At 72.4% G+C, this 57,671-nt stretch carries 48 protein-coding genes (1 of these 48 running past the window's edge); 21 read left to right on the plus strand and 27 right to left on the minus strand.

Annotated features, from left to right (window positions below; genetic code table 11):
• The 3 genes from OJ997_RS15250 to OJ997_RS15260 form a co-directional block, all read left to right on the plus strand.
• Window positions 1-491, plus strand: a 491-nt coding sequence (locus tag OJ997_RS15250) for a helix-turn-helix transcriptional regulator (RefSeq protein WP_270026016.1), incomplete at its 5' end; no start/stop codon positions are given.
• A gap of 60 nt (window positions 492-551) precedes the next feature.
• Complete coding sequence (locus OJ997_RS15255; RefSeq protein WP_270026017.1) at window positions 552-1,853, plus strand: TolB-like translocation protein; 1,302 nt, start codon at window positions 552-554, stop codon at window positions 1,851-1,853.
• Window positions 1,850-2,260, plus strand: coding sequence for a hypothetical protein (locus tag OJ997_RS15260; protein WP_270026018.1), 411 nt, complete (start codon window positions 1,850-1,852; stop codon window positions 2,258-2,260). Before OJ997_RS15255 ends, OJ997_RS15260 begins: the two co-directional genes overlap by 4 nt.
• A 30-nt stretch (window positions 2,261-2,290) precedes the next feature.
• Here OJ997_RS15260 and OJ997_RS38105 read toward each other — a convergent pair whose 3' ends face one another.
• The 3 genes from OJ997_RS38105 to OJ997_RS37595 are packed head-to-tail and all read right to left on the minus strand — an operon-like array spanning window position 2,291 to window position 12,024.
• On the minus strand, window positions 2,291-8,956 hold the full coding sequence (locus OJ997_RS38105; protein WP_270026019.1) for a right-handed parallel beta-helix repeat-containing protein: 6,666 nt from the start codon (window positions 8,954-8,956) through the stop codon (window positions 2,291-2,293).
• Window positions 8,953-10,149 (minus strand): TolB family protein, encoded by a 1,197-nt coding sequence (locus OJ997_RS15270; protein ID WP_270026020.1) that lies wholly within the window; start codon window positions 10,147-10,149, stop codon window positions 8,953-8,955. Before OJ997_RS15270 ends, OJ997_RS38105 begins: the two co-directional genes overlap by 4 nt.
• A gap of 57 nt (window positions 10,150-10,206) precedes the next feature.
• The gene (locus tag OJ997_RS37595) at window positions 10,207-12,024 is read right to left on the minus strand and encodes a sensor histidine kinase (protein WP_270026021.1); all 1,818 of its coding nucleotides are present in this window, start codon (window positions 12,022-12,024) and stop codon (window positions 10,207-10,209) included.
• An 87-nt stretch (window positions 12,025-12,111) separates the two neighbouring features.
• On the opposite strand from OJ997_RS37595, the gene OJ997_RS15280 reads away from it, so the two are divergent.
• Both OJ997_RS15280 and OJ997_RS15285 read left to right on the plus strand, forming a co-directional pair.
• A complete protein-coding gene (locus OJ997_RS15280; protein ID WP_270026022.1) occupies window positions 12,112-12,606 on the plus strand; it encodes a histidine kinase in 495 nt (164 codons plus the stop codon).
• Window positions 12,603-13,277, plus strand: coding sequence for a response regulator (locus tag OJ997_RS15285; RefSeq protein ID WP_270026023.1), 675 nt, complete (start codon window positions 12,603-12,605; stop codon window positions 13,275-13,277). Before OJ997_RS15280 ends, OJ997_RS15285 begins: the two co-directional genes overlap by 4 nt.
• Here the strand turns inward: OJ997_RS15285 and OJ997_RS15290 are convergent.
• The 4 genes from OJ997_RS15290 to OJ997_RS15305 form a co-directional block, all read right to left on the minus strand.
• Complete coding sequence (locus OJ997_RS15290) at window positions 13,226-15,118, minus strand: hypothetical protein (protein ID WP_270026024.1); 1,893 nt, start codon at window positions 15,116-15,118, stop codon at window positions 13,226-13,228. The genes OJ997_RS15285 and OJ997_RS15290 overlap by 52 nt on opposite strands.
• The gene (locus tag OJ997_RS15295; RefSeq protein ID WP_270026025.1) at window positions 15,118-15,723 is read right to left on the minus strand and encodes a collagen-like triple helix repeat-containing protein; all 606 of its coding nucleotides are present in this window, start codon (window positions 15,721-15,723) and stop codon (window positions 15,118-15,120) included. The genes OJ997_RS15290 and OJ997_RS15295 overlap by 1 nt, the downstream gene beginning before the upstream one ends.
• Window positions 15,724-15,844: 121 nt before the next feature.
• The gene (locus OJ997_RS15300) at window positions 15,845-16,720 is read right to left on the minus strand and encodes a polysaccharide deacetylase family protein (protein ID WP_270026026.1); all 876 of its coding nucleotides are present in this window, start codon (window positions 16,718-16,720) and stop codon (window positions 15,845-15,847) included.
• A 10-nt stretch (window positions 16,721-16,730) separates the two neighbouring features.
• On the minus strand, window positions 16,731-17,456 hold the full coding sequence (locus tag OJ997_RS15305) for an IclR family transcriptional regulator (RefSeq protein WP_270026027.1): 726 nt from the start codon (window positions 17,454-17,456) through the stop codon (window positions 16,731-16,733).
• Between the two features lie 39 nt (window positions 17,457-17,495).
• On the opposite strand from OJ997_RS15305, the gene OJ997_RS15310 reads away from it, so the two are divergent.
• Together OJ997_RS15310 and OJ997_RS15315 are read left to right on the plus strand one after the other, a co-directional pair.
• On the plus strand, window positions 17,496-17,876 hold the full coding sequence (locus OJ997_RS15310; protein WP_270026028.1) for a RidA family protein: 381 nt from the start codon (window positions 17,496-17,498) through the stop codon (window positions 17,874-17,876).
• 105 nt (window positions 17,877-17,981) lie between these two features.
• The gene (locus OJ997_RS15315) at window positions 17,982-21,494 is read left to right on the plus strand and encodes an ATP-binding protein (protein ID WP_270026029.1); all 3,513 of its coding nucleotides are present in this window, start codon (window positions 17,982-17,984) and stop codon (window positions 21,492-21,494) included.
• On the opposite strand, the gene OJ997_RS15320 is transcribed toward OJ997_RS15315, so the two are convergent.
• Both OJ997_RS15320 and OJ997_RS15325 read right to left on the minus strand, forming a co-directional pair.
• On the minus strand, window positions 21,491-23,899 hold the full coding sequence (locus OJ997_RS15320; RefSeq protein ID WP_270026030.1) for an FAD-dependent oxidoreductase: 2,409 nt from the start codon (window positions 23,897-23,899) through the stop codon (window positions 21,491-21,493). The two genes, OJ997_RS15315 and OJ997_RS15320, sit on opposite strands and share 4 nt — an antisense overlap.
• Entirely contained in the window at window positions 23,896-24,852 is a 957-nt protein-coding gene (locus OJ997_RS15325) for an alpha/beta hydrolase (protein ID WP_270026031.1), read from the minus strand. Before OJ997_RS15325 ends, OJ997_RS15320 begins: the two co-directional genes overlap by 4 nt.
• A gap of 172 nt (window positions 24,853-25,024) precedes the next feature.
• Between OJ997_RS15325 and OJ997_RS15330 the strand changes: the two genes are divergently transcribed.
• Window positions 25,025-25,654 carry an RNA polymerase sigma factor gene (locus OJ997_RS15330; RefSeq protein WP_270026032.1) on the plus strand — a complete coding sequence of 210 codons (630 nt, stop codon included), beginning with the start codon at window positions 25,025-25,027 and terminating at the stop codon, window positions 25,652-25,654.
• Here OJ997_RS15330 and OJ997_RS15335 read toward each other — a convergent pair.
• From OJ997_RS15335 to OJ997_RS15370, 8 genes are read right to left on the minus strand one after another with little or no spacing between them, the layout of a single operon-like run.
• Window positions 25,647-25,937: an acyl carrier protein gene (locus OJ997_RS15335; RefSeq protein ID WP_270026033.1), complete on the minus strand. Its 291-nt coding sequence runs from the start codon at window positions 25,935-25,937 to the stop codon at window positions 25,647-25,649. The two genes, OJ997_RS15330 and OJ997_RS15335, sit on opposite strands and share 8 nt — an antisense overlap.
• On the minus strand, window positions 25,934-27,319 hold the full coding sequence (locus OJ997_RS15340; RefSeq protein ID WP_270026034.1) for an aldehyde dehydrogenase family protein: 1,386 nt from the start codon (window positions 27,317-27,319) through the stop codon (window positions 25,934-25,936). Before OJ997_RS15340 ends, OJ997_RS15335 begins: the two co-directional genes overlap by 4 nt.
• Window positions 27,319-28,380: a phenylacetate--CoA ligase family protein gene (locus OJ997_RS15345; protein ID WP_270026035.1), complete on the minus strand. Its 1,062-nt coding sequence runs from the start codon at window positions 28,378-28,380 to the stop codon at window positions 27,319-27,321. Before OJ997_RS15345 ends, OJ997_RS15340 begins: the two co-directional genes overlap by 1 nt.
• Window positions 28,377-29,768, minus strand: coding sequence for an FAD-dependent oxidoreductase (locus tag OJ997_RS15350; RefSeq protein WP_270026036.1), 1,392 nt, complete (start codon window positions 29,766-29,768; stop codon window positions 28,377-28,379). Before OJ997_RS15350 ends, OJ997_RS15345 begins: the two co-directional genes overlap by 4 nt.
• 26 nt (window positions 29,769-29,794) lie before the next feature.
• Window positions 29,795-30,169 (minus strand): nuclear transport factor 2 family protein, encoded by a 375-nt coding sequence (locus tag OJ997_RS15355; RefSeq protein ID WP_270026037.1) that lies wholly within the window; start codon window positions 30,167-30,169, stop codon window positions 29,795-29,797.
• 33 nt (window positions 30,170-30,202) lie between these two features.
• Window positions 30,203-31,009, minus strand: a complete 807-nt coding sequence (locus OJ997_RS15360) for a hypothetical protein (protein ID WP_270026038.1) — start codon at window positions 31,007-31,009, stop codon at window positions 30,203-30,205.
• A gap of 48 nt (window positions 31,010-31,057) precedes the next feature.
• Window positions 31,058-32,551, minus strand: a complete 1,494-nt coding sequence (locus tag OJ997_RS15365) for an acyl-CoA carboxylase subunit beta (RefSeq protein WP_270026039.1) — start codon at window positions 32,549-32,551, stop codon at window positions 31,058-31,060.
• Between the two features lie 4 nt (window positions 32,552-32,555).
• Window positions 32,556-33,134 (minus strand): NAD(P)H-dependent oxidoreductase, encoded by a 579-nt coding sequence (locus OJ997_RS15370; RefSeq protein WP_270026040.1) that lies wholly within the window; start codon window positions 33,132-33,134, stop codon window positions 32,556-32,558.
• Between the two features lie 110 nt (window positions 33,135-33,244).
• Between OJ997_RS15370 and OJ997_RS15375 the strand changes: the two genes are divergently transcribed.
• From OJ997_RS15375 to phzG, 7 genes are read left to right on the plus strand one after another with little or no spacing between them, the layout of a single operon-like run.
• Window positions 33,245-33,721 (plus strand): PhzA/PhzB family protein, encoded by a 477-nt coding sequence (locus OJ997_RS15375; RefSeq protein WP_270026041.1) that lies wholly within the window; start codon window positions 33,245-33,247, stop codon window positions 33,719-33,721.
• A 15-nt stretch (window positions 33,722-33,736) separates the two neighbouring features.
• Window positions 33,737-34,927, plus strand: a complete 1,191-nt coding sequence (locus OJ997_RS37600; protein ID WP_270026042.1) for a 3-deoxy-7-phosphoheptulonate synthase — start codon at window positions 33,737-33,739, stop codon at window positions 34,925-34,927.
• Window positions 34,924-35,547, plus strand: a complete 624-nt coding sequence (locus tag OJ997_RS15385) for an isochorismatase family protein (protein ID WP_270026043.1) — start codon at window positions 34,924-34,926, stop codon at window positions 35,545-35,547. Before OJ997_RS37600 ends, OJ997_RS15385 begins: the two co-directional genes overlap by 4 nt.
• Complete coding sequence (locus OJ997_RS15390) at window positions 35,544-37,382, plus strand: anthranilate synthase family protein (protein WP_270026044.1); 1,839 nt, start codon at window positions 35,544-35,546, stop codon at window positions 37,380-37,382. The genes OJ997_RS15385 and OJ997_RS15390 overlap by 4 nt, the downstream gene beginning before the upstream one ends.
• Window positions 37,379-37,636, plus strand: coding sequence for a hypothetical protein (locus OJ997_RS15395; RefSeq protein ID WP_270026045.1), 258 nt, complete (start codon window positions 37,379-37,381; stop codon window positions 37,634-37,636). Before OJ997_RS15390 ends, OJ997_RS15395 begins: the two co-directional genes overlap by 4 nt.
• On the plus strand, window positions 37,633-38,472 hold the full coding sequence (locus OJ997_RS15400) for a PhzF family phenazine biosynthesis protein (protein WP_270026046.1): 840 nt from the start codon (window positions 37,633-37,635) through the stop codon (window positions 38,470-38,472). The genes OJ997_RS15395 and OJ997_RS15400 overlap by 4 nt, the downstream gene beginning before the upstream one ends.
• Window positions 38,469-39,107, plus strand: coding sequence for a phenazine biosynthesis FMN-dependent oxidase PhzG (gene phzG / locus OJ997_RS15405; RefSeq protein ID WP_270026047.1), 639 nt, complete (start codon window positions 38,469-38,471; stop codon window positions 39,105-39,107). The genes OJ997_RS15400 and phzG overlap by 4 nt, the downstream gene beginning before the upstream one ends.
• Here the strand turns inward: phzG and OJ997_RS15410 are convergent.
• Window positions 39,104-39,841, minus strand: coding sequence for a hypothetical protein (locus tag OJ997_RS15410; RefSeq protein WP_270026048.1), 738 nt, complete (start codon window positions 39,839-39,841; stop codon window positions 39,104-39,106). The genes phzG and OJ997_RS15410 overlap by 4 nt on opposite strands.
• A 141-nt stretch (window positions 39,842-39,982) precedes the next feature.
• Here OJ997_RS15410 and OJ997_RS15415 point away from each other — a divergent pair, with 141 nt between their 5' ends.
• The 5 genes from OJ997_RS15415 (at window position 39,983) to OJ997_RS15435 (ending at window position 45,331) form a co-directional block, all read left to right on the plus strand.
• Window positions 39,983-40,948 (plus strand): dihydrodipicolinate synthase family protein, encoded by a 966-nt coding sequence (locus tag OJ997_RS15415; RefSeq protein ID WP_270026049.1) that lies wholly within the window; start codon window positions 39,983-39,985, stop codon window positions 40,946-40,948.
• A gap of 126 nt (window positions 40,949-41,074) precedes the next feature.
• Window positions 41,075-42,067, plus strand: a complete 993-nt coding sequence (locus OJ997_RS15420) for a TIR domain-containing protein (protein WP_270026050.1) — start codon at window positions 41,075-41,077, stop codon at window positions 42,065-42,067.
• A gap of 127 nt (window positions 42,068-42,194) precedes the next feature.
• A complete protein-coding gene (locus OJ997_RS15425; RefSeq protein WP_372517900.1) occupies window positions 42,195-44,006 on the plus strand; it encodes a WD40 repeat domain-containing protein in 1,812 nt (603 codons plus the stop codon).
• Window positions 43,990-44,982, plus strand: coding sequence for a hypothetical protein (locus tag OJ997_RS15430; RefSeq protein WP_270026051.1), 993 nt, complete (start codon window positions 43,990-43,992; stop codon window positions 44,980-44,982). The genes OJ997_RS15425 and OJ997_RS15430 overlap by 17 nt, the downstream gene beginning before the upstream one ends.
• Before the next feature lie 25 nt (window positions 44,983-45,007).
• A complete protein-coding gene (locus tag OJ997_RS15435; protein ID WP_270026052.1) occupies window positions 45,008-45,331 on the plus strand; it encodes a glutaredoxin domain-containing protein in 324 nt (107 codons plus the stop codon).
• Between the two features lie 52 nt (window positions 45,332-45,383).
• Here the strand turns inward: OJ997_RS15435 and OJ997_RS15440 are convergent, their stop codons facing one another.
• From OJ997_RS15440 to OJ997_RS15475, 8 genes are read right to left on the minus strand one after another with little or no spacing between them, the layout of a single operon-like run.
• Window positions 45,384-47,108 (minus strand): ABC transporter ATP-binding protein, encoded by a 1,725-nt coding sequence (locus OJ997_RS15440; RefSeq protein ID WP_270026053.1) that lies wholly within the window; start codon window positions 47,106-47,108, stop codon window positions 45,384-45,386.
• Window positions 47,105-48,799, minus strand: a complete 1,695-nt coding sequence (locus OJ997_RS15445; protein WP_270026054.1) for an ABC transporter transmembrane domain-containing protein — start codon at window positions 48,797-48,799, stop codon at window positions 47,105-47,107. Before OJ997_RS15445 ends, OJ997_RS15440 begins: the two co-directional genes overlap by 4 nt.
• Window positions 48,796-49,839, minus strand: coding sequence for an alpha/beta hydrolase (locus OJ997_RS15450; protein ID WP_270026055.1), 1,044 nt, complete (start codon window positions 49,837-49,839; stop codon window positions 48,796-48,798). Before OJ997_RS15450 ends, OJ997_RS15445 begins: the two co-directional genes overlap by 4 nt.
• Window positions 49,836-50,645: an ABC transporter ATP-binding protein gene (locus OJ997_RS15455; protein WP_270026056.1), complete on the minus strand. Its 810-nt coding sequence runs from the start codon at window positions 50,643-50,645 to the stop codon at window positions 49,836-49,838. The genes OJ997_RS15450 and OJ997_RS15455 overlap by 4 nt, the downstream gene beginning before the upstream one ends.
• A complete protein-coding gene (locus tag OJ997_RS15460; RefSeq protein ID WP_272599821.1) occupies window positions 50,642-51,697 on the minus strand; it encodes a FecCD family ABC transporter permease in 1,056 nt (351 codons plus the stop codon). Before OJ997_RS15460 ends, OJ997_RS15455 begins: the two co-directional genes overlap by 4 nt.
• On the minus strand, window positions 51,694-52,698 hold the full coding sequence (locus OJ997_RS15465) for a FecCD family ABC transporter permease (protein ID WP_270026058.1): 1,005 nt from the start codon (window positions 52,696-52,698) through the stop codon (window positions 51,694-51,696). Before OJ997_RS15465 ends, OJ997_RS15460 begins: the two co-directional genes overlap by 4 nt.
• 35 nt (window positions 52,699-52,733) lie before the next feature.
• Window positions 52,734-53,744: an ABC transporter substrate-binding protein gene (locus OJ997_RS15470; RefSeq protein ID WP_270026059.1), complete on the minus strand. Its 1,011-nt coding sequence runs from the start codon at window positions 53,742-53,744 to the stop codon at window positions 52,734-52,736.
• 2 nt (window positions 53,745-53,746) lie between these two features.
• Complete coding sequence (locus OJ997_RS15475; protein ID WP_270026060.1) at window positions 53,747-55,624, minus strand: siderophore-interacting protein; 1,878 nt, start codon at window positions 55,622-55,624, stop codon at window positions 53,747-53,749.
• Window positions 55,625-55,679: 55 nt separating this feature from the next.
• Here OJ997_RS15475 and OJ997_RS15480 point away from each other — a divergent pair, with 55 nt between their 5' ends.
• On the plus strand, window positions 55,680-57,230 hold the full coding sequence (locus tag OJ997_RS15480) for a helix-turn-helix transcriptional regulator (RefSeq protein WP_270026061.1): 1,551 nt from the start codon (window positions 55,680-55,682) through the stop codon (window positions 57,228-57,230).
• Between the two features lie 3 nt (window positions 57,231-57,233).
• On the opposite strand, the gene OJ997_RS15485 is transcribed toward OJ997_RS15480, so the two are convergent.
• Window positions 57,234-57,671 carry the end of a nucleotidyl transferase AbiEii/AbiGii toxin family protein gene (locus tag OJ997_RS15485; protein WP_270026062.1) on the minus strand. 438 nt of this gene lie beyond the right edge of the window, so the window shows 438 of its 876 coding nt (coding positions 439-876); the start codon falls outside the window, past its right edge — the gene reads right to left on this strand; it ends in the stop codon at window positions 57,234-57,236.

The following is a 57,671-nucleotide window of genomic DNA, read 5'->3' on the forward strand; positions in this document are numbered from 1 at the left end:
TTGGCCTCCGACTTGGCGAGGCCGGGCGGGGCGACGGCGGGCGCGCTGTGGGTGGGCCCGGCCTGGGCGACGAGCGACGCGCCGGCTCGCCTTCGCCGCGCGTGCGCGCCGAGGCCCAGGTCGCGCTCGGTGCCGCGCTGCGCCGCGCTGGCGACAAGACGGCTGCGCGTGAGCAGCTCGCCCGCGCCCGCGACCTCGCCGCGCGCGCCGACCTCACCGCGCTCGCCACGCACGCGGCCGAGGAGCTGCTCAAGGCCGGCGGCCGCCCGCGCCGGGTCGCGGTCGAGGGCGTCGCCGCGCTCACCCCGGCCGAACGCCGCACCGCCGAGCACGCCGCCCGCGGCCTCTCCAACCGCGAGATCGCCGAGACCCTGTTCGTGACCCGCAAGACCGTCGAGTTCACGCTCGGCAACGTCTACGCGAAGCTCGGCATCCGCTCCCGCACCGAGCTCGCGAGCGCGCTCGACTCGGGTGCGGACAACCGCACCTAGGGGCGATTCCGGGGCGGGTCCCCATTCCGAGGGGGTGCGGCGATCGGGAGTCTGGATCGCATGCTCCGACTCCTCACCGCCGCAGCCCTCGCCGGGGCGCTCGTCGTACCGGCAAGCGCGGCCGCCGACTCGATCGTGTACATCGACCAGGGCAACGTCTGGTCCGCCAAGGGCGACGGCTCGCACAAGGTGCAGCTGACCGAGGGCGGTGGCTGGCACTCGCCGACGCAGGCCGACGACGGGACGGTCGCGGCCGTCCAGGGCGGTGGGCCGATCAGCGTCATGGCTCGCGACGGCCGGCCGCTCCGGACGATCACGACGACCTACCAGAAGTCGAGCAACGCGGGGCAGTTCACGCCGCGGCCGATCGAGCTGTCCTTCTCGCCCGACGGCTCCAAGCTCGCGTACGTCTACACGGGCTACTTCTGCAACGTGGTCGCGACCTGCGGCGTGGTCACCTCGACGTTCTACACGCGCGCCGACGTCACGACCGCCACGCCCGTGGACGTGTACGGCAACCAGTTCGACGTCGCGCATCCCGAGTGGATCACGAACGAGCGCACGCTCGTGTTCGGCGGTCACGGCTCGCAGGTGTCGATCGACGACCTCGGTCCCGGCGACTACTCGCACCAGGCGTGGATGACGCCGAACGCCGACCAGGGCGACGGTGAGCTCTCGCGCGACAACAAGAAGCTCGCGACCACGTTCTTCTACGGCAAGGACACGCTGATCGCCTTCTTCGCGGTGAGCGGCGATCCGAAGACCCAGACGCCGCCCGCGCAGCCGCAGCTCGCGTGCCAGACGAGCGCGGGTGACGAGCAGCACGCCGACCCGTCGTGGTCGCCCGACAGCCGCAGCGTCGCGTTCCAGAGCGCGAAGGGCATCGAGATCGTCAGCTTCAGCTCCGTCGTCGCCGGCACGTGCGACGTCGCCGGCGAGCGCATCCTGACCGCGACCGGCAGCGAGCCCGACTGGGGCCAGGCCGATCCGCCCGCCGCGCGCTACGCGCCGCTCACCGGCACCACGCCGACGCCGACGCCCACGCCCACGCCCCCGGGCAGCACCCCGAATCCCGCCCCGCCCGCGAACCCCGGCAAGCCCACGCTTACGATCTCCACTGCCAAGGCCACCCGCGCTGTGCTGCGCAAGGGCCTGACGATCAAGGTCAGCGTCCCCGCCACCGGCAAGGTCACCGCGAAGCTCGTCGACGGCAAGAAGACCGTCGCCACCGCCAAGGCCACCGCGCGCACACCCGGCGCCCTGACCCTGCGCCTCAGCAAGACCAAGTCGCGCGCCAAGCGCCTCACCCTCGCCGTCACCGCCGGCGGCGTCACCGTCAACCGAAAGCTCACGATCCGATGACCCGCACCTTCCTCGGCGCGACGACCGCCGCCGCCGCGCTCGCCCTCACCGCCGCCCTGCAGCTCACGCACGAGCAGTCGAGCGAGTCGACCACGATCGGCGGCACCCAGCACCTGATCGTCGCGCTGCTCTCCATCACGCTGCTCGCGCTCGTCCCCGTCATCCACCGCCTCGGCAAGCTGGGCGCGCCACGCGTCGCGCTCGTCCCGATCGTCGCGCAAGTCATCCTCGGCGCCCTCGCCACCGTCTCCAACGTCAAGGGCGAGGACCCGAGCTTCTTCGCCGCCGTCGCCGCCCCCGCCAACCTGGCGATCCTCGGCGGGTGGATCGCGCTCGCGGTGATCCTGCGCCGCCGCGAGGCGATCCCCACCTGGCCTTCGCCCTGCCGCTGGCCTACGTCGGGATGATCCCCGCGTCGCAGGCCGGCGGCGGGTTCGTCAGCGCTTTGCTCTGGCTGGCGATCGCGGCGCGCGAAGCGTCACCCGCGTGGTCGTCACGAGCGGTTTCGCACCCGGCGGCCTGAGCGTCACCACGAGCTGCACCTTCAGCTTGCGCTGCTTCTTGAGCTTGGAGCGCATCGCCTTCCCGAGCTTCACCTTGACCGTCTTCGACTTGCCCGGCTGGAGCTTGAACGAGCTCCGGCCGAGCACCGCGGACGTCTTGCCCACCTTGCGGCAGCCCTTCGGGTCGCAGATCTGCACGTCGCCCGTGCACGCGTTGGAGGCGTCGCGCGGGCACGTGATCGTGACCGGCACGTAGCCGCGCGGGTCCGGCTCGCAATTGCTCCGGCAGGTGGTCCGCGGGCGGTCGTTGCCCCGGTTGGGACGCGACGGACCGGGTGTGGGAGCGGGCGGCGGCGGCGCGACGTACGTCATGACGAACGTCTCGGTCGCCGGCGCCGACACGTTGCCGCCCTCGTCGGTGCCCGTGTAGGTGAGCGTGATCTCCGCCGACGCGGGCTCGGCGTAGCTGAACGTCGTCCCGGTCAGCGTCCCCCGGTCCGGCGGGGTGACGATCTGCGTCGTCACGGGCCCGCCCTCGGGGTCGGCGCACTCGAGCCGCGCCTCCGTCTGGAAGGGCACGCGGTAGTCCGAGCGGCGGGACCTGCACACGGGCGCGAGGTCGTCGACCTTGACGGTCAGCACCGCCTCGTCGGACCGGTCGTGGCCGTCGCTCGCGCGGAAGCGGATCGCGTCCTCGCCACGCACCGCACCCGCCGCGTATCGGCCTGCGCCGTCGGCATCGACCGTCAGCTGCCCGAGCTTCGGCGGGCCGGTCACCTCGACCGTGACGCCGTCACCGTCCGGGTCGCTGCAGCGCAGCGCCACGTCCACCCCACCGCCCGGCTTCGCGTACGCCGTGCCGCCGGCGCAGACCGGCCTGCGGTTCTCCGGCCCGCGCTCGGAGAAGCGGACGAACCGCGCGAGCACGCCGTCGCGCGCCGTCCAGACCTCGCCGGCCCGGAACGCGAACCCACCGCCCGCGTTCCCGTCGCCGCAGCGGCTCGTCTCGGTCTCGGCGATCACGCACTCACCCCCGGTGAGCGCGCCGCCCACGCCGCGGTGCAGCGCCAGCACGCCACCGCCGCGTGCGCCCGCGTAGAGGTCCTTGCCGTCCGGTGAGAGCTGCAGGCCGCGGAGCCCACCGAGGGCCTCCACCCGCACCGGGCACGCCGTCTCGGCGAGCCCCGCGTCCTGCACGCACCCCTCCCTGACCCCCAACTCGTGTGACAGCACCGCGACGCGATCCTCGCCGCTGACGTAGACCGCCTCGGGCGTCACCTCCACGTCGCCGGCGCCGCCGAAGTCCGTCGCGCACGCCGCGCACGCCGTCGGCCACAGCCGGCCGTCGTCGTCACGCTGCAGCGCCATCAGCCCGGCGTCGGTGCGCACGAGCCACTTCCACCCCGGCCCCGAGCCGAACGCCGCCTCGGCGTCGTTGCCCCAGCTCGCGTTCAGCGGTAGGCACGGCGCCTCGGCGAACTCGCCCTCGTCGTAGCAGCGGTCGTCGGACAGCGTGCCGTCCCCGGCGCGCGCGAAGGTCACGATCCGCCCCGTCGCCCCGTCCTCGGCGTCGGGAACGGCGAGCAGCTGCGACCCGTCCGCGCGCAGCTCGGTCCGGCCTTCGGTGACCCGGTCCAGGTTGTCGATGGCGTCCAGCCCCGGGCAGCTCGAGATGCCGTTGTAACACGCGACCTGCGTGAGCTTGCCGGTCTGCGGATCGCGCTCGTGGACCTGCAGCCCGGTGGCGCGCCCCGTCCCCGCGTGGCGCGTGAGCAGGTAGAGGAAGCGCCCGTCGGGGCTGAACGTCGACGCCACGATCCACACCCGCGAGCGCATGCGCCCCTCGCAGCCCGCGATGCGCTCGAGCAGCGCGATGCACTGGCGCACGGCCGGCGTCTCGCCGTGCTCGAGCACCACGAGCCGGTCCTCCCCGATCACGTACAGGAACCGGTCGTCGGGCGAGAGCACCGTGGTCGGCTCCCCCAGCCCGGGCGCGGTGTTCTGGCACGCGCTGAGCGGCCCGCGGTCCTCCGAGACGCAGCCGAGGTAGTCGAGCTGCCCGGGCTGCGCGGGAGCGTCGTCATCGGCGATCACGACCTCCGCCGCGGTCCGGGCCAGCGTCCCACCCTCGGCCGTCAGCGCCAGCGTGAAGCGCTCGGTCTCCTCGACCAGGCGGTCGCCGCGCACGGACACGTCGATTGCCGCCGACTGCTGGCCCGGCTCGATGCGCACGGCGCCCTCGGCCGCCGTGAAGTCGTCCGCGGTCGCGGTCCCCGGCACCGTCGCGTAGCGCACGGTCACCGGCCGTCGCCACGTGCGCGGCAGGGTGAGCTTGACCCGCGCCTTGACGGCTGCGCGGTTACCCTCCTGCACCCGCGCGTCGGCCACGCCGACGACGATCTCGGTCGGCAGCGGATCGAAGTCCAGCACGACGCGGTCGTCCTCGAAGTCACCGTCGTTGCCGGGAGTCGAGTCGGGATCGGCCTGGTCGGCGTGCTCGATCTCCGCCTTCAGGGCGCGCGCCCCCTCGGTCCCGGGAACGGCCTTCAGCGCCAGGGTGGCGGAGGAGCGCTTCGCGAGCGACTCGACCGACCACACGCCGTCGGCGTACGTGCCGGCGGAGGCCTCCGCGGACGCGAGCGTCCAGCCCTCCGGCACCGGGACCCGCACCCGCAGCCCGGTGGCCGGGAGCGGGAAGTCGTTGTGCAGCGTCGCCGTCAGCGTCACCGGCCGCCCGATCGCCGGGTCCGGGTCGTCGGCCTCGACCTTCAGCGACAGGTCACGCTCGGTGATCAGCTCCAGGCACGCGTCGCCGATCCCGTCCGCGTCGGCGTCCTCCTGCCCCGGGTTCGCCCGCTGCGTGCAGTTGTCCTTGGTGTTGACGGTCCCGTCGTGGTCGCTGTCGGTGACGGCCATCAGCCGCGCGAGGTCGCTGTCGAGCCCGTCCGCACGGCGCGCGGCCGCGTCGTAGCTCGTCTGCACGGAGCGCATGTCCAGCTGCAGGTTCGACCAGTCGTCGTAGCCCTCGAGCTCGTCGAGCCGGCTCTCGGGCTTCTGGCACTCCTGCATGCTCGTGTCGGGCGTGCCGTCGGGGTCGTTGATCGAGGCGCTCACGCCCACGTCGTCCGTGTCGCCGTCGTGGTTCCAGTCGATCGGGCGGATCACGGACTCCAGCTCGGGCCGGCAGACGTCGAAGTCCGTGTCGTAGACCATGCGGACGGTCTCCAGCCACGCCGGGTCGCCCCCGGCCCGCAGGCCGTCGGGTTCGCTGAGCGAGCGCTCGTCCAGGGTCGGCAACGCCCGCCGCGAGTAGTCGAGCGGCCGCTGCCAGGAGAAGTTCGGGAACGTCAGCGACGGGTTCATCACGCTCAGGTAGTTGGGCGCGAACTCGCGGCCCGCGTGCTCGAGGCCGAGCGTGTGCCCGAGCTCGTGCATGAGCACGGAAGCGTGCACGCGCGCGCGGCAGAGGTCCGGGCGCACGCAGTGGCTGACGCCGCCGGCCATGTCCTGCACGTGCGGATCGCCCCACTTGGCGACGCCGATCGCCAGCGCGTCGCCGCCGGCGGCCTGCCCGGCGTCGTAGCCGGCGAGCTCGTCCGTGAAGACGGCGTAGCGATAGGCGAGGCCGCGCGCGCCGAGGCGGGCGAAGCAGTAGCGCGCGTCGCGTTCCCACTGGGTGCCGAAGCTCCCGTCGCACTCGTCGACGAGGTTGCCGTAGCGCAGGTCGCGCAGGTCGTCGCGCTTCTCCGGGCCGCGCTCGGCGACCCGCAACGGCTCGTCGAGCCGGTCGAGCTCCTCGTCGAGCTCCAGGTGCAGGCGGATCGGGTGCGGCGCCTCCTCGAAGGCCTCTTCGACCATGTCCAGCGCGAGCCGGGACGGCGCGGCGTCGGCGCCGAGCCCCCAGAAGGCACCCTCCGTGTAGTCGATCTCGACATGGACGTCACGCTCGTGCTCGTCCGCGTCGTAGAGCTCCATGTCCACGGTGCCGTCGGCGTCGTAGTCGATGCCGTCGGTCTCCCAGTCGTCGCAGAGCGCGTCGCCGTCCTGGTCGGAGGTGCCGTCGTGCGCCGAGCACACCAGCGAGGCCTCCGAGGTGCGGCCGTAGCGGTCGATGACGAGCGCCATGTAGCTCGCGTGCGGTGCCTGGGTGCGCAGCACGAAATTGCCGCGCTCGTCCGGGAAGGCCGTGCCGATGAAGGTCCCCGAGCGGGCGCGCTCGGCCTCCGGCGCCTGTGCGTCGGTGAGGCCGTAGAGGTCGACCCGGGCCTCGTGGTCGAACCCGGCGGTCAGCTCGCCCGTGATCGCGACCTCGTCGGTCTGCGGATCACGCATGCCGCGCACGCCCGCGGCGGTGTTGAGGAGGTCGTCGGCATCGAGCGGGTCGAGCGCGTCGGGCCCTTCGCGGCCGAGGTCCACGGCCTGGCCTTCGTTCTCGACGAACTGGTTGCCGCGGACCGTGACGGGTTCCTCGTCGCCGGGAATCTCCACGCCAGGTCCGCCGTTGCGCGCGATCACGTTGCAGCGCTCGACGCACCCGCTCAGCGGATGCTCCTCGGCGCCCCAGCCGATGACGATCTCCTCCGCGAGCGTGCCGACGCTCACCCCGGCGAACGCGTTGCCGTCGATCTCGTTGCGCGTCAGCTGCACGCGCTTGGCACCCAGCAGGTCGACGCCGTCGCTGCCGTTGTCATCGATGTCGTTGTCGTCGATGGTCGTGTCGACGGCGTCATAGACATGCACGCCGTCGCCACGGTTCTGGCCGACGGCGTTGCCGCGGACGACCGTCTCGGCCACCTCTTCCTCGATCTCGATGCCGTGGCTGCGGTTGTCGGTGACGAAGTTGTGCTCGATCGTGATCCTGCTCGGGACGTCGGCGCCCTCGACGCTCTTGGCGACGATCCCGGGACCGTCGTTCTCCTTGACCTGGTTCGCGCGGATGACGAGCTCGCTCGCGTTCTCGACGGCGCCGATTCCCGGCCCGCCGTTGCCCGCGACCACGTTCTCCTCGATCACGTTGCCCGTGCCGCCGCTGAGGATCCCCGCCTCGTCGTTGCCGATCGGCCGGTTGTCGTAGCCCGGGCCGATCTTGTTCCCCTGCACGCGGACGTGCTCGGCGTGCTCGAAGAGCATCACGCCCCGCTGGTTGCCGGAGATGACGTTGCCGTGGCCGGGCGTGCCGACCCGGACGTCCACGGGCGACTCGGGCAGCCCCTCGTCCTCGCCGACCGCGACGCCGACGTCGTTCGGCAGTGCCTTGAAGCCGGGCAGGTCGGTGCCGACGAGGTTGCGCTGGAGCTTGACGTCCTCCACCCCGCCGAACACGCCGATCCCGACCTGGCTGCCCGAGCTGAGGTTGCCCTTCGTCGCCGTCTCGCCGCCGATCGTCGTGCGCACCGGGTGGTCCCCGTCGGTGTCGGCGATGACGACGATCCCGGCCTTGGCCTTGCGCAGCGGGTTGCCCATGTAGTCGACGGTGGCGCCACCGGTCGGGTCGGTGCCGACGAGGTTGCCCTCCACGCGCGTGTCGGTCGACGCCGCGCGCACGGCGATGCCCGCTTCGGCGCTGCCGGCGACGATGTTCCCCCACGCCTCGTCGCCGCCGCCGACCAGCGTGTCGTGGGCGCTCAGGACGTCGATGCCCGTCCGGTTGCCGGCGCTCTTGCCCATCGCGTCCGTGCCGAGGCCGGTCGCGGTCAGCCCGATCCAGTTGTTGAAGACCGACGTCTTGGTGGCCTCGATGACGCGCACGGCCTGGTCGCTACCGACGATCAAGTTGCCGGCGACGAGCGTGTTGTCGGCCGCGCCGAGCGACGCGTTCGCTGTGACCAGGATGCCGTTGGCCTCGTTGCCGATCACGGCCAGGCCGGACGGGTCGCTGCCGACGTAGTTGCCGTGCACGAGGTTCGCGATCGAGCGCGAGCCCGTGACCAGCATGCCGTTCCAGCTGCCGCTGATCGTGTTGCGGGTCCTGGCCGTCGCGCCGCCGATCGTCGCCTGGATCGTGCTCTGCACGTAGAGGCCGACGATCGCCATGGCGCCGGTGTCCACTCCGAGCGAGTCGAGCCCGAGGCGGTTGCCCTGCACGAGCGTCGAGTCGGCGCCGGTGAGGCCGAGCTGGACGCTCGGGAAGCCGTGGATCGCGAGCCCGCGGATCTCCGAGTTGGGCGCGCGGACGTCGAGCCCGTACGGCCGGACGACCCGGATCGACCCGCCGTGGCTGCCCGGGTCGGGGATCGGCACGTCCGCGCCGTCGATCTCCACGACCGGCATGCCCTCCTCGGGATGGGCCGCGGATGCCGACCAGCCGTCGATCAGCACCGCGTCGGTCACGGCGGGCAGCGCCGTGCGCGGCTTGATCCGGGCGAGGATCAGGTCCAGGTCGAACTCGATCGTGTCCTTGCCCGGCTGCACGTTCGCGGTCTGGATCGCGGCGCGCAGCGTGCAGTCGCCCTCGCCGGGCTCGGTCTCGCACACCCCGGTGCCGTTGGTGTGGTCGGCGTCGTCGAGGGTCCCGCCCTGGTTGACGACGATCGTGTCGGCCGCTGCTGCCGGCGCGGTCAGCGCGAGCAGGGACAGCGCCAGCAGCAGCGCGCGCTTCACTTGAGCGTCAGGGTCTTGGTGACGGCGCCCGCCTTCAGCGTCAGCTTCACGGACCGCTTGCGCTTGAGGTCCTTCGCCGCCTTCTTCGTGAACTTCAGCGTCACCTTGGTCGTGCCGGTACCGCTGGCGACGACCTTCTTCTTGTAGCTCGCGGTGACCTTCGTCTTGGCGGTCGCGTTGGCGAGCGTGACGGTGATGCCCTGCTTGAGCGCGGTCTTGAGGCTCTGCTTGGCGGTGCTGAGCGTCATCGGCTTCGCGGCCGGCGGCACCGGCACCGGCGGGGCGGGCGGCGCGGGGGGAGCGGGCGGCGGCGGGGTCTGCGGCACGGGAACGGCCGCGGGGCTCCAGTCGGGGTTGTAGGCGCCGGGGATGATCAGCCGGCCGTCCGGCGGCGCGATGCAGCCGCCGCTGAGGTTCGGCATGTCGCCGCGCCAGATGCCGTCGCCCTCGCCCCACACCAGCGCGCGGGCGTCCGGCGAGAACGCGGGGCCGGTGAACTTGCCGCCGCTCGGGTTCTCGTACTGGAAGCAGCCGTCGACCGCGCCCGTGCCGGGCTCCCCGGTGAAGCGGAAGACGGTCAGGATCGTGTCGTTGGTGATGCCGGCGAACAGGTCACCCTTGATGTCCACGTCGGCGAGCGGCGTGCGGCCGGGGTGCGTGAACCACGGCGTGCCCTCGTTGTTGGGCGAGCCGACGGCGCGGACGATCGTGTCCTCGGCCAGCGCGTTCGGCTTCTCCGAGTGCACGAGCCACGTGTTGTCGATCCACGACGGCCACGTCCAGCCCGTGTGCAGCGGGCGGCTCTGGATGCTGCCGTCGGTGTTCGAGTAGGCGACGGCGGGATAGCCGTTGATGTCGCGGAGCTCGTAGGCGACCTTCGTGCCGTCGGGCGAGACGGCCGGCTCCCACGGACCGAACCAGCCGATCCCGAGCGGCGTGTTGATCTCGTTGAGCACGGCACCGGTGGTGCGGTCCAGCCGGTACAGGTCGCGGTCGCTGACGGCGACGAGCGTGCCGTCGTCACCCTGCGAGACGGCCTTGTACGCGCCGCTGGTGGTGATCCGGGTCTGGTTGGAGCCGTCCGGCGACGCGATCCAGACGTCGCCGCCCTTGATGTAGGAGATCGAGTCGGCCTGGGCGGTGGCGGGGAGCGCCAGGGCCGTGAGCACGAGCGCGAGTGGGGAAAGTCGCATGCCGCCGACTATCCGTCGGCGACCGGGGTGCCGTCGTCGGCAATGCGGTGTGGACGGCTACACAGAAAGGGGCAGGACGGCCTGGACGGTCCAGCCTCCGTCCGGGCGCGGCCCGCTCGCGAACGTGCCGCCGCAGTCCTGCACGCGCCGCGCCATCGAGTCCAGCCCGCGCCCGCCGCTCGGGAGGTCGTGGGCGTGGCCGCCGTCGTCGCTCACCGCCAGCTCCAGCCGGTCCGCGCGCGCCTTCAGGCTCACGCGCACCGCCGCGCCGCCCGCATGCTTGGCGGCGTTCGTCAGCGCCTCCGCCGCGACGCAGACGACGGTGTGGCGGAGCTGCGGCGCAAGCTCGGTCTCCGGCGGGCGCAGCTCGAGCTCGACGTGCTGGCCGGTGGCGCGCGCGGTGTCGGTCACGCGTTCGAGCTCGGCGGTGAGATCGGTCTCGTGGCCGAGCACGGTGGCGAGCCGCTGCAGCTCGACGACGCCCTGGCGCGCGGCCTCCTCGAGTGGCCCGAACGCGGGCTGGAGCCCCCGTTTGCGCTGGGCCTTGGCCACGCCCGCCTGGATCGCGACCGCCGTCAGCGCGTGCCCGACGAGGTCGTGCAGCTCGTGCGCGAGCCGGACGCGCTCGCGGCGGACGGCGCGCTGCCGGAGGGCGGCGAGCGCGTCCGCGGCGTCGGCCAGGCTCCTCCCCACCTGCCGCTGCTCGGCGGCGACGTCGCGCAGGAGCACGGCGAACAGCCAGTTCGTGAGGTACACGACCGCGGTGGCGATGAACGCGAGCGCCGGCCAGTCCATCGTCGGGTCCAGGCCCTGTGAGACGAGCAGCCCGGTGGTGACGATCACGAGGCTGGCGACGGCACGTGCCGGGCGGGCGGAGGAGCCGGCCACGAGCAGCGTGAGCACGGCCGAGAAGTCGGCGGTGCGCGCGGCGACGGGGATCCCGCTGTCGAGCGAGCAGACGATCGCCGTGATCACCACCAGCACGGACGCGACGATCGGCGCGCGCGGGGCGAGCAGGGGGATCAAGGCGAAGGCGACCGCGTAGACGCTGACCGTGTCGGCGGCGAGCATCTCGATCACCGCCGCCACGAGCACCAGCGCGCACGCGATCCACAGCGGCGAGATCGCGCGCAGCCGGAGCGGCGCGTGCTCGGGCGTGATCGGCGGGGGCGGCTCCGGGTCGCCGAGCGAGCGGATCGTCGCCTGCATCTCGGCGAGCGCGTCCGCGGCCTGCGCACGGATCGTCTCCAGGCGCTCGGGCGCGTGCCGCGAGGCCTCCACCTCGCGCGGGAGCGCCTCGATCACCGGCTCGATGCGCTGCTCGAGCAGGCTCCACATGCGCAGCTGCTCGGCCGTGGCCGCGTCGCCGGGCCCGGTGGCGAGCGCCGTGACCAGCCGGTCGCGGTCGGCCAGGATCTCCGCGAGCCGCTGGTGCCGGTGGTGCAGCATCGCCCCCGCCGCGATCGCGCCCAGGTACAGCGTCGTGTCCTGATAGAGCGCGACCCACGGCTGCATCGGCAACGTGAGGCGCCAGGCCATGTGGGCTGCGAGTAGCGCCACCAGCACCCACACGCGCCGCGTCGGGAGGAGCACCGCGGCGGCGAAGAAGGCGGCGAACGGCGTGAGCAACGAGGTCGCCGTGCCGAGCATGGTCACGAACCGCGTCTCCTTGAGCACGAGCAGCTCGAGCAGGATCAGCCCGACGACGAGGGCCGGCGCGCGCGGCAGCACGAGCAGCGTGCCCAGCACGAGCGCGTACATCGCGAGCCGCGGGCCGACCTCCACCCCGCGCTCGCGCAGGAACAGCTCGACGATCCCGAAGGCCAGCAGCACGGCCGCGATCGCAGGAATCGGGAGCTTGAGCGTGGTCCGCACCGGCCGCGAGTGTTGCACCGAAGTGTTGCCATCACATCCACCTTTCGGTGTGGGTGAACGGCTCCGGCGTGGGTTAGCGTCGAAGGCGTGACGCGCCTTCCCAGCGGCCCGCGGCTCACGCTCGCGGCGGATCTCAACGACCTCATCACCCACCGCGTCGCCGCCGTCCAGGTGCAGGCCGCGGCGGCCGAGCGCCTGCTCGGCGCCACCGCCGGCTGCGGCGCCTCGACCGCGATCCGCGCGGTCCGCGGGCTCACCGCGGAGGCGATGGACGAGCTGCGCCGGCTCGCCCGCCTGCTCGACGACGGCGCGCCCGTGTCGCTGTCGCCGATGCCGAGTGACGTGCCCGGCGTGGAGTCGGCGCTCCCCGGCGGCGTCGCGGTGTGCGCATACCGCTGCGTCGAGCTGCTCGCCGGCCAGGACCTCACGTTCACCGTGCAGGACGCGTGGCTGGAGATCCGCTGGCGCGGCGAGCTCGACGGCCACCGCGAGGGCAGCCTGCGCGCGTTCGTCAAGCCGTGCGCCGGCGCCGTCCGCCGCCGCGGCGACGCCTGGTCGATCCGACTCCCGCTCGAGCCGTGATCCGGGTCCTGATCGCCGACGACCAGGCCCTGCTGCGCGGCGGCCTGCGCGCGATCCTCGACGCCGAGGAGGACATCGAGGTCGTCGCCGAGGCCGGGGACGGCGCGGTCGCCGTCGACGAGGCGCTGCGCGTGCACCCGGACGTGGTGCTGATGGACATCCGGATGCCGCGGCTCGACGGCCTCGAGGCCACCAAGCGGCTGCTCGCGAGCGGCAGCCGCGCCCGCGTGCTCGTGATCACCACCTTCGACCACGACGAGTACGTCTTCCACGCGCTGCGGGCCGGCGCCGCCGGGTTCCTGCTCAAGTCGGCGTCGGGCGAAGCGCTCGCGAACGCGGTCCGCACGGTCGCGGGCGGCGAGTCCCTGCTCGACCCCGCGATCACGACGCGGCTGATCGAGCACTTCCTCGCACGCCCCGACCTGGACGCGGCGCTGACCGCGCGCCTGGACGGCCTCACCCCGCGCGAGCGCGAGATCCTGCAGCTGCTCGCGCGCGGGATGTCGAACGCCGAGATGGGCCGCGAGCTGTTCCTCTCGGAGACCACGGTCAAGTCGCACGTGACCCGCGTGCTCGGCAAGCTCGGGGTGAGCTCCCGCGTGCAGGCGGTCGTCGTGGCCTACGAGACGGGGCTCGTCCGCCCGGGGTCGGCCACCGCCGCGGCCGGCTGAGGCGTCCGCGCCGGGTTGGGCTCGGCCTTGCGCAGGAGGATCGATTGCTGGTCGAGCACGCCGGCCTGCGCGGTCAGCCGCCGCTCCTTGAGGAACCACAGCAACCCGATGATCGACGGGAGCGCGAGCGCCAAGGTAATCCCCAGCTCGTCGCGATCGAACAGCAAGACGGTCAGCGAGAGCGCGGCCAGCACCCCGGCGACGCAGCGCGTCTGGAACCGGCGCCGGCGCGGATCGCCCTGCGCGGACTGCGGCATCGGCTGCCCCTCCAGCCTCGAGCTTCCGCTCACGCGGCGCACGAGGACGTTCCATTCCGGCTCGTTGACGTAGCGCAGGCTGCGGAGCGCCGGATCGTCCCAGGCCAGCCACCCCGGCTGGAGCTCTCCTCCGGCTTTGTCGATCGCGGTGCCGAGGTACTCGTAGGCGCGCCGTCGCAGGGCCCGGGACGCGTCCGAGTCGATCGGGTCCACACCGTCTTGGTGCGGCTCGAGCCGCAGCTGCCGCGCGTGCAGGAGCGCGAACACGCAGCCCGCGTTGTAGTGGGCGTTCCAGCCGGCCGTCAGCCGCATCACCCCGAGATGCCACCAGCGCACCTTCAACTCGGTCTGCCACGTCTCGTCGTCCGGAGTGAGCTGCGGGACCGCGAGCGCCTTGCGCGCGACCGCGATCGTCCGCCGGAGCTGCAACCGCTCCCTGCCGGTCGGCTCGTAGCGATGGCGCAGACGCCGGCCGTGGGCGAGCACGTGAAAACGGGCCGTGAGCAGGAACGCGGCTTCCAGCTCATCCTCGGCGAGCTCGTACAGCGCCGGGCTCGGATCGTCGTCCACCGGGATGCCGACGATCTCGCAGAGCGCGCGCCGGTCAGCCTCGGCCTTGAGCAGCCGGCAGTCGCCGGCGAGCCGGCCGAGGGCGATGCCGGCCCGGTAGCGGGCGGAAACGAGATCGGATCGCGCGACGCCGATGTCGAGGTAGCTCCGGGCGATCTCCGCCTGCTTTCTGGCGAGCTTCACCAGCACGCGGTCTGAGGGCGCCCAGCCCCACCGCTGGGTTTTTTGGCTGCGACCAGCGGCGGCGTGCTCGCTCAGATTCGCGAGCTGGAGCCGGACGAGCAGGTTGGACGGCTCCGCTGCGTGCGCGGCTTCGAACGCATCCCGCGCGTCCCGCGGGTGATGGTCGCGCAGGCAGTAGACGCCTTTCATGTAGGTCAGGAACGCCTCCGTCTCGGTCCACAGGGACCACTGCGGGAACGCGTGCCCGGCGTTGCGCGACATGTCGAGCACGACCTCGGCCGCCACGCGGCAGATCGCCGCCTCGGCGGACGGGAGCCCTTGGACCGTCTCGAGTTGCGCCTGGCCGGTCGTCGCGGGCTGCAGCCAGTACCGCGCGCCGAACGTCTGGTTGCGCTTGGCCGTCGCCGGTGCGGAGAACACCGTGACCGCCAGCTTGTAGTCGACCGGGCGCGGCGGGCTCGGCACCAGGCTCAGCGCCTTCGCCATCCACTGCGCCTGCGGATGCCCGCTGGACTCCACCGCGGCGATCAGGTTGGCCTGCGGCGCCCCGGACGGGACCTGCGGCGGCGGGGTGAGACCACCCTTCGCGAGCCGCTCGCGCAGGAGGCTCGTCAGGACCAGGTCCGGCGCGTCGTGCTCGACCGGCGCCACCTCGACCGCGCCGAGCCGCGTCGTCGACGTGACGCTCGCCCAGATCCAGTAGATCGCCCAGACGATCACGACGACGAAGACGAAGTCGATCGCGCTCAGCGCGGACGCCCACGCCTCGACCGCGTCGACGACGGGCGCCACCGCGTCCTCCACCTCCGACCAGAGGGACGCGACCAGCATCACAGCGTCTCCGGAAGTGGAGTGCGCGTCGGCTCGGGCGCGGTCGTGCCGTCCGCGCCCTTCGGCCCCCGCTCACCCTTCCGGCCTCTGGCGCCTCTCGCGCCCTTCTCACCCCGCTCGCCCTTCTCGCCCTGGATCACCACGGGTGGCGGCGGCTCGGTCTCGTCGGGCTTCTCGCTCAGCAACCCCGCCGCGGGGCAGGACGTGATCGTCTTCAACGGCTCGACGGCCAGGATCGCCGCGTACGCCTTGCTCGCCGCCTCGGTCGCGCCATGCACCTCGAGCTCAGCCGCGCGGCGACACATGCACCGGACCAGATACACCATGCCGTCGTTGGCGCATCGGTTCGTGGGCGAGTCGACGAGCATGCGCTGGTACCCCTTGAGCGCCTGCGCATACAGGTGCTGCTTCGCCGCGGTCTTGGCTGCCGCGCACCTCCGCGCGGCCATCTCGCCGCCGCACGCCGACGGATCCTCATCCCGTATCTCCGTGAACCGCTTCTCGGCCTCGGCGACCGTGCCCTCCTTGACCGGCTCGCACGACACCGCGGCACCGGTGTGCAGGCTCAGCAGCAGCGCCGCGATCACGATGGCGATCAGTGGCACGACGAGATGGCTTGGAGCCAGACGCACACCGCCCACCTTTCGCTCGGTGACAGATCAGCAGTCGAGAGTTCCAGCCTAAACCGGACGCACTCGCAAATGCAAGGCGCGCCCCCGGATGCCGCTAGCCGCGCGGACCGGCCAGCCGGGTGAGCAGCGACTCGGCCGTGTCGGTGGCGTTCACGCGGACGCGCTTGAGCGCGAACGGGTCGTCGCCGCCGCGCGCGACCCCTTCCTCGACGGTGGTCGCCGCGAGGTAGCCGGCGGCCTCCGTCGCCGTGCGCACGCGGGCGTCGTTGCGGCTGGCCGGGTAGGCGAAGAAGTTGACGGGCACGCCGAAGCGCTCGCGGAGCAGCGCGCGCGAGTCCTCGAGCTCACGGGCGAGCGTGGCGTCGTCGAGCGTCGTGAGATCCGGGTGGGTGAGCGTGTGCGAGTCGAGCTCCCAGCCCGCCTTGATCAGCGACCGGATCTGGTGCTCGGTGAGCCCGCCCGGGCCGATCGACTTGGTCGTCAGGTACAGCACGCCCGGCCAGCCGAGCTTGCGCAGCACCGGCTTCGCGTGCGTGTAGTGCGAGAGGTAGCCGTCGTCGAAGCTAATCACGATCGGCTTGCGTGGCAGCGGCCCGCCCCGCTGCCAGCCGTCCCACGCCTGCTGGAGCGTGATCGCCGTGTACCCGGCGGCGTCCAGCGCCCGCATCTCGTCCGCGAAGACGTCCTCGTCGACCCACAGCTCCGCGTTCGCGACGCCCGCGGGCGCCTTGGCGATCACGTGGTACATGAGGATCGGCACCGCCATCGCGCGCGCTTTCGCGCCCGTGATCTCCCCCACGACCGGCACCGCCGCCTTCTTCTTGCCGCGGTGGGCCTTGCGCGGCTTGGCGGTCGGGGTCGGAGCCGCCGACCGTGCTGCGTCCGGCGCGGGCGAGCGCAACGTCAGGACCGCGAACAGGACGGACACGATCGCGAGGGCGCCCACGGCCGTCAACCGGCTCAACCACATTGCGTTGAGCCTATGCACTCATTCGGAGGGATCGCCCGAGCGCGAGCGCCGCGGTGCGGACCGCCGGCGCCATCAGCTCCGGGCTGGAGCGCGAGCGGCGCGCCACGGCCAAGGCGAGCGCGGCCACCGTGGTCCCGTCGCGCACCACGGGCGCGGCGACGCCGAGCACGCCCGCGCGTGACTCCTCGCGGTTGATCGCGATCCCGCGCTCCCGGACGGCCGCCAGGTCGGCCCGCAGCCGCTCCGGATCGGTGATCGTGCCCGGCCCGTGCCGCTCGAGCCCGTTCGCGCACAGCGCCTCCGTCGCCTCGGGGGAGGCGGCGAGCAGGACCTTCCCGGCCGCGGTCACGTGCGCCGGCAGCCGGCCGCCGACCCGCGACGGCACCGGCGGCCCGATCCGCCCGGCGAGCTGCTCGACCCACACGGTGTCCGTGCCGTCGAGCACGGCGAGCGAGACGACCTCGTGGGTCGCCGCGTACAGGTCGCCCATGAACGGCAGCGCGAGCTCCCGCAGCGAGCCGCGCACCGGCACGAGCTGCCCGAGCTCGAACAGCTTCAGCCCCGGCCGCACGCCCTGCGGCGTGCGCTCGAGCGCGCCCCAGGCGGTGAGCCGCGTGACGACGCGGTGCACGCTCGCCAGCGGCAGCCCGGTGCGCCGCGCGAGCTCGCGGATCGTCAGCGGCTCGGGCTCGAGCGCGTCGAGCACGGCCAGCATGTTCTCCTGAGGTGAACGCACGGCCGCACAGGCTCGCATCCGCCCGGCACGCTCCGCGGCATGCCCACGCACGTCGCCTCCCCCTCTCCGTACGCCCCGACGATCGGCTTCAGCGCGGCGGTCCGCGCCGGCGACTGGATCCACGTCGCCGGCACCACCGCGGTCGACGGCGACGGCGCGATCGTCGGCGGCGACGACCCCGCCGCCCAGACGCGCGAGGTCCTGCGCAAGCTCGCGGCCGCCCTCCACGAGGCCGGCACCTCCCTCGACCGCGTCGTCCGCACGCGCATCTACCTCACCGACGCGGCCGATTGGGAGCCGGTCGGCCGCGCCCACGGCGAGGCGTTCGCCACGGTCCGCCCGGCGGCGACGATGGTCGTCGCGGGCCTGCTCGACCCGCGCATGCGCGTGGAGATCGAGGCGGTCGCCTACGCGCCCTGATGTCTCCACGCGCACAACCCGAAATCCGGAGCACCGCTCGTGCGGCGCGACCGGGCGCCACGCGCGCGCACCCTTGACCGATCGGGGTTAGCGTCGCGACTACCCATGACGCGTCCGATGAGCGATCAGGGTGAATCGCGTCAAGCGCCACGGCACCACGCCCCGATCATCGGCCGGCGGCGTGAGCTCGATCTCTTGCTCGACGCGCTCGGCGGCGCCGTCGCCGGACGGGGCGCGCTGATCCTGGTCGCGGGCGAGGCGGGGATCGGCAAGACGCGGCTCGTCGAGACGCTGGCCGAGGCGGCGGGCGAGCTGGGCGTCAGCGTCCTCTGGGGCGAGGCGTGGGACGCGGGTGGCGCGCCCGCCTACTGGCCGTGGACGCAGGCGCTCCGCGACCTGCTCGCCGAGCGTCCCGCCGAGGAGCTCGTGCGCGACCTGGGGTCCGGAGCGCCGTTCGTGGCGCAGATCGCGCCGGACGTGGCGGGCGTGTACCCGGCGGTCGAGCCGGCGCCGACGATCGACAGCGACGCGGCGCGCTTCGCGGCGTTCGACGCGACCGCCTCGTTCCTGTCGGCGGCGGCGGCGCGGCGGCCGATCGTGCTCGTGCTGGAGGACCTACACGCGGCCGACACCGCCAGCGCGCGATTGCTGGAGTTCGTCGCGCCGCGGCTCGGGCGCGCCCGGATCCTCGTGCTCGTCACCTGCCGCCTCGGGCCGACCGCGACCGAGAGCGAGGTGACCGCGGCGCTGACGAACATCCGCAAGGCGCAGCGCCTCACGCTCGAGGGGCTCAGCCGCGACGACGTGGAGGTGCTGGCGGCGTCGCTGGCGCCCGGGGTGACGTCGGCGCGGCTCGTGGAGCGCCTGCATCGCCTCACCGACGGCAACCCGCTGTTCGTCGACGAGGTGCTGCGCCTGCTCGCCGCGCGGGGCGCGCTCGACGCGCCGAACGCGCTGCGGCTCCCGGTCCCGCGGGCGATGCGCGACACGATCCGGCGGCGCCTGGAGCCGCTCGCCCCCGAGGTCGTGGACACGCTCACGACCGCCGCGGTGATCGGCCCGGAGTTCCGGCTGGAGACGCTCGCGCGCACGCTCGGCGCGGACCGCGAGGCGCTGCTGCGCCGGCTCGACGCGGCGGTCGTCGCGGGGCTCGTGGAGGAGCGGTTGGGCACGATCGGCGCCTACCGCTTCAGCCACGCGCTGGTCCGCGAGACGCTGCACGCCGAGCTCTCGACCCCGGACCGCGTCGCCTGCCACGCGCGGGTCGCCGAAGCGCTGATCGCCATCTACGGCGACCGCGCGGAGGCGCCGCTGAGCGTGCTTGCCTACCACCTGCTGCAGGCCGCGCCCGCCGGGGACGCCCAGCGCGCCGCCGACTACGCCGAGCGGGCCGGCCACCAGGCGCTCGACGCGATGGCCTACGAGGACGCGATCGACCTGTTCGGCCAGGGCCTGACCGTGGTCGAGGACGACCCGCGCGCGCCCGAGCGCCGGGGGCGGCTCCTGCTCGCCAAGGGCCAGGCGCAGATCGGCGCCGGGCTGCTCGCCGACGGGCGCGAGACGCTCCGCGCGGCCGCCGGCGCCGCGCGGGACCGCTACGACCCGGAGCTGCTCGCGCGCGCCGCGCTGGCGTTCGCGCCGTGGGGGCTGGCGACGGCGACCAGCGACGAGGAGGGCCTGATCCCGTTCCTGCGCGAGGCGCTCGACGGCCTGCCACCCGGCGACGGGACGCTGCGCGCGCGGGTGCTCGCGCGGCTCGCCGCGGCGCTGTACTGGACCGAGGAGGCCGAGCAGCGGCGCGCGCTGGCGGAGGAGGCGCTCGCGATCGCGCGCCGGATCGGCGACCCCACGACGCTCGCCTACGTGCTCTCCGACGCGCACCGCGCGACCTGGGATCCCGACTCGCCCACGCGGGCGCTGAGCTGGGTGGACGAGGTGTCCGCGCTCGCCGACCGGATCGGCAACGCCGAGCTCGGGCTGGCCGCCCGCTCGTGGCGGATCTCGCTGCTGCTCGAGCTCGGCGAGCTGGCCGACGTCGACCGCGAGATCCAGACGTTCGCGGAGGCCGCGCAGACGCTGCACCAGCGCCGCGCGCGGGCCCAGTCGCTGCTGCACCGCTGCGCCCGCGCGCTGCTCGCGGGCCGCTACGAGGAGGGCCAGCGCCTGCGCACGGCGGCCGACGCGGAGTGCCAGGACCTGATCGAGCACGACCCGATCCTCGGGATGCGCCTGGGCGCGCTGGAGTTCGTCAAGCGCGAGGCGCAGGGCACGCTCGCGGAGATCGGCGACCTGGTCCGCTGGTTCTCGGAGGCGCAGCCGAGCATGCCGGTGTGGCGCTGCGGCTACCTGTGCGTCCTGCTCCAGGCGGGCGCGGAGGACGAGCTGCGCGTCGAGTACGACCGGCTCGCCGCCCGCGGCTTCGCGACGCTCCCCCGCGACAACCTGTGGCTCCCGGCGCTCGCGCTGCTGACCCAGGCGTGCGCGCACCTCGGCGACGCGCGTGGTGCGGGCGAGCTGCGCGCGATGCTCGCCCCCTACTCCGGCCATAACGTCGTCACCCCCGACGTCGCGTTCCTCGGGCCGGTCGACCGTTACCTGGCGCTGCTCGCCGCGACCGAGGGCGACCACGACGCCGCCGCCCGGTACCTCGTCACGGCGGGTGCGCTCGCGCGGGAGATGGGCGCGCGGCCGACGACCGCGCGCCTGGCGCTCGACGAGGCGCGGATGCTCGCCACGCGCGACGCGCCCGCCGCCAGGCGGCTCGCCGAGACCGCGGCGGCGGAGGCCGACGCGCTCGGCCTGGAGCAGCTGGCCGCGGACGCCCGCGGCCTCGCGGAGCGACTGGCCACGGACGTGCCGGGACCGGAGTCGGCGCACGCCGGAGCCGGCGCCACGCCCACCGGCGGCACACCCGCCAGCGCCGCAATGGCGGCCGGGGCCGCAACGGGCGACGCCACCACCAACGGCGGCACACCCGGCAGGGCCGCCCCCGCCGGCGGCGCGCTCGGCGGCGCCGCACCCGGCGCCCCGTCGTCCCTGCGCTTCCGCCGTGCCGGCGACATGTGGGAGCTCGGCCCGCCCGGCGCGACGTTCTTCGTCAAGGACACGCTCGGCCTCCGGCATCTGGCGCGACTGCTCGCGCACCCCGGCCACGACTTCCATGCGCTCGACCTCGCGCGGTCGGCCGCGCCGGCCGCTACGCAGACGAGCCCGGACGAGGAGCTGACCGTCGGCGCGCGCGGACAGGAGGACCTCGGCTCGGTCCTCGACGACCGCGCCAAGGCCGAGTTCGCCGAGCGCATCCGCGACCTCGAGGAGACGATCGAGCAGGCGGAGGGCTTCCACGACCTCGAGCGCGCCAGCCGCGCTCGCGAAGAGCTGGCCGCGCTCACCGACGCGCTGAGCTCCGCGGTCAGCCGCAGCGGCCGCGACCGCCGCCCGGGCTCGCACGGCGAGCGCGCGCGGATCAGCGTCACCAAGGCGATCCGCACCGCGATCGGCCACGTGGAGGCCAAGGACGCCACGCTCGGCCACCACCTGGGCAGCTGCGTGCACACGGGCATGCACTGCGCCTACCGCCCCGGGCCCGACGCTCCGCGCTGGCAGGTCGAGCCCTAGGGCTTGGACACGATCTCGTCGGCCGCGTACGCCGCCAGCGCCATCACGGTGAGCTGCGGGTTGACGGTGATCGACGTCGGGAACACCGACGCGTCGCACACGTAGAGCCCGGTCGCGCCGTAGACGCGGAAGTGCTCGTCGACGACGCCCTTCGCCGGGTTGCGCGAGATCGGGTTGCCGCCCTGCGGATGCGCGGAGTTCACGAGCAGCTCGCTCTCGTCGCCGATCATGGTCTCCAGCAGCTCGAGCTCGTCCTCGCCGTGCACCTCGACGCCGTGGAAGGTCGCCGGCATCACGCGCTTGGCGTCGAGCCTGAGCCCGATCTCGCACGCGAGCTGCACGCCGTGCTTGATCCGCAGGAAGTCCTCGTCGGTCGGCGAGTAGTCGAGGTTGAGGCCGCCGCGCGTGAACCCGGGCTTGACGCTCCCGTTCGACGCGGTCCCCACGACGACGCCCAGGCACGTCATGTTCGCGTAGCCGCGCATGTTGTCCCAGTGCTGATCGAACCAGCCGGGCATGAACAGCGACTGCGTCACGATCGGGTTGAACCAGGTCTCGAGCGCGAGCCCGGGACGCTTCGGGTTGGGCGGCTCGTAGTAGTGCGAGATCTGCGCGCCGCGCTCGGAGTGCACCGGCTCGCCGAAGTCGAGCGTCACGGGCGACGCCATGTTGAACGCCAGCGCCTTGCCCGCGCGCCCGCCGCCGAGCCCGCTGCGCTGCAGGATCACGCTCGACGCCAGCGCGCCCGCGCTCAGCACGACGGCCTCGCTCGCGCGGATCTCCACCCGCCGGCCGCCGGGCAGCCGCGCCCGGACCGTGCGCGTGAAGCCGCCGCGCGTGAGCACCTTCTCGACGAAGCAGTCGGCGAGCACCTGGACCGAGCCCGGGTACTTGCGCTGCGCCTCGGGCAGGGTCCAGTCGAGCGCGGACAGCTTCTTGCCGAACTGGCAGCCGAGGTTGCAGTAGCCACAGCCGAGGCAGCCGGTGATGTTGCAGTCCGCGACGGTCAGCTCCAGCGGCCGGTCGACCGCGGGCTTGCGGTTGAGGATCGAGACCATGTGCTCGGCCCCGGGGTTGCGCCGCGACGGCGGGCCGAGCGGCCCGATCTTCAGGAACGTGCGCACGTGGTGGAAGGCGGCAGCGAGCCGGACGGGGTCCAGGCCCGCCTCACCCTCGCCGTTCCAGCGGTCACGCACGCTGTCGGGCAGGTCGAAGCAGACGCTGTTGTTGACGACCGTGCTGCCGCCGACGCACATGCCCTGCGCGACCTGGAAGCGGTAGTCCTTGGTCAGCGTCAGCGCGCCGTCGCGGTAGAGCTTGGCGAGCTGGTCGGCCTCGTTCTCGGTGAACGCGCTCGGGTCCACGTGCGAGCCGCGCTCGAGCACGAGCACCCGCTTCCCGCGCGCGGCGAGCTCGTGCGCGAGCATCGCGCCCGCGGCGCCTGAGCCGACGATCACGATCTGGGCCTTGATGACGTCGCCGACGTCCGCCGCGGTCATGCACTCGACGCGGCGCCGGCTGCCGTTGACGTGCGGCACCACGACCGAGGGCGGGGTGCGCCGCGAGAACGGCACGTAGCCCGCCGCCTCTGCCGCGCGCGGGTCGGCGTAGTAGCCCATGAAGGACAGCTGCTGCGCCGTGCGGATCATCGCGCGGCGCAGGTCGCGCACCGCGCGCGGCGTCAGCCAGTCGCGCGTCTGGTCGAGGAAGCGCCGCTGCACCCACGTCTGCCGGCGGTCGGCGGACATCAGGTGGAACGGCGGGTGCAGCGTCAGCAGCGGCCAGTAGGCGAGCGCCTGCAGCGACGCCCACAGCTTCCACTTCTCGGTCGCTCGGAAGCTCGCGAGGTAGCGGTCCACGCGCTCCCCCACCTCGGCCGGCGCGACCGTCGGGTCCTTGCGCAACACCAGCACTTCGGCGAGCGCGGTCAGCGCGCGGTAGCCGCCGGGCCACAGGAACTGGAGCCCGTAGCGCGAGCGCACCGCCAGCCACGAGGCCACGCTGAAGCCGACGGCCATGAAGACCGCCGCGGCGAACCACAGCCAGCGGAACGCGACCGCGTCGGGCGCGAACCACCCGACGTTCATCGTGTGCGAGATCTCGTTGCTGCCCACGCCGGCCAGCAGCAGCCCCGCCATCACGACGTGCACGCCGACGATCAGCGGGACCAGGGACGCGGCGAAGCGGCGCACGTCGCGGGCGACGGCCACGCCCAGCGCCACGAGCAGGAAGTCCTTGGCCACCGAGTTCACGACGTACGGGAACTCGGCGTCGTGCATCAGGCCCGCGTCGACGTAGAGCGCGCCGAAGCCGAACGAGACCGCCGCGAGCAGCCACGCCAGGCCGGCGAGCCATTTCTCCGACCGACTCAGCGAGGGCCGCTCGCCCCGTTGCAGCGCGCTCATGAGCCCACCACCCGCAGCGTCGCCGGCAGCAGGTGGGTGCGCAGGAACTCGGCCTGGTCGCGCGCCGCCGCCGCGAACGTGCGCCCGTAGTAGAGCGCGAAGTGCGTCGACGGGTAGCGCCGCAGCGTGCCGCGCTCGGAGAGCTTGAGCGCCGGCCCGGGCGGGATCACGTTGTCCCCGTCGGCGACGCACACGAGCAGCGGGCAGCGCACCCGCTTGCCGGCCCTCGTCGCGGAGTAGAAGGTCGTGGTGAGCGCGAACCGCGCGCACACCGCGTTGCGCCACGTGCTGTCGAGCGGCGTGATCCGGTCCAGCCCGGAGAGCGCGTCGGGCGTGGTCGTCACCGCGCGCGTGTACGGACGCCCGGCCGACTTGATCAACACCGGCTTCAGCCCCAGCAGCGCGCCCACCTGGTCGCGCAGCCCGGCGCCCAGCAGCCGCGCGCTGCGCGCGATCGGCATGCTGCGCAGCTGCGCCGGCCCGCTGATGAGCGGCGCCTGGGTGACGACCGCGCGGATCTCCGGATCGGCCGCCGCGACCTTGAGCACGTGCCCACCGGAGTTCGACGTGCCCCAGAGCGCGATCCGCTGCGCGTCGACGCTGTCGAGCCCACGCGCGTACGCGACCGCGGCACGCCAGTCCTCGACCTGACGGCGGTTGCTCATCAGCTGCCGCGGCTCGCCGCCGCTGGCGCCGAAGTGCCGGTAGTCGAACACGAACGCGGCCAGGCCTTCGCGCTGGAAGCGCTCGGCGTAGCGATCGAGCGCTTGCTCGCGGACGCCGTCGAAGCCGTGCGCCAGGATCACGCACGGCGCCGGGCCGGGTCCGCGCCCGGGATAGAGCCAGGCGGCGCAGTCGGTCCCACGCACGCGGAAGGTGAGCTCGAGCCGCTGCGGCGCGCGACGCGCCTCGGGGAGCTCGTGAGGCTGAGGTACGGCACGACTGGCGGTCATTGCCCCTGTTCCCGTTACCTGCGAGTGCACATCGTTCCCTGCATGCCTCTTAGAGGGCCTCAGGGGGCCGGGCGATACAGGAACCGGTGCACGGAGGCGGAGGGAACGACGTGCGGTCGGTTCTCACGCCTGCTGGGAGAACGCCCCATCCCCCAGCCGGAGCCCCGTGCCCATGCTTCATCACGCCAGGCCCTACGTCGACGAGCTGCACTCAGAACGTGCCTCCCGTCGCGCGCTCCCCACCGACCCCGCCGAGCTCGAGCGCCTCGTCCGTGACGCGGCGGACGCCGACGACGCGGCGTGGAACACCCTCGTCCGCGGCTACGGACCGCGGCTGCACGCCGTCGCCCGCGCGCAGCGGGTCGGCAGCCACGACGCCGAGGACGTCGTCCAGATGACGTGGCTGAAGCTGTTCACGCACATCGGCACGGTGCGCGAGCCGGCCAAGCTCGGCGGCTACCTGCAGACGATCACGCGCCACACCACGTGGCGTCACGTGTCCGCGACCCGCCGTGAGCAGCTCGAGCCCGACGCGATCGACGCGGCGGTCGACGACCGCCAGCCCGGCCTCGAGGAGGGGCTCATCGCCGAGGAGCGCAGCGCGGTCCTGGCGGCGGCCCTGGAGTGCCTGCCCCCGCGCGAGAAGCGGCTGATGCAGATGCTCGTCCGCGAGCCCGAGCCGACCTACGCGGAGATCTCCGCCGAGCTCGGGATGCCGATCGGCAGCATCGGGCCGACCCGCGCCCGGTGCCTCGAGCGGTTGCGGCGTGACCCGCGGCTCGCGGCCGTCGCGCTCAGCTGACGAGTGGGCTCGTGGCGGCGGGCAATGCCGCCGCCACGAGCCGGACCAGGTGGTCGACCGTGACCAGCGCGAGGATGCGCCGGCCACGGTCGAACCAGCCCGTCGGATCGAGTTCGAGGCCGAGTGCGCGCTCCACCGCCCGCACGATCTCGAACAGCTCCTCACGGTCGGCGCCGTAGTCGTCGACCAGCGAGTTCTCCAGGCGCACCTCGTCCTCCAGCAGGCCGAGGTGGTCGCAGACCGCCGCTCGCACGGCGAGAAAGGGGCAGAGGAGTGCGCTCATGGCCGGCGGATCACGCTCTTGGTGCGCATCAGGAACTCAGCCAGGTAACCGTCGTGCGGCAGCTCGGGCGCCATGTGCAGGGTGCGCTCGTCGCCGACGTAGACGTTGGCGATCGTCGGCTCCTCCACGAGGGCGTCGACGAGCGCGTCATCGTCGGTGCAGACGGTGAGGACGAGCGTGTCGCGCAGCGCGGCGGCGCCGTCGGCGCGCGTCCAGGGCGCGACCCACACGCACGGGAACGGCAGCTCGCACGCCGCCTGCGGCGCGTCCGCGCGTTCCAGCTCATGCACGGCCGGCCGCAGCACCGCGCTGCCGTCGCCGAGCGCGTCGACGATCCCGTCGCCGCCGAGCCACGCCTTCGCGTTCGCCGCGGCCGCGTCCAGGTAGACGGCGAACGTCTTGGCGGTCGCCAGCGGCTGGACGGGCAGCACGGCGTCGGCGTGCTCGGGCGGGAGGCTCGGGAGCGCGCTCAGGCGCTCGGCGAGCGCGGCGCACAGCGGTGCCGGGTCGCCCTCGACGAGGACGGTCGTCGCGTTCACGCAGCCGACCCCGCCGTGCCCGGCGATCGAGTCCACGATCGTGTCCAGGTGCTCGCGCCAGTCGGCGTCGCGGGTGATCAGGAGCTTCGAGCGGCCCGGGCCCTGCGTGACGACGCGCGGGTCGCGGCCGTACTTGGCGACGACGTCGGCGCCACCGTAGGCGAGGCCGAGGTCGGCGCCGCGCACGATCGCGTCGGCGCCGTCGTGGTTGGTCGGCAGCAGCGCGACCTGGTCGTCGCCGAACCCGGCGGCGCGCAGCGCGAGGATCAGCCGGTGCGGCGTGAACGGCTCGCGCTGGGACGGCCGGACCGCCACGCGGTAGCCGAGCGCGAGCGCCTCCGGCCACAGGCTGTGGGCGCCCGGGTGGTTGCCGGCCGCGAGCACCGCGAACACGTCGCCGCGGCGCGTCCAGACGGCGCGGCCGCTGCGGGTGAGCGGGTCGCGCCAGTCCGTCACGGCCCCGGCGGGCCGCGCGTGCTGGACCGTGTAGTGGGCCAGGCGCAGGCGGTTCGCCAGCGTGCCGACGGTGTGCTCGACCGTCGTGATCGGGAGCCCGCCGACGCGGCTGACGGCGTACGCGTAGTCGGCGGGCGTGTGGCCGGCGATCGTCGCGTGCTCGAACAGGTCGGCGGCCTTCGTGAGCATGCCGACGCGCTCGTCGGCCGGGACCGTCGTGGCCTTGCGCAGCGCGGCCAGCGTGCGGTTCACGAACAGCGACGGCACGAGGCTCAGCTCCGCGACCACAGCGCCCGCCACGTCGGTGACGGGCAGCGGGATGTGGCTGACGAACAGGCCGTTGGCCCCGAGCGCCGGCAGGTCGACGGTGGGCGCGAGCGCCGTCACTAGTACACCCCTTCGATCACGGCTTCCCGCTCGAAGGTCATGACCGGACGGAGGTTCGCGACCGAGTCGCCGATCTGCCCCGGCGCGGCCGGGACGCGGATCGCGAGGTCGCGCTCGAGGTTGTTGGGCAGCAGGAACGACCGGCTGACGTGGCTGACCACGACCTGGCCGCGTTCGCCGTAGGCGACCGTGTCGCCGGTGTCCGGGTCGACGACGTCGAAGGTGACGTACGGGGCGAGCGGGTCGAAGACGCACGAGGTGCCGGCCGGCAGGTGCGGACGCTCGCTCGCGACGCCGAGCATCATCGTGCTGCCGTAGTTGCCGTGCAGCGCGACGCCCGGGAACACCTCGGTCTTGTAGAGCTCACGCGAGTCGGGGTCGAGCTGCGTGCCGCCCCAGCTGATCAGGCGCACCTTCTCGTTGACGAGCGCGACGAGGTCATCGCGTAGCGCCAGGCGCTCGAGCAGCGGCGGCGTGATCATCAGCACGCCGATGTCCTGCGTGCGCAGCACGTACTCGGCCTGCTCGATCAGGTGGTCGGCGTAGGCGCCGACGTCCGGGCCGCGGCCCTCCGCGATCAGCCGCTTGACCCAGCGCGGGTCGAGGTCGATCGTGAAGCCGTGGCCGCCGAAGCCGGCGGCGGAGCGGCGGAACAGCTCGCCGACGATGTGCGGCCCGGTGGGCACGACGCCCAGCCAGTCCTTGCCGGGCTCCAGGCCGTGTGCGGCGTAGTTCGCGCGCATCGCGGCGAGCATCCGGTCCAGCCAGTCGCGCATCAGCACGACGCGCTTGGGCGCGCCGGTCGTGCCGCCGCTGTCGAAGAAGCCGACCACGTCGGGGTTCGGGCCGTAGCCGCGCGGGATCAGGTCGGCGACGCGCACGTCGCGCAACTCGGCGGCCACGTTCGGGAACCGGCGCAGGTCCGCGTGGCTGCGCACGTCGGTGCGCGGGTCGAAGTCCAGCGTCGCGGCCCGCTCGAGCCAGAACGGCGAGCCGGTCTCGGGGTTGAAGTGCCACTCCATGGCGGCCTGGATGAACGTGTCGGGATCGGTCTCGGTCATCGGGTCTCCTCGGCGGCGTCGAGGCGCCGGACGGCGGGCACGGGGGCGCGGCGCCGGCGCCGGTTGGCGCGCAGCACGCGGCGGACGGTGGATGGGCGGAACAGCACGGTCGGCGGGGCGACGAGCCAGCACACCTGCATGAAGCGCTCCGCGACGGCCCAGTCGTCCTCGGCGGCGCGCAGGACGCGGCCGATGTAGGCGTTGGCGAGCCGCGCCGGCAGCGGCCGCGGGCCTTCGACCTCGGGCAGCGCCAGGTCGCCGCCGACGGCGAGCTGCCAGGCGATGTCGGTGCGCTTGATCGCGGTCTTGAAGTAGCGCCGCTCGAGCTTGCGCGGGCCGGCGGCGAGGCAGTCGCGGAGCGCGATCGCCTGCAACGCCGCGGTCGACATCCCCTGCCCGTAGGCGGGGTTGAAGCTGCACAGCGCGTCGCCGATCACGATCAGCCCGGTGGGCAGGCGCTTGACGCGGTCGTAGCGGCGCCGCACGCTGGCGCGGTAGCGGTGCGCGACCGGGTCGTCGAGCCACTCGGCGTCACGGACCGCGGCCATCGCGGAGTCCGGGAGCACGCCCTCGGCGAAGCGCAGGAACGCGTCGGGGTCCGTCGGCGGGTGGAAGCCCTTGTAGCCGATCAGGGTGAGGATGTGGTGGTCGTCCTCGGCGGCGAAGAACGTGCCGGTCGGACGGCCGGGTTCGGCGCCGACGATGATCACCTTCTCGCGGCCGAGCGCGCCCGGCCGCAGCCGCAGGTGGCGGCTGACGTAGCGGATGTCGACCTCGAGGCGCTCCTCGGGCGGCGCGGCGTAGCCCATCGCCGCCAGCCACTTGGCGGTGCGGCCGGTGCGGCCGGTGGCGTCGACGACGAGGTCGGCGGAGAGCCGCTCCTCCTCGGCCCCGGCGCGCTGGACGGTCGCGCCGGTCACGCAGTCTCCGTCGCGCTCGAGATTCACGAGCTTGCAGCGGTCGACGAGCTCGACGTTCGCCCGCTCGAGCAGCGCCGTGCGGATGCGCCACTCCAGGTACGGACGGCTGGGCTGGTAGCTCGGGGTGGGACGCTCGTAGGGGCCGTCGGAGCAGAGCTTGTGCCCGCCGGGTGCGAAAGAGAGCTCGTCGGGCTCGTGCAGCGTCGTGACGCCGTCGGGCTCGAAGGTCTCCAGCAGGCCCGGGAACAGCTCGTCGACGACGCGGGTGCCGGCGACCAGGAGGCCGTGGGCGTGGCGGCCCTGGGGCACGCCCTGGCGCGGATCCGCCGTGTCCTGGAGCGCGTCGCGCTCGATCACGGTCACCCGCGTGAACGCGTCCGCGAGCACGCGCGCGGCCAGCAGGCCCGCCATGCTCGCCCCGAGGACCACGGCATGCTCACCGATGGTTGTCTGTCGCTGTGTGCTCATGCCGTGGTCGCTCGCTCAGCCGGCGCTCAGGCGAAGACGGGGCCGAGGTCGATGAAGATGCGGTAGTCGTCGATGCGCTCCGGCCCGCGCCGGAGGATCGACACCGCGGGGACGGTGATCTGGCTGTCGTCGAGCCGGGTGTAGGTCACCTCGGACTCCACGATCAGCGTGTCGCCGTCCTCCCAGACCTCGACGGTCTCGTGCTGCAGGGCCTTGATCATCTGGAAGAACCCGGAGAGGCCCTCGACGACGGCCGCCGGCCCGAAGATCGGGTCCTGGCTGCCGATCCGCATCCGCGCGTTCTCCGACAGCCTGGAGGCGAACCCCTCGGCGTTCTTGGCGTCGATGTCGGCGAAGATGCCGCTGATGAACGTGTCCGTGTCGGACTTGAGGCTGGTCACGGTGTGCTCCTTGAGGTGAACTGCGTTTGACGGTTAAGCGGCGGCGGCCACGTCGGCGGCGATGCGGTAGTGCATCCACACGTGTGGCTCGCAGTAGTGGCCGCGATCGGCCTCGACGTCGAGCTCGACGGGCACGAGCCCGCCGGGCACCACGTAGCTGCCGCTCTGGGGGAACGACATGCCCGTCCACTGCTCCCACTGGGCGCGGGAGCCGGTGACGGTGGTCCAGGCCCGCGGGATCGCCACGGGCTCGGCGCCGAGCTGGTGATGGACCCGGATCCACGGGTCCTGCGACTTGCCGTCGCCGCGGCGCCACTGCACGTACGCCGCCATGTCGCTCAGCGGGTAGCGCGCCTTGTGGGTCGGGCGGATCGGCGCGAACAGGTCAGGGAGGCCGCGCTCGGCGGCGATCCCCGCCATCGTCATCAGCACCTGCCGGCTGCGTCCCTGGCCCTGGTGCTCGACGTGGACGACGGCCTGCAGCGCGCCGAGGGTGGTGGGCGGCAGCCCGGACGCACGCGTCGAGCGGGCGCGCTCGGCGAGTGCCGTCGCGCTGTCGGGCAGCGTGGCGACGTTGCCGTCCCAGCGGAACGGGACGCTGTTGCCGTGCGCGATGACGGCGCCCGAGTCGGGGTCCAGGAGCGCGAACTGGTACTCCGGGAACTCCGCGTAGATGCGCGGCCACTCGCGCTCGAACGCGCTGTGCAGCACGAAGGCCGGGTAGGCCTCCGAGTCGGCGGCGATCAGACCTTCGACGAGGTCGGGCCGCTCGGCCACCGTCACCACCCGGAAGGGAAGGTCACGGCGGCGCGACGTGAGGTTGGCTGTCTCTGGACTCATCACTTAACCAGAGACAACGTGAGTTTGAGGTAATACAAAGTTTCACCCTCAGGCGCGGTTGGTGTGAGCGCGCGGGTAGCCGGGCGCGATCGTCGCGAGCGCCCACGCCAAGCGTGAGCGCGTCTCGCCCGGGCGGATCACCTCGTCGACCGCCCCGAGCCGGGCCGCGGCCTGCGCGCCGAGGTGCTCGGCGGCGTAGCTCTCGGCCAGCCGGCGCTGCTCGGCGGCGGGGTCCGCGGCGGCGGCCAGCGCGCGCCGGTGCACGACGCCGACGGCCTGCTCAGCGCCCATGATCCCGAGCTCGGCGCGACTCCACGCGAGGTACAGGTCGGCCCCGAGGTCCTTGGAGTTCATCGTGATGTACGCGCCGCCGAAGGCCTTGCGCAGCACGACGGTGAACCGCGGGACGGTGGAGGCCGCGAACGCGTGCAGCAGCTCCGCGCCGTGGCGGATCACGCCGCGCGACTCCTGCGCGGAGCCGGGCAGGAACCCGGGCGTGTCCACAAGGACGACGAGCGGGATCCCGAACGCGTTGCAGGTGCGCACGAAGCGCGCGCCCTTCTGGGACGCGTCGGCGTCGATCACCCCGCCCAGGTGCTTGGGCTGGTTGGCGACGATGCCCACGGGACAGCCCTCGATCCGGGCGAAGGTGGTGACGAGGTTGGGCGCCCAGTCGACCGAGGACTCCAGCCGCGAGCCGGCGTCCACGATGCCGTCGATCGCCGCGCGCACGTCATAGGCGCGCCGGCTGTCGAGGGGGACGACGCCGCCGGGGTCCGGCCCACTGGGCTCGGCAGGCAGCGCGGTCGGGGGCGACTCCCACGCGTTCGCGGGTAAGTAGCTCAGCAGCTGGCGGACGAGGAAGATCGCGTCGATGTCGGTCGCGACGGTGAAGTGGCACACCCCGTTGCGCCCGTGCACCTTCGGCCCGCCGAGCTCCGCGGCGGTGACCTGCTCACCGGTCACCTCGCGCACGACCGCCGGGCCGGTGAGGAACATGCTCGCCGCCTCGGTCATCACCACGAAGTCGGTCAGCGCGGGCGAGTACGACCCGCCGCCGGCGGAGGTGCCGGTGATCACGGAGATCTGCGGCACCTGACCCGACAGCGCGACGTGCTCGGAGAAGATCCGCGCGTAGCCGTTGAGCGCCTCGAGCCCCTCCTGCATGCGCGCGCCGCCGGACTCCACGAAGCCGATCACCGGCACGCGGGTGCGGCGCGCGAGCTGCTGCACGCGCACGATCGTGTCGGCATGCTGGGCGCCGAGCGAGCCGCCGGCGTAGGCGGAGTCCTGCGCGAAGCCGAACACCGGGCGTCCTGCGATCCGCAGCGCGCCGCCGAGGACGCCGTCGCCCTCGCGCGCCTTCTCGCCCATCCGGATCGAGGTCACGCGCGAGCGGATCAGCTGGAGCGAGTTCTCGTCGCCCAGCAGGCGCAGGCGCTGCAGTGGCCGCAGCGCCTTCAGGTCGTCGCGGGGGATGTCGTCGGCGTCGGCGACGTGACCGTCGGCGATGGCGCTGAGGTCAGGGTGTGAGTCTTTCACTGTGTCATCCGGTCATGGCGGTGGGTGTGTCGTCGACGGAGGTCAACGCGGGCGCCACCGCCAGGCGGGCGGCGACGCTCACCGCGCGCTGCGCCTGGTAGCGGGCGGCGTCCAGCGCGAGCGGCCCGGGCTGTTGGCCCAGGCCGACGATGTGCGAGGCGCCGTGGGGGTTGCTCGACTGCAGGTGCACGGGCACCGGGATCGGCGCCGTGAAGCCGGGCGGGACGATGATCCCGCCCCAGTGGCTGAAGATCGTGGAGAAGTTGACCAGGGTCGTCTCCTGGCCGCCGTGCGTGCTGGCGCTGGCGACGAACGCGCCGTACACCTTCTCGGCGAGCTTGCCGGCGAGCCAGAGCTTGCCGGTGCCGTCGATGAAGCGGTTCAGCTCAGCCGCGATCGTGCCGTAGTGGCTGGGCGTGCCGAACAGGACGACGTCGGCCCACTCGAGGTCGGCGTTGGTGGCGTCGGCGACCGGCAGCAGCCGCACCTCGGCCCCGGCGTCGGTGGCACCCGCGGCGGCGGCTTCGGCGAGCGCCTGCACGTTGCCGGTCACGCTGTAGTAGATCACTGTCACTCGGGTCATCACCGAGCAGGAGACACCCGCCGCCAGCGCTGATACGAAACATCTCGGTATCACCGTCGCGCCGCCACGTCTCACCTGAGTTGCGTTCACTCAAAAGAAAGCTCAGGGCAATGGCCGTTGACACAGTGAAGTCCGCGGACGCGGTTCGCGATCACAACCGCGCGCTCGTCGCGCAGTACATGAACACCCGTGGCCAGGCGCGTCTGGAGCGCCATCTTCTGTTCACGGAAGACGGCGTCGGCGGGCTGTGGACGACCGAGAGCGGTGAGCCGATCGTCATCCGCGGGCGCGACCGCCTGGGCGAGCACGCCGTGTGGTCACTGCGCTGCTTCCCCGACTGGGTGTGGACCAACGTCGAGATCTTCGACACGCAGGACCCGGAGCGCTTCTGGGTGGAGTGTGACGGTGAAGGGCGGATCGTCTACCCCGGCTATCCCGAGGGTCACTACCGCAACCACTTCCTGCACGCGTTCGAGTTCGAGGGCGGGTTGATCAAGCGCCAGCGCGAGTTCATGAACCCGTGCCAGCAGTTCCGGGCGCTGGGACTCACCGTCCCCACCGTCCGCCGCGAGGGCATTCCCACCTAGGCACGGAGAGCAGCAGTGAGAACCCAAGCCGCAGACCTCATCGTCGACATCGAACGCTGCGAGGCGCTTCAGCAGCCCCTATGGGAGGACCACGGGCACGTCCGCCGGGTGCGGGCGATCCTCGCCGCCCGTCCCCCGCTGGTCGTCGCCGAGCAGGTGGACGCGCTGCGCGAGCTGCTGGCGCAGGTCGCCGCGGGCGAGGCGCTGGTCGTGCAGGCCGGTGACTGCTCGGAGGACCCGGCGGACAACACCGCCGCGATCGTGGCCCGCAAGGCCGCCGTCCTCGACCTGCTCGCCGGCACGCTCAAGCTCGCCACGCAGCAGCCCGTCGTGCGGGTGGGGCGGATCGCCGGCCAGTTCGCCAAGCCGCGCTCGAAGCCGTATGAGCAGGTGGGCGCGGTCGAGCTGCCCGCGTACCGCGGGCACATGGTCAACGACCCGGACCCGGAGCTGGGCCGGCAGGCCGACCCGCTGCGGATCCTGGCCGGCTACATGGCCGCCGGCGGGATGATGGAGCATCTCGGCTGGCGCGGCGCGGGCCGCCCGGGCCCGCGCATCGAGGCCCCGGTCTGGACCAGCCACGAGGCGCTGCTGCTCGACTACGAGCTGCCGATGATCCGGACGCTCGCCGACGGGCGCCGCTGGCTCTCCTCTACGCACTGGCCGTGGGTCGGCGACCGCACCCGCCAGCTCGACGGCGCCCACGTGGCGCTGCTGGCCGCGATCAGCAACCCGGTGGCGTGCAAGGTCGGCCCGAGCCTGGCCGCGGACGAGCTCGTCCGCCTGTGCGAGCGGCTCGATCCCCACCGCACGCCCGGCCGGCTGACGCTGATCGCGCGGATGGGCGCGGGCACGGTGCTCGAGCGGCTGCCTTCGCTGCTGGCGGCGGTGCGCCGCGCCGGGCACCCGGTGGTCTGGCTGTGCGACCCGATGCACGGGAACACGATCGCGACGCCGTCGGGCTTCAAGACCCGGCTGGTCGGCACGATCGCCCAGGAGGTCCGCGAGTTCCGGCAGGCCGTGGACGCGGCGGGCGCGGTCGCGGGCGGCCTGCATCTGGAGACCACGCCCGACGACGTCACCGAATGCGCCGACGACGCGTCCGCGCTCGGCTCGGTCGGCGAGCGCTACACGACGTTGTGCGACCCGCGGCTCACGCCGTGGCAGGCGGTCGCCGCGGTGTTGGCCTGGACGGCGGGCGCATGAGTGGCCTGCCGACGATCGCGCCGTACGCGCTCCCCACCCGCGAGCGCCTGCCGGAGAACCACGCCCGCTGGACGGTCGCGCCCGAGCGCGCGGTCCTGCTCGTCCACGACATGCAGGACTACTTCGTCCGCGCGCTGCCCGATCCGCTGCGCACGAGCGTCGTGGCCAACGCGGCGCGGCTGCGCGAGGGCTGCGCCGCGCGGGGCGTCAAGGTCGCGTACACCGCGCAGCCCGGCCGGATGAGCACGGGCCAGCGCGGGCTGCTGATGGACTTCTGGGGCGCGGGCATGCGGACCGACGCCGCCGACCGCGAGGTCGTCGGTCCGCTCGCCCCCGCCCCCGGTGACTGGCGGCTGGTCAAGTGGCGCTACAGCGCGTTCTTCCGGTCCGACCTCGGAGCGCGCATGCGCGCGTGCGGCCGCGACCAGCTGATCCTGTGTGGCGTCTACGCCCACGTCGGGCTGCTGGCCACGGCGCTGGAGGCGTTCGCCAACGACATCCAGGTGTTCCTGGTCGCCGACGCGGTCGGGGACTTCTCCGAGGCCGATCAGCAGCTCGCGCTCGACTACGTCGCCCGCCGCTGCGGCATGGTCCTCACCTGCGACGAGGTGCTCGGATGAGCGATCTGCTCGACCGGATCCTGGCGTTGGAGGAGGGTGCGTTCGCCGTGCTGCACCGCCCGCACAGCGGCTGCGCGGACACCGTCGACGTGCTCGCGGGCGACGCCGTCGAGCTGGCGTCGCTCGCCGACATCCCGCTCGCCGAGGACGTCCTCGGCCCCGGCCACGACGTGCTCGTGGTCGTCCCCTACCGCCAGATCTCCGAGCGCGGCTTCACCGCCCGCGACGACGGCGCGCCGCTGATCGCCATGGCCGTCGCCGACCAGCAGCAGCTCCCGCTCGGCGACGTCCTCACCCGCATCCCGGACGTGTCGACCGCGCTGCAGGGCGGCGCCTTCGACTGCGACGACGCCCGCTACGCCGCCACCGTGCGGCGCATCATCGCCGAGGAGATCGGCACCGGCGAGGGCGCGAACTTCGTGATCAAGCGCTCGTTCGTGGCCGACATCGGCGACTACTCGCCGCTCGGCGCCCTCGCGCTCTTCCGCCGGCTGCTGCTGCGCGAGCAGGGCGCGTACTGGACGTTCGTGATCCACACGGGTGAGCGGACCCTGGTCGGCGCCACGCCCGAGCGCCACATCACGCTCAACGGCGGGACCGCGGTGATGAACCCGATCAGCGGCACCTACCGCTACCCGGGCACCGGGCCGACGCTCGAGGGCGTCAGCGAGTTCCTCAGCGACACCAAGGAGGCCGACGAGCTGTACATGGTCGTCGACGAGGAGCTGAAGATGATGGCCCGCATCTGCGACTCCGGCGGCCGCGTGGTCGGCCCGTTCCTGCGGGAGATGGCGAGCCTCGCGCACACGGAGTACTTCATCGAGGGCGAGACCTCGATCGACGTGCGCGAGACCCTGCGCGAGACGATGTTCGCGCCGACCGTGACCGGCAGCCCGCTCGAGAGCGCGACGCGGGTCATCCACCGGCACGAGCCCGACGGGCGCGGCTACTACAGCGGCGTCGCGGCGCTGATCGGCCGGGACGCGGCGGGCGCGCGCACGCTGGACTCGGCGATCATGATCCGCACCGCAGACATCGACCCGGCCGGGCGGATGCGGCTGAGCGTCGGCGCGACGCTCGTGCGCCACTCCGACCCGGAGGCCGAGGTCGAGGAGACGCGCGCGAAGGCCGCGGGCATGCTGCGCACGTTCGAGCCGGTGAAGTTCTCCGAGCATCCGGACGTGCAGTCGGCGCTGCGGCGGCGCAACACGGGGATCGCGGGGTTCTGGCTCAACGGCGGGCGCGCGGCTTCGCGGGCGGTGCCGTCGCTGGCCACGCGCACGGCGCTCGTGATCGACGCCGAGGACACGTTCACCGCGATGCTCGACCACCAGCTGCGCTCGCTCGGCTTGACGGTCACGGTCCGGCGCTTCGACGAGCCGTACGCGCTCGACGGGCACGACCTCGTCGTGATGGGGCCCGGGCCGGGCGACCCGCGCGCGCTGCGTGATCCCAAGATCGCCCACCTGCACAAGGCGGTGGGCGTGCTGCTGGCCTCGCGCCGGCCGTTCCTGGCCGTCTGCCTCAGCCATCAGGTGCTGTCGCTGCGCCTCGGGCTGCCGCTCCTCCGGCGCGACGTGCCCAACCAGGGCGTGGCGCGGGAGATCGACCTGTTCGGCGAGCCGCGGCGAGTCGGCTTCTACAACACGTTCTGCGCGCGGAGCGACGCGCCGTGGGTGGGCGACGTCGAGGTCGCGCGCGACCCGGCGACCGGCGAGGTGCACGCGCTGCGCGGGCCGACGTTCGCGTCGATGCAGTTCCACCCTGAGTCGCTGCTCACGGTCGACGGGCCGAAGATCGTCGGCGCGTTGCTCGAGGGGGTGCTCGGGCGATGATCGTCGACATCGCGTTCTGGGACGTCGACGACGTGGACGCGCTGCACGCGGCGACCGCGGTCGAGGAATGGCGCGGGATCGACGGGCTGCGGCTGAAGCTGTGGATCGTGGACCGCGAACGCGGACGCTGGGGCGCGATCATGCTCTGGGACGGGGAGCGGCCGGCGTCGTTGCCGCCCAACCGCGCCGCGGAGCTGATCGGCCGTCCCGCCGATCACCGGCTGACGTTCGACGTCGCCGAGGTCGCGCCATGACCCGCGCCTACACCGTGGTGGACGCGTTCGCCCGCCGGCCGCTCGAGGGCAACCCGGTGGCCGTGTTCGTCGCGGCCGACGGGCTGAGCGGCGAGCTGATGCAGCGGATCGCGCGTGAGCTGAACCTGTCCGAGACGACGTTCGTGCTCGCCGCCGAGGGCGACGGAGACTTCCGCGTGCGGATCTTCACCCCGGTCAACGAGCTGCCGTTCGCCGGGCACCCGACGCTGGGCACGGTCGTCGCGCTGCAGGCGATCCACGGCTTCGATCGTGTGCGGTTGGAGACCGCGATGGGGCTCATCGCCTGCACGATCGACGGCGACCGTGTCGAGATGCGCCAGCCGCTCCCGACGTGGCGGGCGTTCGACGAGCCCGACGCGTTGCTCGCGGCGCTGGGCGTCGCGGCGTCCGTGACCCCGGTGGAGATCTACCGCAACGGTCCGCGCCACGTCTTCGTCGGCGTGGAGAGCGTGGACGCGCTGTCGGCGCTGCACCCGGATCACCGCGCGCTGTCGCGGTTCGAGGACGTGGCCGTGAACTGCTTCGCCGGTGCGGGCCAGGCGTGGCGCGCCCGGATGTTCTCGCCCGCATACGGCGTCGTCGAGGACGCCGCCACCGGCTCGGCCGCCGGCCCGCTCGCCGTCCACCTCGCCCGCCACGGCCTCGCGTCCTGGGGTGCCGATCACGAGATCGTCCAGGGCGTGGAGATCGGCCGCCGTTCCGTCATGCACGCGCGGGCCGAAGGTGCGGGCGACCGCGTGCTCGATGTCGCCGTCGGCGGCCACGCCGTCGTGGCCGGGCGCGGCGAGCTCTACCTCCAGGAGATCGCACGATGACCGCAGCGCGGTTCGAGACCCTCACCGCGGGGGTCGAGCTCGAGTTCCCCGAGTACGAGACGCCGCCGGCCGAGCCGCTCGGCCTGGTCCGTGCGTGGGTCGCGCGGGCGTGCGAGCTGGGCGTCCGCGAGCCCAAGGCGCTCGCGCTGGCCACCGCCGACGCGTTCGGCCGTCCCTCCAGCCGCATCGTCACGATCATCGCCATCACCGACGCGGGGCTGCTGTTCGCCAGCCACGCCTGCAGCCAGAAGGGCCGCGAGCTGTCCGTGAACCCGTGGGCCTCGGGCCTCCTCTACTGGCGCGAGACCGGCCAGCAGCTGATCGTCTCCGGCCCGGTCGTGCCGCTCTCCGGTGGGGAGTCCGACGACCTCTGGTTCGCCCGCCCGGTCGCCTTGCACCCCGCGACGACCGTCTCACGCCAGAGCGAGCCGCTGCACGACGTGGCGGCGATGCGCGCGGAGATCACCTCCCTCGAGCCGTGCGCCGCCCCGCTCCCCCGCCCGGAGCGCTTCACCGGCTACCGGCTCGAGCCGGCGACCGTCGAGTTCTGGTGCGCGAGCGGCGACCGCCTGCACCGGCGGCTGCAATACACGCGCGTGCGCGGCGGCTGGGAGACCACGCGCCTGCAGCCCTAGAGGCGGTCGGCGAAGAACTTCAGCACGAGCGGCGTCTTCTGCTCCTTGCCCTTGACCACCGTGATCTTGTGGCGCCTGAGCAGCTTGTCGAACGCGGCCTTCGCACGCGGCGCGTCCTTGCGGTCCGCCTTGATCGAGAGCTCGATGAAGCGCGTCGTGTCCGGCAGCGTCCACTCCTCCACGCACAGCGTGTACGGGAACCCGTCGAGCTTGTCGAGCTCCCACTTGCGCGCGTCGACCGGGCCGAGCACCTTCAGCTCGTCGAGCTTGACGCCCTTCGCGTACAGGTGCAGCAGCTTCTCCTGCTGGCTCGAGAAGAGCGCGCCGACGGGACGCCGGCCGGCCTCGACCGCCTCGGCGTGCCCGTGCTTCGGCGTGCCCTCGCCCTTCGCCGAGCACATCGGTCCTTTCCCGGAGACGTCGAGCTCGACGACCACGCCCTTGCCCTCCCGCCACGGCGCGTGCCGGTCGAGGCTCGCCGGCCGGACCTTGACGGTCGAGTCGTCGTCCTCGCCCTGCGTGACCCGGGCGCGCAGCACCAGCCCGGCGTTGAAGAGCTTGAGCTTGCGGGTGTCGTAGAAGTACACCTTGCGGCGCTTGGGTCGCCCGAGCACACCCCCGAAGAACTCGGGCACCTTGGCCTCGTCGGCGGTCTCGAGCGTGTACTTGAACTCGACCCCGTCGATGTCTTTCGAGAGATCGCGCAGGTCGATCGTTCCGGCAGTCGGGGACATGGTCCCTCCGTTCGCTGAGACAGCATCCTCCTGCAATCGGGCAACCGTGTGAAGGGCGGCTTCGGGTCGACAGTTGTCGCTTCAACACGCGGCATCTGTCGCTGGTCGTCACGCGGCGTGCGCGGCAAGCTCGTGGGACCTATGACCGCATCGATCTTCAACGGCACCCTCCCGGCGCTCATGACGCCCTGCAAGGAGGACCGCACGCCGGACTTCGACGCGCTCGTGCGCAAGGCGAAGGCCCTGATGGACCACGGCATGACCGCGATGATCTACGCCGGCTCGATGGGCGACTGGCCGCTGCTGACCGACGCCGAGCGCATGGAGGGCGTCGAGCGCCTCGTCGGCGCCGGCATCCCGGTCATCGTCGGCACCGGCGCGGTGAACACCCGCAGCGCCGTCGCCCTCGCCGCGCACGCGAACGAGGTCGGCGCCAACGGCCTCATGGTGATCCCGCGCGTGCTGTCGCGCGGCACCGTCCTGTCCGCGCAGAAGGCGCACTTCAGCGCGATCCTCTCCGCCGCCCCCGAGCTCGAAGCCGTCATCTACAACAGCCCGTACTACGGCTTCGCGACGCGCGCCGACCTGTTCTTCGCGCTGCGCAAGGAGCACGCCAACCTCGTCGGCTTCAAGGAGTTCGGCGGCGACGACGACCTCCGCTACGCCGCGGAGAACATCACCAGCGCCGGCGACGACGACGTCCTGCTCGCGATCGGCGTGGACACCGCCGTCTTCCACGGCTACGTCAACTGCGGCGCCGCCGGGGCGATCACCGGGATCGGCAACGTCCTCCCGGTGGAGGTGCTGCACCTCACCAACCTGTGTCTGGCGGCAGCCCGCGGGGAAGCGGAAGCACGTCAGCGCGCCTTGGAGCTCGAACAGGCGATGGGCGTGCTCTCGTCCTTCGACGTCGGCCCCGACCTCGTCCTGTACTTCAAGCACATGCTCGTCCTGCGCGGCGAGACCGAGTACACGCTGCACTTCAACGAGACCGACGAGCTCACCCCGAGCCAGCGCGGCTACGTCGAGAACCAGCTCGCGCTGTTCGACGCCTGGTACGCCGACTGGAGCCAGCTGCCCGGCGCGGTCCAGACCTACAAGCCCTGATGCACCTTTAGGAGCGAACCACTACTGGACACTTGCGGCGGTGAAGTCAAGTTGAGAGGCTTTCTCCGTGCACTCCCGTCGCAAGTCGAGTAGTGGTTGACCGTCAACCGGAGGTCTTCGCAGCGCGTGTTCATCGGCTCGTCGTCCCAATCGGGATTGCCGGTGGCTGACGAGCTCCAGGCGCTGCTCTCGCCCTATTGTCGGCCGACGATCTGGAATCAAGGCGTTTTCGTCCTAAGCCGGGGCACGCTCGAGGCGCTGGAGCACGCCGCCGACGACTACGACTTCGCCGTGTTGGTGATGGCGGCGGACGACGAGATCACGCAGGCCGGCAACACGATGCCGAGCGTCCGCGACAACGTCCTCTTCGAGCTCGGCCTGTTCACCGGAGCGCTGGGATCGCGTCGTACGTTCATGGTGTGGTGCCGCGATGATCCGCCCAAGATCCCGACCGACCTCGCCGGGATCACGGCGGCCACCTATCCCGCGCCTGGCCGCGACGACCTTGCCTCTGCGCTCGGCCCCGTAGCGCTGCAGATCCGAAAGGCCATGGACCTCGCCGGCCCGCGTCGACCGCTGCTGGTCGGCAAGGAACGGACGATCGAGGCGCTGCTGCAGCGAGACATCCGAGCACTCGGCAAAGAGCTCCGGATCAACGAGGATGACATCGGCGTGCATCTCTGGCTGCTCGACGAAGACGCACGACCGCCGGTCATGCAGCGTGTGCTGCGGGTCAACAGCTCGTCCGCGCCCGCGACGGCTTCGTTCTCGTCCTGGAGGCAAGGCCGGGGTCTCGTCGGAACCGCGTGGGAGCAGGACGACGACGTCTGGGCCGATCTCGGCGCCGCGCCTCTGGCCGGGCTCAGCCGGGCCGATTTCGAAGCGTTGCCGGCGGCGGATCAGCTCGGCATGGACTGGGAGATCTACGAGCGGAGCCGCCGGTACTTCAGGCTCGTTTACGCCGTTCCGATGCAGGACCGTACGTTCACTCCCGTCGGCACGTTGAGCGTGAACATCGATCGTGACGTCACCGCACCACAGCACGAGCTGGTCAAGACCGTCCGCAGTGCTGCCAGAGGCATGGCGCATACGTGCCGGCTGGTCCTCGACCTCGCCTGATTGGCTCATCGGCCGTCGGACCGGTCTACTCAGGCTGTCTTGCTTTCTTGCTCTTGAGCGGTAAGACTTCCGCGCTCCATCGCTCGAACGGCTCGGTGGCCGGGATCGACTTGGGAACGGACTCTCGATGCTCGCGCCGCAGACCTTTCACGTCAGCCCTCCGTCGGCTTCGAGCGCCGTGTGCAGCGTCGCCATGTCCGAGGGCGGTCATGTCGTGCTGACGGGATCATTCGACAGGACCGTGGCAGTGTGGAAGACGGGAAGCGTCCCGTCGCCAGTGCGACGGCTCCGAGGGCACCAAGCGGCCGTGACAGCGGTGGCGTGCGACTCCGATGGCAGCGAGCTCGTGTCGGGTGGACTCGACGGACGCTTGCTGCGGTGGTCGTCGCACTCGCCGGATCGCCACGAGACGCTCAGGGAGCACTCGCGTGGTGTCACGGCGCTCGCGATGGACCGCACGAGCGGCGATATCGCGGTTGGGTATGACGACGGCGAGCTCCACGTCCAGAGCCGTGAGAGCCATGAGTGGCTGCAACTTGGCGGAAGTCGCCAGCGAGTGGTCGGAGTCTCGGTGTCCCGGGCGCAGGACTCGCTGCTCGCGATTCGGGCCGACGGCACCATCCAGATGTGGGAGCTCTCGTCGGGAGCGCTGCTGTCCGCCACCGCACATCACTCACCGCTCACGGCGGCAGCCGTGGAGTGGGTTGGCGGCCTCGTCGTCGTCGGAGACACCAACTACCGGTTGTCGGTGTACGAGCTTCGCCGGCCGCGTCCGGCGGGTGAGCTCGTCGGACACTCGGGTTGGATAACGGCAATCGGTGTTCAAGGTGGGCATGCGATCTCCGCGGCCACCGACGGCACGATTCGTTCGTGGGATCTGCGAACCACGGCCACACGATCCGTGGTTCGCCCCAGCGCGCCGGTCGGCGCGTTGGCCGTCGATCGCGAGGGAAGGGTCGCCGCCGGTACCGACGAGGGCGATGTGGTCCTCACGACGATCCGGGAGGATGCCGCGGCGGCGCGCACCGGCTGGCGACGACCTGTCCACCACGCAGCGCCCGTATGGGCGGTGAAAGCCGTGTCCGGAGACGTGGTGGCAACCGGCTCGGCGGACTTCTCCGTCGGGATCTGGGCCGCTCAGGATGCACGTCCGCTCCGTGTGCTCGAGGGTCATACGGCGTGGGTGAACGCCGTCGCCGGATTCGCCGCCGGCACCCGCGTCCTGTCTGGCTCCAGCGACTCGACGCTCCGCGTCTGGGACATCGGCTCCGGCGCTCTGCTCGGCACGCTTCATGGCCATGACGGATGGATCAACGCCGTCGCGGTCTCTCCCGACGGCGAGATCGCCATCTCTGGAGCGTCGGACCAGGTTGCGAGCGTATGGACGCTCGAGCCGAGGCGCAGGTTGATCACGCTCGTCGGGCATTCGGCGGCCGTCACGGGCGTGGCACTGTCGAAGAGCAAGGCGGTGGCAGCCACGTGCTCGGCGGACGGGACCGTCCGGCTGTGGCGAACCGCCGATGGTGCAGCGCTCCGAGTGATCGGTTGCGCGCACGAGACGCTGACTCCGTTCACGTCGGTCCATTTCGTGTCGGACTCAGGCGCGCTGGTGGCATCGAGCCTCGACGGCCGGATCTGGACCACGGACGAGGACTGCGTCTCGCTGCGTCTTCTGGCGCAGGTGCCTGGACGAGTGTGGGGGCTGGCGGTGCTCGCGGATGGTCGGCACGTCGCGGTGCCGTCGATCGACGGGCGTCTCCGGGTGCTGTCGGCGGATTCCGGGGCGCAGATCGCATCGTGCGATCTCGGCACCCCGCTGACGGCGTGCGCAACCGTCCCGGGCGCCTCGCACCTGGTGGTCGCCGACCGCCACGGCGGCCTGCACATCTCACCTACACCGTCGACTCCCGAACTGAGCCCGAGTGCCAAAGCCGATTGACACCGATCGCTTCTCGAAGACCCTACGCGAGCGACTGTTCGATCCAGCGACGCGTGAGGTCCTCATCGCCTATCTGCCGGATTCGCATGAGGCCGAGGACGCGTACACGAAGATCAACTGCGCGGGTTACGGGCGCATACGCACGTATGAGAACTACACGCTCCATCTGAGGACCCGCGACCACGGAGCGCGGCCGATGTTTCGTGGCCACCCGCCTCAGCAGCAGCTGCGCACACAGGTCTTTCAGCTCGCCGGCTGCAACTGGCGCTGCTGGTACTGCTTCGTCGATGACGACCGGCTCTCGGGCAACCGCAAGGTCTCGCGCTTCTTCACGGCCGAGCAGCTCGTCGAGATGTATCTCGGTCAGCCGCATCCGCCGGGTGTGTTGGACTTGTCCGGGGGCCAACCGGACCTCGTCCCCGAATGGACGCTGTGGACGATGCAGGCCCTCGAGGAGCGCGGCCTGCGCGGAGCGACATACGTGTGGTCGGACGACAACCTGAGCACCCGGTACCTCTGGGAGCATCTCTCGTCCAGCGAGATCGAGTACATGGCGACCTTCCCACGCCATTCGCGGGTCGGCTGCTTCAAAGGCTTCGACCCGGCCTCGTTCGCGCACACCTCCGGCGCCGAGCCGGAGCTCTTCGACCGCCAGTTCGACGTCTTCCGTGATCTGCTCGCAGAGGGCTTCGACCTGTACGCCTATGCGACGTTCACAGGCCCGCTCCCGAGCGATCCCGGCTCGGCGGTGGCCTCGTTCGTCGATCGACTGCAGGAGATCCACCCCAACCTGCCCCTGCGGACCGTACCGCTCCGCATCCACCCCTTCGCGACGACGCAGCAACGGCTGAATCCTTCGAGACGCTCCGCCCTCACCACCCAGCACGAGGTCTACGACCACTGGGACGCCGAGCTCGCTGCCCGGTTCAGCGATGAGCTCCTCCAGCTCCCGAGCGATGAGGTCGTCCTTGCGTAGCCCATCCGGTCGCACCGCGATCGACGTGCGTGCGACGGTGGCCACCGCATCTGCCGTGCTCTTCATGGCAGGCACGCCACAGGACCCGCGAAGTCCGGCGTCGTACCGCGCTGTCGCGGCACTGCGGCTCGCCGAGATCGACTTTCTCGCGATCGACGTGGACGCCGACCTCGCGACGCAGCGAGCGCTCGTCGCTGTGAGCGGCTCGTCGACGACAACGCAGTTCTTCGCCGCTGGGGAGTTCATCGGCGGGTGCGAGGTGCTCATCGAGATGTACCGGACCGGCGAGCTTCAGCGGCTACGAGACGCATCGGCGGGCCGTCATGCGACACCTGCGCTGAGCGGATAGAGCGCCGACGCGGGGTTCTGATGGCTTCGCGACCGACGGCGCGAGACCCCGCTCACCCGACCATCCGGACGTCCCGTCCGGCCTCCCACGCGGCCCACAACCCGGCGTACACGCCGCCGGCGGCGACCAGCTCGGCGTGGGTGCCGCGCTCGGTGATGCGCCCGTGCTCCATCAGCACGACCAGATCGCAGGCCGCGGCTTGGGAGAGCCGGTGCGCGATCACCAGCCCGGTACGGCCCGCCAGGGCGGCGTCGGCGGCGCGATCGAGCAACGTGGCGTCGGTGGAGCCCGCTTCGGCGGCGGCCTCGTCGAAGATCGCCAGCTCGGGATCGGCGAGCACCAGACGGGCGAGCGCGACCTGTTGCGCCTGCGCGGCGGTCAGCTCGTGCCCGCCGCCGCCGAGGTCCGTGTCGAGGCCATCGGGCAGCCGGTCGAGCAGTCCCGCAGCCCCGGTGACCTCCAGCGCGGCCCGCAGGAGGTCGTCGGTGGCGTCGGGTGCGGTGAGGGTGAGGTTCTCGCGCAGCGTGCCCGCGAACACGTGCGCTTCCTGGGTGATCATCACCGTGCGTTCCGGCCGTTTCACGGTCCCGGCGGCGGGTGGATGGATGCCGGCGATCACGGCCGCGAGGGTCGTCTTGCCGGCCCCGGACGGGCCGACGACGGCGACACGCTGGCCGGCCGGGATGTCGAGGGTGATGTCGTCGAGCACGAGCGGACCGTCGCCGTAGCGGAACTCGACCTTGCGGAGCTCGACCGCGGTGCCGGTCCGCGACGCAGCGGGCGTGTCCGGGGCCGCGGTGGTGACGACGCCGACCATGCGGTTCAGCGATGCGAGCGCGGACTGCAGGGTGTCGACGACGAACATCAGCTGGTTCACCGGCCCGAGCAGCCGCAGGACGAGCAGCATGGCCGTGGTGGCGCCGCCGACGGTGGACGTGCCCGCCTCGATCAAGACGAAGCCGACGACGAGGATGACGGCCAGGCTCAGGCACTCGCCGAGGTTCAGGCGGGTGTTGAACATGCTCTGGACCGTGCGGGCACGCAGCGCTTGCACCGCGACGCTCCAGGAGGCGGTCATCACGGCGTGGTGGCGCTGCTCGCCGAGCCCGAAGCCGAGCACGGTGGCGTAGCCACGCTGGGATTCGACGATCTGCTGCGCGCGGGCGCTCATCGCCGCTCGCTCGGCGCGATACACCGCCGGCCCGGTGCGCAGGTACCAGCGCAGGGCGAGCCCGTAGACGGGCAGGACGACGGCCAGCGCGACGGCGTAGGGCCATTCCAGCGCCGCCAGCCCACCCAGGGACACGACGATGCTGAACGCGGTGGCGGTGACCACGGGGACCACCACGGGCGCGGCATCGGCCACCGCGGTCACGTCGTCGCTGGACCGCGAGATCAGATCCCCGGTGCCGGCGCGCTCGACCCGGTGCTGCGGCAGCGTCAGGGCGCGGGCGACCAGCCGCTCGCGCAGGCCGGCGAGGATGGCGTGGTACGCGCGGGTGGCCAGGACGATCGTCGCCGCCGTGCCGATCGCGCCCAGGACGGCCGACACCACCAAGGCGGCCGTGACGGTCAGCACGGTGCCGAGATCGGCGGTGCGCTCCTGCACCCGGTCGATCAGGAATCCGATCGCGACCGGCCCGATCAGGTCGATCGCGGTGCTGACGACGCCCAACACCACCACCGCGGCGAGACGGACACGGTGCCCACGACTGAGCCGCCAGACCTCCCTCGCCGTCTCACGGTCACCCGCGATCGGAAGCGCGTCATCGGTCACGAGGCGGCCTCGGGGACGTCGACGACGCGGTCGCAGCGGCTGAGCAGCGCCGGTGAGGAGGCGATCAGCAGCGTCGAGCGTCCCGTGCGGACGCCGGCCAGCCGCCCGGCGATGGTCTGCTCGGTCACCGAGTCGACCGCGGTGGTCGGGTCGTGCAGCACGAGGATGGGTGCGCCGGTCGCCAGGGCGCGGGCGAGCGCGACCCGTTGCCGCTGGCCGCCGGAGAGACGGTTGCCGTTCTCGCCGACCGGGCGGTCGAGGTCGGCCGCGAAGTCCTCGCAGGCCGCGGCCCGCACCGCCGCGTCCAGCAGCCCCGGCTCACCCGCAGGCAGCGTGAGGTTCTCGCGGAGGGTGCCGGTGAAGAGCGTGGCGCGGTGGGGCGCGACGGTGACGCGGGAGCGGTAGTGCGCCGCGGCCAGAGCGTGCGCCGGCCGGGCATCGAGGCGCACCTCGAGGCGATCACCGAGCTCGGGGTTGAGCAGTGCGCCGGCGATCCGGGCGGCGGTCCCGTCATCGGCGCGCACCCCCACGAGCTCGCCGGGCGCCACCCGGATCGGCACGCCGAGTCCAGCCACCTCCAGCACCGGCAGCTCCACGACGGGCGCCGGTGTGACCTCCACGGGCGCGACCGGGCGCCTGTCATCCACCGCCGCGAGGATGCGTGCGGCCGACGCGCGAGCGCCCGCGAGGTTGGGGATCGAAGCGCTCGCGATCGACTCCATCTGCGGCAGCAGCGCCTGGGTGAGACCGACCGCGGCGATCAACCCGCCGATCCCCAGCTGCCCGTCCACCGCGAGCCAGCCCGCGAGCCCCGCGACCGCGGCGACGAACACGCCGTTGACCGCACCGGAACCCGCGAGGAACCGTCCGAGCAGCGCTGCGTTGCGCTGGGCGCCGGCGAGCGTCTCCCGGCTGGCCTGTCGATAACGCCGGGTCGCCTCCGCCTCGGCGCGGACGCCTTTGACCACCCGGTATCCGGCGATCAGGTCGGTGGCCCGTCCCACCGTGCCGGCGAGCAACTCCTGGTACGCGCGGGTGTCGCGGGAGAGCCGTTCGCTCAGCCGGCCCATCAGCCACACCGCCTCGGGCGCGCCGACCAGCACCACGACCCCGAGCAGCCAGTGCGTGACCAGCAGGGACACGGCGATGAACCCGATGGCGGCGATCCGCGCGACCGGCAGGACCACCAGCAGCCCGGCGTTGGCCAGCCGGGCGACGTCATTGGTCATCACCGAGACGACCCCGCCGTCCGGTTCCGCGCCGCCGCCGGGATGCAGCACCCTTGTCGAGAGGGTGGCCCGGAGCCGGTGCGCCAGCCGCTGGATCGCGTAGGCGTTGAGCCGGTTCGTGAACCTGGCCGCCGCCGTCAGCGCGACGTACAGGGCCACCAGCACACCGATCCACAGCACTAGCGCGCCGGCGTCGCCGGTTCCCAGCGCCCGGTCGATCGCGACCCCCATGACCACCGGGACCGCCGCCTCGCCGACCTGCCAGACGATCGCCAGCAGCATCGAGGGGACCGTGACCCGCGGGAGCGAAAGGATCACGCGCGCCACGAACCGGCCCGGACGCTCGCCCGGCCTGGTCTCGAACGGCTGGACGTCAGACGCTTCGGCGGAGGCCTGCCCCACCACGGGAAGCCACCGCGTCAGCGGCCCGCGCCCGAGCCCGGCGGGGTCGGTGCGGCTCATGCCTCGAGCGGGAAGCACCACTGCAGGGCGTCGGCGAACAGCCCTCGCCACCACGCGTAGTCGTGTCCGCCGGCGAACTCCCGGTAGCGGGTGTCGTAGCCCTTGCCGGTGAGCACGAGGTCCAGCCAGCGGCTGTGGGTGAGCGAGCTCTCCAGCTCGCCGACGTCGTGGAAGATGCGGATCGGTGCCGTGTCCGCGGCCAAGAAGTCGGCCATCAGCGTCGGTACGGGGGCGCGGCGCTGCAGCTCCGCCAACCCCCATCCGGAGTCAGGGTGATAGCCGCACGAAGGCGACTGGAGGATGGCGTTGCCGAACGTCGTCGGGTGATGGAGCGCGGTCCAGGCGGCACACAGCCCGCCGAAGCTCTCCCCGGCCAGCGCCACGTCGCGAGGGTCCCGCGAGAGCGGGTATCGCTGGTGGAGCCACGGCAGCAGCTCCTCGACCAGCAGCTGGGAGAACGCCGGGTTGCAGAGCAGCTCCTCGTCGCGCTGCAGCTGCTCGACGAGGACCACCGCGCAGGGCCGGATCTGGCCCGCCTGGACCAGGGCATCGCGGACGCTCGGCGCGCTGTGGTCCGGCGTGCCGTCCAGGTGAATGACGAAGGGCAACGCGCGCTCGTTGGACGGGGGCATCGAGACCCAGATGCGGCGTTCGTCGCCCAGCACCGCCGACTCCAGCACCGGGGGCGGCAGCCGTTCGGCCTGCTCGAGCCAGGGCAGCGGCGCCGCGTCGGGCAGCACGGCCACCGAGGCGCCGGAGAACCGCTCCACCGCGCACTCGGAGAACCGCGGCGGCGGGTTGAACGGGTCCGGAACCCGTTCGCCGTCCCGTACGAACACGTACGAGAAGCGCAGGTCGGACCGCATCCGCAGCGTGAGCGCGCGAGACGACGTCCCGGGCACCGACGTGAACGCGGTGCCGATCGGGTTCAGGCCGATCCTGGGGCCGATGACCACCGAGAGCGTCGTGGCGTCTCCGGGCTCGTCGACGAACGTCACCTCCACCTCGTCGGCGGTGACCCGCTTGACGGACAGGCTCACCGCTGCGCCTTCTGCCGGGTTCGATCGCGGCCGAGCGGCACGACCTGCGGCGTTCCCGCGACGGGGTCCGGCACGACCAGGCACCGCAACCCGAAGACCTCCTCGACGAGCTCGGCGGTCACCACCTCCTCGGGCGGGCCGACGGCGACGACCTTGCCGTCCTTCATGGCGATCAGGTGGGTGCCGTAGCGGGCGGCCTGGTTGAGGTCGTGCAGCACGGCGACCAGGGTGCGGCCGACCTCGTGCAGGTCGGTGAACAGCTCCATCAGCTCGATCTGATGGGTGATGTCGAGGAAGGTGGTCGGCTCGTCCAGCAGCAGGATGCTGGTCTGCTGCGCGAGCACCATCGCCACCCACACCCGCTGGCGCTGCCCGCCCGAGAGCTCGTCCACCAGGCGGCTGGACAGGTCGGTGACCCCGGTCTGGTCCATCGCCGTGCGCACGGCCTGCTCGTCGGCCTCGGTCCACTGCCGGACGAACCCCTGATGCGGGTACCGGCCCCGAGCCACCAGGTCGGCGACGGTGATCCCGTCGGGGGCGATCGAGGTCTGCGGCAGCAGCCCGACCCGCCGTGCCACCTCCTTGGTCTTGAAGGACTGGAGGTCGGCGCCGTCCAGGATCACCTGACCGGCCGACGGCTTCAGCAGCCGCGACAGCCCGCGCAGCAGCGTGGACTTCCCGCACGCGTTCGGACCCACGATCACCGTGAACGAGGCGTCCGGGATCGACACCGACAGGTCCTCGCTGATGACGCGCTTGTCGTAGCCGATCGTCACACCGTCGACATGGAGCCGCGAACCGTTCACAACCGCTTCCTCGCTTCGATGAACAGCAGCCAGCCGAGGTACCCGCCGCCGAGCATGACGGTGATGATCCCGACCGGCAGGGTCGTCGGGGCGACGTGCTGGGCGAGATAGTCCGCCGCCAAGCACAGCAGCGCGCCCACGAAGGCGGCGGGCGCGAGCGTGATCCCGGCGGTGCGGGCGAGCCGGCGGGCGATCTGCGGCGCGACCAGGGAGATGAACGCGATCGGCCCCGAGGCGGCGGTGACGGTGGCCGTCAGCGCCACGCCGACGACGATCAGCCACAGCCGAGTCGCCGAGACCCGCACCCCCTGCGACGCAGCCGCGTCGTCCCCCAGCTCCATCTGCCGCATCGGCCGGCCCAACCTCGCCGCCAGCAGCAGGAGCACGGCGATGCAGGCGCCGCCGATGGCCACCTGATCCCAGGACACCCCGTTGAGCGACCCGGCGTTCCACGCGGCCGCGGACATCGCCTGTTCCAGCTCGGCCTTGAGGATCATCCAGGTGTTGAGCGAGTGGAGCATCGCCGAGACGCCGATGCCGACGATGATCAGCCGGAACCCCTGCACGCCCCGCCGGTAGGCGAGCACGTACACGGCGACGGCGGTGGCCATCCCGCCCAGCAACGCCCCGCCGACCAACTGCCAGTAGGTCCCGTTGACGGCCAGGATCACGATCAGCGCGCCGGTGTAGGAGCCCTCGGCGAACCCGATCAGGCCGGGATCCGCGAGCGGGTTGCGCAGCAGCGACTGGAAGACCGCCCCGCTCACCCCCAGCGCGGCGCCGAACACCACCGCCGCGGTCACCCGGGGCAGCCGCCACTCGACCACGATGTCGTGCACGAGCCCGGTCTCCCCGCCCGTCAGCGCGGAGATCACCTGCCCCGGGCTGAGCTGGTACGAGCCGGTCATCAGCGCGAGCACCGCCAGGCAGGCGAGCGCGACCGCGAGCACCGCGCAGACGATCACCGAGCGCCACTCGAGCCGGAGCGCGAACCGCCGGCGCCGGACGGTAAGCACCCGCCGTCCAAAGTCCACCCCCGCGCCGGTGGTCATAGCCCACTCGCCTTGTTGCGCCGCGCCAGCGCGATGAGCACGGGGGCGCCGACGAAGGCGGTGACGATGCCGACGGGGATTTCACCCGGATGCATGACCACCCGGCCGAGGATGTCTGACGCCAGCAGCAGGCTCGGGCCCAGCAGCGCGCTGTAGGCGAAGATCCAGCGCTGGTGCGGGCCGACGATCCAGCGGGCCACGTGCGGGACCATGAGCCCGACGAGCACGATGGGGCCGGCGATGGCGGTCGCCCCTCCGGCGAGCAGGGTGAGCGCGATGATCGCGAGGACGCGGGTACGCCCCAGGTGGACCCCCTGGGCGACGGCCAGATCGTCGCCCAAGGCCATCGCGTTGAGCGGGCCCGCCACCGCGAAGCTCAGGACGAGCGCGACCGCGAAGAACGGCAGGATCGGCCACACCACGTCGAGTGGGCGCGCCACGATCGAGCCGGCGTTCCACGACCGCATCGCGTCGAAGGCGTCCGGATCGGTCAACTGGAGCGCCTCCCGGGCACCCCCGAGCACCGCGGCTACGCAGACGCCGGCGAGCACCACGACCACCGCCGACGAGCCCTGCCGCGTCGACCCGAGGGCGAGCACCATCAGCGTGACGACCAGCGCCCCCGCGAACGCGAACCACATGTAGCCCTGGGGGTCGCGGACGCCGAGCACGCCCACGGCGACCGTCACCGCGAAGGACGCGCCGGCGTGGACGCCGAGGATGCCCGGATCGGCCAAGAGGTTGCGGGTGAGCGCCTGGATCAACGCCCCCGAGACCCCGAGCGCCATGCCGACGACCAGCCCGACGATCGTGCGCGGCAGCCGGAAGTCGCGGATCGAGAACTGATCAATGTCGCTCGAGGGATGGACCAGGGCGTCCCACACCACCGACGGCGCGATCGCCGTCGAGCCGATCATCACGCTCAGCACCAGCAAGGCCAGCAGCACCAGCAGCGCCAGCACCAGGCCGAGCAGGCGCGAACGACGTCCGGGCACCGTCACGGTGCCCGGAGCTTCAAGCCGTGGGAAGAGGGCCGTCACTCCTCGGCGGGGAGGGACGCCAGCGCGCGGTCCAGCGAGTCCAGGTACTGCAGGACGGGCCCGTAGGAGTTGTTGCCGGGGCAGAAGACGCCGAGCGCGCGACCGGCCTTCACGGCCGGCAAGGCCTTCCACGTGTTGGTCTCGACCACCGCCGCGAACGGCTCCGTCGGCTGGCCCTCGGCGTCGACCGGGTAGGTGATCACGTCGTACTTGGACAGGTCACCGAGCTGCTCGAACGGCAAGGCGGTGTAGGCCAAGGGGTCCTCGCCTTCGGCCGCCTCCGGGAAGTCCATGCCGACCTCGTCCCGGGCGATCTCCGAGCAACCGATGTCCGCGATGGCGAACGTCCCGGGATCGGAGCTCTCCCAGCGGGAGATGTCGACGAACGAGGTGCCGTCGATGGTCTCGCGGTAGGTCTCCTGGAGCTTCGCGATCTTGTCCGCGAACCCGGTCTTCTGCGCGCTCAGCGCGTCGGTCGTGTTGCTGGCCTCCGCGATCGCGTCGGCGAAGGGCTTCCACTCGGTGTCGAGCCCCCAGAACACGGTCGGGGCGATCGCCTGCAGCTGCTCCTCGATCTTCTCGAACTCGGCGTCGGGGATCTGGGCGAGGATGAGGTCCGGCTTCAGGCTGGCGAGCTTCTCCATGTCGACCTCGTCCGCGCTGGGCGCGAGGTTCGTGGCGGCCGCATACCGCGCCTGCTGGTCCTCCGGCAAAAGCGCGACGGTGGAGTCCGACTCCGCCGTGAGGCCGATCGGCTCGCCGCCGACGTCGAGGAACGGCAGCGTCGTGTTGCCGATCGTGGCGACCCGCTGCGGGTCGCCGGGGATCTCGATCGAGCCGTTGTCGGCCTTGACCGTGCGGGTCTTGGGGGCGACGGGCGCGGTGGTGCTGGTCTTGGCGGCGGCGCTCTCGGAGTCTTCGCCGTCGTCGCCGCAGGCGGTGAGCACGAACGTCGCGCTCAGCAAGGTGGCGGCCAGGGCAACGCCGCGTCGTCTCAGTGGGTTCATGGTCATGGCTTCTGGTTCGGGGGATCTGCGGGGACGAGTTCGTGGACGGCGGTGCCCCAGCCCACGGTGTGCGTCGCGCGGCGAACGAGTCCGGCGCGGACGAGGACGGCGTCGAGCTCGGCGGCGGTGCGCAGGCCCGAGCCGTGCACGGTGAGGGCGAGCAGGTCCGCTTCGCCGTCGCGGGAATCGAGGTCTTCGAGGTCGAACGTGTCCTCGATCAGCAGCACCCGGCCACCCGGGACGAGGTTCTCCGACGCGCGACGCAGGGCGTGGGCCGCGTCGGCGTCCGGCAGCGTCTTGAAGGCGCGGATGATGAGCACCGCGTCGGCGGCCGGGCTGGGTTCGAAGACCGACTGCTCGACCACGCTGACCCGCGCGCGCTGCTGCTCGTCGGGAATCGTGTCGGGCAGGTCGCGGCGCAGCCAGTCGGCTTGGGCGGGCAGCGCGCAGATCGTCACGCGCAGGCGGTCGTGGGCGGCGACGAACTCGCGCGCTTGGGCGCCCGCACCGCCGGAGTGGATCACCAGCTGCCCGACGCCGCTGAGCAGGTCGGACTTGGCGATCGGCTCCGCCAGCGCGGCCTGGAACCCGGCCAGGCGTTCCAGGTAGCGATCCTCGTAGTCCTGCTGCGCGCGCACGTCGGCGAAGCTCTGCCCGGTGACCGTGGCGTAGGCGGAGCGGCCGGTGCGGATCGCTTCGGTGAGCCCGTAGAGGCCGAGGCGCTCGCGGCCCGCCACGCCGTCGGGGTGCAGCGTGTCCGCGGTGAACTCGTTGGTCAGGACCTCGCCGACCGGTGTCAGGTCGTAGTGCCCCGGTGCCGTCTCGGTCAGCAGGCCCGCGGCGTGCAGGTAGCGCAGCAGCTTGCCCAGCGCCCGCTGGTTGGTCGTGGTCCTGCTGGCGAGGTCCGCCACGCTCGTCACACCGCGCGAGATCAGCTCCGGGATGTCCAGCTCGACGGCGGTGCGGATCGCGATCGGCCGGGTCAGCTCGGCCAGCTGATGGAGCTTCTCGAACGGCGTGATCGACTTCTCGGGGTCGGGGACCGCCCCGTCGAACTTCGAGGCGACGACCTCGCCGCGACGCCAGTGTCCGGTGGTCTGGATGTCGTCCTTGGGCAGGCCGCGCTCCTCGACCAGATGGCGGCGCAGGTCTCGCACCGCGGTGCGCTCCCCGGCGAGCCACGCGAACGGGCGGCCGTCCCACCAGCGGCTGTTTCGGACCGCGTCCCGCAGGAGCGTCGTCGTGCCCGCCTCGGCGCCGTCGCGCACCAGCCAGGTCACCTCGACGTTGGGCAGCGGCCGCAGCTCCAGTCGGTGGGAGTCCTCAGCGACCTCGATGAACACCCGCGCCCGTGCGTCGTCGGGCAGCTCCTCGAGCAAGCGGCCGATGGCGGGGATCGCCGTGTCGTCGCCCGCGACCAGGAGCCAGTCCGCGTCGTGCGGCAGCGACCGCGACGCGCTCGGGCCGAAGAAGTGGATGCGGTCACCGACCTGCGCGCGGTACGCCCAGGTGGTGCCGACGCCGATGCCGTGCTTGACGAAGTCCACGTCCAGCTCCCCTGCCCCGGGGTCCCAGCGACGGGCCGTGTAGACCTTCGACAGCGGCAGGGGGTGCCTCGGCATGTCGATGCCCCGCTCCCTCTGCACCGGCAGCACCGGCTCGTCCTGACCGGGATAGCGGAACACCAGGCGGATGTCGTCGTCGAACCCGGAGGAGTCGAACGCCGGCTGCGGGAAGCCGTTCGCCGAGGTGAACGCGCGAAGCTGCTCGCCGCCCAGCGTGATCCGGCGCATGCCCGGCGTGAGGTCTGCCACCCGGACGACCTCGACTTCCCGCAGGGTCAGGGAACGCACGGTGAGCGGGCGCGAGGTCTTCGGCACTATTAGGGGACCCTAACACCCAAGAGTGTGCGCAGACTGCCATATTGTTTAGGGCATGGCGAGCCCGTTCCCGTTCCCCGCCGACGCGACCGAGCCGCCACCGATCCCGCCGGCCCGGTCGGACTCGACCGGGCACCCGCGCCGCCCGCTGCTGATCTGGATCCGCACCGGCACCGCGCACGTGCACATCGACGACGCCGCGGCGTTCCACCTCACCGCCGGGCAAGGAGCGTGGATTCCCGCGGACGGCTGGCACCACCGCGCGATCGTCACCGAGCCGGGCACCGTCGCCTTCCCCCTCTGGCCCCATCCCGGTGCCGAGTCGCTGGCGGAGCCGACGCAGTTCGAGGTCCCCGACGGCTGGCAGGACTGGCTGATCCAGCTCTTCAACCTGGAGGTCACGCCCCTCAGCGGTCGCGGGTTCTCCCAGGACGCGATCACCGACCTCCTCCGCCGCCGTCCCAGCCCGCTGCCGGAGATCCCGAGAGCCACCGGTGCCAGAGCGGTGGCCGAGGAGCTCAGCCGTGACCCGTCGCTCGACCTCACCGTCGAGCAGTGGGCGACCAGGGCGCACTCCAGCCCACGCACCCTGCGCCGCGACTTCCTCGCCGACACCGGGATCACCTTCGAGCAGTGGCGACTGCACAACCGGCTGATCGCGGCCGTCGAGCTCCTGGCCGCCGGCTACGACGTCGACCAGGTCGCCGCGCGCGTGGGCTTCGCCAGCCGCAACGGCTTCACCCGCGCGTTCAAGCAGCAGTACGGAGCCACGCCCCGGGACTTCAGCAGGGAGCTCTCCGCCAGCTCCGCCAGCGTCGACCTGACCCAGCGCGCCACCTTGGCGCGGCAAACCGACGACCTCGTGCGCATGGTGCGAGGCGACAGCGCCTTCGCCACCGCACCCGACCTGCTGCCCGCCGCCCGCACACCCCCACACGCCAACGACATGCATGTGCTCAGCTGGATCTACCGCGGCAGCGGATACCTCGACATCGGCGATCACCGCTACGAACGCCAGCGCGGCGTAGCGACCTGGATCCCCGCGGGCCTGGAGCACGTCACGGGCCTGCGCGAGAACTCCGTCTCCCTGCCCCTCGGAGACGCCGGCACCGGTGACCTCCAGCTGACCGAGCCACTCCAGGTCCAGTTCTCCCCCGCCTGGGACGACTACCTGACCTTCTGCTCAATCAGCGCCCGGTCCGGACTGCACCCCGACGACTACGACCCCCGGCACATCCTCGACCTCTTCGCCGAACAGGTCGCCACACAACGTGCGCTCTCGGTCCCGATGCCCACCGACCCACGCGCGCACGCGGCCGCGATGGAATACCTACGCCGCATCGACGCGTCCCCCGAACCAGCCGCGTCCGACCTCCCCGCCGACGTCCACCGCGCCTTCCGCGACGAGACCGGCATGACCTTCGCCCGCTGGCGCTACGCCGCCCGCATGCGCATCGCCCGCGACCTACTGGCCGGCGGCGCGAAACCGAGCGCGATCGCCCGTCGCGTGGGATACCGCCACCTCCCGACCTTCAGCACCGCCTTCACCCGCTTCCACGGTCTGTCGCCGCGTGAGTACCAGGAACGTGAGGCCGAGAAGGCCTGACCGTCAGCCCTGGCTCCACAGCGCACGTTCGTCGCCGAGGAGGGCGTCAACGAACGCGATCACATCGGTCAGCATGTCCGTCCACCGTGCGGGAGGCGGCGAGCGGTATGACATGCGCTCGACCATCGCCGTGTAGGGCCGTTGGCGGTCAGGCATGTGAGCGAGCGCTTCCGCGAGCGGCAGCACGGGCTGCCCGCGATGTGCCGCAACGGCAGTGATGTGGCCGCGCAACTCAGCGGCGTCGAGCCGGTGACGGCGGCTCGCGACCCACAGATCCGCGAAGTCGCGATCGCGGGTGCTCGTCTCGCGCCGCTGCATCGCGGTGACGATCTTCTCCGCGAGATTGAGCGTCAGCGGATAGGCAGCCAGCTCGATGCCAGGGTGACCGATGACCGACTCGAGGGTGATCACCGTCGAGCGGACCGGGTCCCCGAACGAGAA

The sequence above is a fragment of the Solirubrobacter phytolaccae genome (genome assembly GCF_027587195.1).
GTDB lineage: Bacteria > Actinomycetota > Thermoleophilia > Solirubrobacterales > Solirubrobacteraceae > Solirubrobacter > Solirubrobacter phytolaccae.

What these genes read in the sequence shown, in the direction of transcription:
- OJ997_RS15255 (WP_270026017.1), top strand. Translation starts at nt 552, where the DNA reads ATGCTCCGACTCCTCACCGCCGCAGCCCTCGCCGGGGCGCTCGTCGTA.
- OJ997_RS15260 (WP_270026018.1), top strand. Translation starts at nt 1,850, where the DNA reads ATGACCCGCACCTTCCTCGGCGCGACGACCGCCGCCGCCGCGCTCGCC.
- OJ997_RS15270 (WP_270026020.1), bottom strand. Translation starts at nt 10,149, where the DNA reads ATGCGACTTTCCCCACTCGCGCTCGTGCTCACGGCCCTGGCGCTCCCC.
- OJ997_RS15290 (WP_270026024.1), bottom strand. Translation starts at nt 15,118, where the DNA reads ATGCTGGTCGCGTCCCTCTGGTCGGAGGTGGAGGACGCGGTGGCGCCC.
- OJ997_RS15300 (WP_270026026.1), bottom strand. Translation starts at nt 16,720, where the DNA reads ATGTGGTTGAGCCGGTTGACGGCCGTGGGCGCCCTCGCGATCGTGTCC.
- OJ997_RS15310 (WP_270026028.1), top strand. Translation starts at nt 17,496, where the DNA reads ATGCCCACGCACGTCGCCTCCCCCTCTCCGTACGCCCCGACGATCGGC.
- OJ997_RS15315 (WP_270026029.1), top strand. Translation starts at nt 17,982, where the DNA reads ATGACGCGTCCGATGAGCGATCAGGGTGAATCGCGTCAAGCGCCACGG.
- OJ997_RS15320 (WP_270026030.1), bottom strand. Translation starts at nt 23,899, where the DNA reads ATGAGCGCGCTGCAACGGGGCGAGCGGCCCTCGCTGAGTCGGTCGGAG.
- OJ997_RS15325 (WP_270026031.1), bottom strand. Translation starts at nt 24,852, where the DNA reads ATGACCGCCAGTCGTGCCGTACCTCAGCCTCACGAGCTCCCCGAGGCG.
- OJ997_RS15330 (WP_270026032.1), top strand. Translation starts at nt 25,025, where the DNA reads ATGCTTCATCACGCCAGGCCCTACGTCGACGAGCTGCACTCAGAACGT.
- OJ997_RS15335 (WP_270026033.1), bottom strand. Translation starts at nt 25,937, where the DNA reads ATGAGCGCACTCCTCTGCCCCTTTCTCGCCGTGCGAGCGGCGGTCTGC.
- OJ997_RS15345 (WP_270026035.1), bottom strand. Translation starts at nt 28,380, where the DNA reads ATGACCGAGACCGATCCCGACACGTTCATCCAGGCCGCCATGGAGTGG.
- OJ997_RS15350 (WP_270026036.1), bottom strand. Translation starts at nt 29,768, where the DNA reads ATGAGCACACAGCGACAGACAACCATCGGTGAGCATGCCGTGGTCCTC.
- OJ997_RS15360 (WP_270026038.1), bottom strand. Translation starts at nt 31,009, where the DNA reads ATGAGTCCAGAGACAGCCAACCTCACGTCGCGCCGCCGTGACCTTCCC.
- OJ997_RS15370 (WP_270026040.1), bottom strand. Translation starts at nt 33,134, where the DNA reads ATGACCCGAGTGACAGTGATCTACTACAGCGTGACCGGCAACGTGCAG.
- OJ997_RS15375 (WP_270026041.1), top strand. Translation starts at nt 33,245, where the DNA reads ATGGCCGTTGACACAGTGAAGTCCGCGGACGCGGTTCGCGATCACAAC.
- OJ997_RS15385 (WP_270026043.1), top strand. Translation starts at nt 34,924, where the DNA reads ATGAGTGGCCTGCCGACGATCGCGCCGTACGCGCTCCCCACCCGCGAG.
- OJ997_RS15390 (WP_270026044.1), top strand. Translation starts at nt 35,544, where the DNA reads ATGAGCGATCTGCTCGACCGGATCCTGGCGTTGGAGGAGGGTGCGTTC.
- OJ997_RS15395 (WP_270026045.1), top strand. Translation starts at nt 37,379, where the DNA reads ATGATCGTCGACATCGCGTTCTGGGACGTCGACGACGTGGACGCGCTG.
- OJ997_RS15400 (WP_270026046.1), top strand. Translation starts at nt 37,633, where the DNA reads ATGACCCGCGCCTACACCGTGGTGGACGCGTTCGCCCGCCGGCCGCTC.
- phzG (WP_270026047.1), top strand. Translation starts at nt 38,469, where the DNA reads ATGACCGCAGCGCGGTTCGAGACCCTCACCGCGGGGGTCGAGCTCGAG.
- OJ997_RS15410 (WP_270026048.1), bottom strand. Translation starts at nt 39,841, where the DNA reads ATGTCCCCGACTGCCGGAACGATCGACCTGCGCGATCTCTCGAAAGAC.
- OJ997_RS15415 (WP_270026049.1), top strand. Translation starts at nt 39,983, where the DNA reads ATGACCGCATCGATCTTCAACGGCACCCTCCCGGCGCTCATGACGCCC.
- OJ997_RS15425 (WP_372517900.1), top strand. Translation starts at nt 42,195, where the DNA reads ATGCTCGCGCCGCAGACCTTTCACGTCAGCCCTCCGTCGGCTTCGAGC.
- OJ997_RS15445 (WP_270026054.1), bottom strand. Translation starts at nt 48,799, where the DNA reads ATGAGCCGCACCGACCCCGCCGGGCTCGGGCGCGGGCCGCTGACGCGG.
- OJ997_RS15460 (WP_272599821.1), bottom strand. Translation starts at nt 51,697, where the DNA reads ATGACCACCGGCGCGGGGGTGGACTTTGGACGGCGGGTGCTTACCGTC.
- OJ997_RS15470 (WP_270026059.1), bottom strand. Translation starts at nt 53,744, where the DNA reads ATGAACCCACTGAGACGACGCGGCGTTGCCCTGGCCGCCACCTTGCTG.
- OJ997_RS15480 (WP_270026061.1), top strand. Translation starts at nt 55,680, where the DNA reads ATGGCGAGCCCGTTCCCGTTCCCCGCCGACGCGACCGAGCCGCCACCG.